The sequence below is a fragment of the Streptomyces sp. NPDC030840 genome, from assembly GCF_055572015.1.
On record NZ_JBVIEE010000001.1, the window covers coordinates 804,337 to 860,523 of the forward strand.

51 protein-coding genes, 1 tRNA gene and 2 pseudogenes (2 of these 54 cut by a window edge) are annotated in these 56,187 nt (G+C 70.8%); 26 read left to right on the forward strand and 28 right to left on the reverse strand.

From position 1 onward, the window contains the following. Both ACZ49J_RS03370 and fasR read right to left on the reverse strand, forming a co-directional pair. A protein-coding gene (locus ACZ49J_RS03370) for an ACP S-malonyltransferase (RefSeq protein ID WP_467447569.1) crosses the window boundary here: on the reverse strand, positions 1 to 464 show its beginning. 508 nt of this gene lie to the left of the window's left edge; the window shows 464 of its 972 coding nt (coding positions 1-464); the start codon lies at positions 462 to 464; its stop codon lies beyond the left edge, outside the window. A gap of 89 nt (positions 465 to 553) precedes the next feature. Continuing rightward, positions 554 to 1,750 carry a fatty acid biosynthesis transcriptional regulator FasR gene (fasR, locus tag ACZ49J_RS03375; RefSeq protein WP_467447570.1) on the reverse strand — a complete coding sequence of 399 codons (1,197 nt, stop codon included), beginning with the start codon at positions 1,748 to 1,750 and terminating at the stop codon, positions 554 to 556. Positions 1,751 to 1,813: 63 nt separating this feature from the next. Here fasR and ACZ49J_RS03380 point away from each other — a divergent pair, with 63 nt between their 5' ends. Beyond that, positions 1,814 to 2,470, forward strand: coding sequence for a pirin family protein (locus ACZ49J_RS03380; protein ID WP_467447704.1), 657 nt, complete (start codon positions 1,814 to 1,816; stop codon positions 2,468 to 2,470). 123 nt (positions 2,471 to 2,593) lie between these two features. Here ACZ49J_RS03380 and ACZ49J_RS03385 read toward each other — a convergent pair whose 3' ends face one another. Then, a complete protein-coding gene (locus tag ACZ49J_RS03385) occupies positions 2,594 to 3,424 on the reverse strand; it encodes a M55 family metallopeptidase (RefSeq protein ID WP_467447571.1) in 831 nt (276 codons plus the stop codon). 168 nt (positions 3,425 to 3,592) lie between these two features. Further along, positions 3,593 to 4,087, reverse strand: a pseudogene (locus ACZ49J_RS03390) (GNAT family N-acetyltransferase). 245 nt (positions 4,088 to 4,332) lie between these two features. Here ACZ49J_RS03390 and ACZ49J_RS03395 point away from each other — a divergent pair. From ACZ49J_RS03395 to ACZ49J_RS03405, 3 genes and pseudogenes are all read left to right on the forward strand, one after another. Beyond that, a complete protein-coding gene (locus ACZ49J_RS03395) occupies positions 4,333 to 5,523 on the forward strand; it encodes a cytochrome P450 (protein ID WP_467447572.1) in 1,191 nt (396 codons plus the stop codon). Positions 5,524 to 5,530: 7 nt separating this feature from the next. Next, entirely contained in the window at positions 5,531 to 5,740 is a 210-nt protein-coding gene (locus ACZ49J_RS03400; protein WP_467447573.1) for a ferredoxin, read from the forward strand. Positions 5,741 to 5,968: 228 nt separating this feature from the next. Continuing rightward, positions 5,969 to 6,106 (forward strand): annotated as a pseudogene (locus ACZ49J_RS03405) (ATP-binding protein); the annotation flags it as partial. Positions 6,107 to 6,265: 159 nt separating this feature from the next. Here ACZ49J_RS03405 and ACZ49J_RS03410 read toward each other — a convergent pair. Both ACZ49J_RS03410 and ACZ49J_RS03415 read right to left on the reverse strand, forming a co-directional pair. Further along, positions 6,266 to 7,087 (reverse strand): serine hydrolase domain-containing protein, encoded by an 822-nt coding sequence (locus ACZ49J_RS03410; RefSeq protein ID WP_467447574.1) that lies wholly within the window; start codon positions 7,085 to 7,087, stop codon positions 6,266 to 6,268. Positions 7,088 to 7,106: 19 nt separating this feature from the next. Further along, complete coding sequence (locus tag ACZ49J_RS03415) at positions 7,107 to 7,577, reverse strand: GNAT family N-acetyltransferase (protein WP_467447576.1); 471 nt, start codon at positions 7,575 to 7,577, stop codon at positions 7,107 to 7,109. A 96-nt stretch (positions 7,578 to 7,673) separates the two neighbouring features. Here ACZ49J_RS03415 and ACZ49J_RS03420 point away from each other — a divergent pair, with 96 nt between their 5' ends. Further along, positions 7,674 to 8,135: a MerR family transcriptional regulator gene (locus tag ACZ49J_RS03420; protein WP_467447577.1), complete on the forward strand. Its 462-nt coding sequence runs from the start codon at positions 7,674 to 7,676 to the stop codon at positions 8,133 to 8,135. Beyond that, positions 8,135 to 9,151, forward strand: a complete 1,017-nt coding sequence (locus ACZ49J_RS03425; protein WP_467447578.1) for an aldo/keto reductase — start codon at positions 8,135 to 8,137, stop codon at positions 9,149 to 9,151. Before ACZ49J_RS03420 ends, ACZ49J_RS03425 begins: the two co-directional genes overlap by 1 nt. A gap of 30 nt (positions 9,152 to 9,181) precedes the next feature. Here ACZ49J_RS03425 and ACZ49J_RS03430 read toward each other — a convergent pair whose 3' ends face one another. The 5 genes from ACZ49J_RS03430 to ACZ49J_RS03450 all read right to left on the reverse strand — a co-directional run bounded on the left by ACZ49J_RS03430 (position 9,182) and on the right by ACZ49J_RS03450 (position 14,321). Then, the gene (locus ACZ49J_RS03430; protein WP_467447579.1) at positions 9,182 to 9,880 is read right to left on the reverse strand and encodes a response regulator; all 699 of its coding nucleotides are present in this window, start codon (positions 9,878 to 9,880) and stop codon (positions 9,182 to 9,184) included. Further along, a complete protein-coding gene (locus ACZ49J_RS03435) occupies positions 9,877 to 11,178 on the reverse strand; it encodes a sensor histidine kinase (protein ID WP_467447580.1) in 1,302 nt (433 codons plus the stop codon). Before ACZ49J_RS03435 ends, ACZ49J_RS03430 begins: the two co-directional genes overlap by 4 nt. Before the next feature lie 238 nt (positions 11,179 to 11,416). Next, a complete protein-coding gene (locus ACZ49J_RS03440) occupies positions 11,417 to 12,268 on the reverse strand; it encodes a DUF4429 domain-containing protein (protein WP_467447581.1) in 852 nt (283 codons plus the stop codon). A gap of 76 nt (positions 12,269 to 12,344) precedes the next feature. Then, positions 12,345 to 13,562: an alpha/beta hydrolase gene (locus ACZ49J_RS03445; RefSeq protein ID WP_467447582.1), complete on the reverse strand. Its 1,218-nt coding sequence runs from the start codon at positions 13,560 to 13,562 to the stop codon at positions 12,345 to 12,347. 117 nt (positions 13,563 to 13,679) lie between these two features. Continuing rightward, positions 13,680 to 14,321, reverse strand: a complete 642-nt coding sequence (locus ACZ49J_RS03450; RefSeq protein ID WP_467447583.1) for a TetR family transcriptional regulator — start codon at positions 14,319 to 14,321, stop codon at positions 13,680 to 13,682. Between the two features lie 152 nt (positions 14,322 to 14,473). On the opposite strand from ACZ49J_RS03450, the gene ACZ49J_RS03455 reads away from it, so the two are divergent. Continuing rightward, positions 14,474 to 16,093, forward strand: coding sequence for an MFS transporter (locus ACZ49J_RS03455; protein ID WP_467447584.1), 1,620 nt, complete (start codon positions 14,474 to 14,476; stop codon positions 16,091 to 16,093). 227 nt (positions 16,094 to 16,320) lie between these two features. Next, positions 16,321 to 16,629 carry a small hydrophobic protein gene (locus tag ACZ49J_RS03460; RefSeq protein WP_467447585.1) on the forward strand — a complete coding sequence of 103 codons (309 nt, stop codon included), beginning with the start codon at positions 16,321 to 16,323 and terminating at the stop codon, positions 16,627 to 16,629. A 141-nt stretch (positions 16,630 to 16,770) separates the two neighbouring features. Here the strand turns inward: ACZ49J_RS03460 and ACZ49J_RS03465 are convergent, their stop codons facing one another. Further along, complete coding sequence (locus tag ACZ49J_RS03465; protein ID WP_467447586.1) at positions 16,771 to 17,526, reverse strand: potassium channel family protein; 756 nt, start codon at positions 17,524 to 17,526, stop codon at positions 16,771 to 16,773. A 113-nt stretch (positions 17,527 to 17,639) separates the two neighbouring features. Then, entirely contained in the window at positions 17,640 to 20,387 is a 2,748-nt protein-coding gene (gene aceE / locus ACZ49J_RS03470; RefSeq protein WP_467447587.1) for a pyruvate dehydrogenase (acetyl-transferring), homodimeric type, read from the reverse strand. 438 nt (positions 20,388 to 20,825) lie between these two features. On the opposite strand from aceE, the gene ACZ49J_RS03475 reads away from it, so the two are divergent. The 6 genes from ACZ49J_RS03475 (at position 20,826) to ACZ49J_RS03500 (ending at position 25,816) form a co-directional block, all read left to right on the forward strand. After that, positions 20,826 to 21,263, forward strand: a complete 438-nt coding sequence (locus ACZ49J_RS03475) for a DUF3052 domain-containing protein (RefSeq protein WP_467447588.1) — start codon at positions 20,826 to 20,828, stop codon at positions 21,261 to 21,263. 415 nt (positions 21,264 to 21,678) lie between these two features. Continuing rightward, positions 21,679 to 22,137 (forward strand): peroxiredoxin, encoded by a 459-nt coding sequence (locus ACZ49J_RS03480; RefSeq protein WP_467447589.1) that lies wholly within the window; start codon positions 21,679 to 21,681, stop codon positions 22,135 to 22,137. A gap of 113 nt (positions 22,138 to 22,250) precedes the next feature. Beyond that, on the forward strand, positions 22,251 to 22,826 hold the full coding sequence (locus ACZ49J_RS03485; protein ID WP_467447590.1) for a TerD family protein: 576 nt from the start codon (positions 22,251 to 22,253) through the stop codon (positions 22,824 to 22,826). A 236-nt stretch (positions 22,827 to 23,062) separates the two neighbouring features. Then, complete coding sequence (locus ACZ49J_RS03490) at positions 23,063 to 23,638, forward strand: TerD family protein (protein WP_467447591.1); 576 nt, start codon at positions 23,063 to 23,065, stop codon at positions 23,636 to 23,638. Between the two features lie 125 nt (positions 23,639 to 23,763). Then, complete coding sequence (locus ACZ49J_RS03495; RefSeq protein WP_467447592.1) at positions 23,764 to 24,906, forward strand: DUF475 domain-containing protein; 1,143 nt, start codon at positions 23,764 to 23,766, stop codon at positions 24,904 to 24,906. Between the two features lie 175 nt (positions 24,907 to 25,081). Beyond that, positions 25,082 to 25,816 (forward strand): TerD family protein, encoded by a 735-nt coding sequence (locus ACZ49J_RS03500; RefSeq protein ID WP_467447705.1) that lies wholly within the window; start codon positions 25,082 to 25,084, stop codon positions 25,814 to 25,816. 140 nt (positions 25,817 to 25,956) lie between these two features. Here ACZ49J_RS03500 and ACZ49J_RS03505 read toward each other — a convergent pair whose 3' ends face one another. After that, entirely contained in the window at positions 25,957 to 26,760 is an 804-nt protein-coding gene (locus tag ACZ49J_RS03505) for a TerD family protein (protein ID WP_467447594.1), read from the reverse strand. Positions 26,761 to 26,954: 194 nt separating this feature from the next. Here ACZ49J_RS03505 and ACZ49J_RS03510 point away from each other — a divergent pair, with 194 nt between their 5' ends. The 3 genes from ACZ49J_RS03510 to ACZ49J_RS03520 all read left to right on the forward strand — a co-directional run bounded on the left by ACZ49J_RS03510 (position 26,955) and on the right by ACZ49J_RS03520 (position 31,485). Next, positions 26,955 to 28,121 (forward strand): HpcH/HpaI aldolase/citrate lyase family protein, encoded by a 1,167-nt coding sequence (locus ACZ49J_RS03510; protein ID WP_467447595.1) that lies wholly within the window; start codon positions 26,955 to 26,957, stop codon positions 28,119 to 28,121. A gap of 89 nt (positions 28,122 to 28,210) precedes the next feature. Then, a complete protein-coding gene (locus tag ACZ49J_RS03515; RefSeq protein WP_467447596.1) occupies positions 28,211 to 30,682 on the forward strand; it encodes a phosphoribosyltransferase in 2,472 nt (823 codons plus the stop codon). Next, positions 30,682 to 31,485, forward strand: a complete 804-nt coding sequence (locus tag ACZ49J_RS03520; protein WP_467447598.1) for an HAD family hydrolase — start codon at positions 30,682 to 30,684, stop codon at positions 31,483 to 31,485. Before ACZ49J_RS03515 ends, ACZ49J_RS03520 begins: the two co-directional genes overlap by 1 nt. A gap of 189 nt (positions 31,486 to 31,674) precedes the next feature. On the opposite strand, the gene ACZ49J_RS03525 is transcribed toward ACZ49J_RS03520, so the two are convergent. Both ACZ49J_RS03525 and ACZ49J_RS03530 read right to left on the reverse strand, forming a co-directional pair. Then, positions 31,675 to 32,337: a DedA family protein gene (locus tag ACZ49J_RS03525; protein ID WP_467447599.1), complete on the reverse strand. Its 663-nt coding sequence runs from the start codon at positions 32,335 to 32,337 to the stop codon at positions 31,675 to 31,677. 60 nt (positions 32,338 to 32,397) lie between these two features. Next, positions 32,398 to 32,613 carry an FmdB family zinc ribbon protein gene (locus tag ACZ49J_RS03530; RefSeq protein ID WP_467447600.1) on the reverse strand — a complete coding sequence of 72 codons (216 nt, stop codon included), beginning with the start codon at positions 32,611 to 32,613 and terminating at the stop codon, positions 32,398 to 32,400. Positions 32,614 to 33,073: 460 nt separating this feature from the next. Here ACZ49J_RS03530 and ACZ49J_RS03535 point away from each other — a divergent pair, with 460 nt between their 5' ends. The 3 genes from ACZ49J_RS03535 to ACZ49J_RS03545 all read left to right on the forward strand — a co-directional run bounded on the left by ACZ49J_RS03535 (position 33,074) and on the right by ACZ49J_RS03545 (position 37,923). Continuing rightward, complete coding sequence (locus ACZ49J_RS03535; RefSeq protein WP_467447706.1) at positions 33,074 to 35,221, forward strand: transglycosylase domain-containing protein; 2,148 nt, start codon at positions 33,074 to 33,076, stop codon at positions 35,219 to 35,221. A gap of 79 nt (positions 35,222 to 35,300) precedes the next feature. Continuing rightward, positions 35,301 to 36,653, forward strand: coding sequence for a polysaccharide deacetylase family protein (locus tag ACZ49J_RS03540; protein WP_467447601.1), 1,353 nt, complete (start codon positions 35,301 to 35,303; stop codon positions 36,651 to 36,653). Positions 36,654 to 36,765: 112 nt separating this feature from the next. After that, positions 36,766 to 37,923, forward strand: a complete 1,158-nt coding sequence (locus ACZ49J_RS03545) for an amidase domain-containing protein (RefSeq protein WP_467447602.1) — start codon at positions 36,766 to 36,768, stop codon at positions 37,921 to 37,923. 1 nt (position 37,924) lies between these two features. On the opposite strand, the gene ACZ49J_RS03550 is transcribed toward ACZ49J_RS03545, so the two are convergent. From ACZ49J_RS03550 to ACZ49J_RS03560, 3 genes are all read right to left on the reverse strand, one after another. Continuing rightward, the gene (locus ACZ49J_RS03550; protein WP_467447603.1) at positions 37,925 to 38,548 is read right to left on the reverse strand and encodes a DUF4383 domain-containing protein; all 624 of its coding nucleotides are present in this window, start codon (positions 38,546 to 38,548) and stop codon (positions 37,925 to 37,927) included. A gap of 108 nt (positions 38,549 to 38,656) precedes the next feature. Continuing rightward, positions 38,657 to 40,102: a hypothetical protein gene (locus ACZ49J_RS03555; RefSeq protein WP_467447604.1), complete on the reverse strand. Its 1,446-nt coding sequence runs from the start codon at positions 40,100 to 40,102 to the stop codon at positions 38,657 to 38,659. 73 nt (positions 40,103 to 40,175) lie between these two features. Then, the gene (locus tag ACZ49J_RS03560; RefSeq protein WP_467447605.1) at positions 40,176 to 40,991 is read right to left on the reverse strand and encodes a DUF4097 family beta strand repeat-containing protein; all 816 of its coding nucleotides are present in this window, start codon (positions 40,989 to 40,991) and stop codon (positions 40,176 to 40,178) included. 227 nt (positions 40,992 to 41,218) lie between these two features. Between ACZ49J_RS03560 and ACZ49J_RS03565 the strand changes: the two genes are divergently transcribed. Further along, positions 41,219 to 41,290: transfer RNA gene (locus tag ACZ49J_RS03565), tRNA-Val, on the forward strand. Positions 41,291 to 41,334: 44 nt separating this feature from the next. On the opposite strand, the gene ACZ49J_RS03570 is transcribed toward ACZ49J_RS03565, so the two are convergent. Together ACZ49J_RS03570 and ACZ49J_RS03575 are read right to left on the reverse strand one after the other, a co-directional pair. Then, positions 41,335 to 41,685: a hypothetical protein gene (locus ACZ49J_RS03570; RefSeq protein ID WP_467447606.1), complete on the reverse strand. Its 351-nt coding sequence runs from the start codon at positions 41,683 to 41,685 to the stop codon at positions 41,335 to 41,337. A 102-nt stretch (positions 41,686 to 41,787) separates the two neighbouring features. Continuing rightward, entirely contained in the window at positions 41,788 to 42,831 is a 1,044-nt protein-coding gene (locus ACZ49J_RS03575) for an NAD(P)-dependent alcohol dehydrogenase (RefSeq protein ID WP_467447607.1), read from the reverse strand. 95 nt (positions 42,832 to 42,926) lie between these two features. Between ACZ49J_RS03575 and ACZ49J_RS03580 the strand changes: the two genes are divergently transcribed. After that, positions 42,927 to 43,541 (forward strand): TetR/AcrR family transcriptional regulator, encoded by a 615-nt coding sequence (locus tag ACZ49J_RS03580; protein ID WP_467447608.1) that lies wholly within the window; start codon positions 42,927 to 42,929, stop codon positions 43,539 to 43,541. 66 nt (positions 43,542 to 43,607) lie between these two features. Further along, positions 43,608 to 43,838 (forward strand): DUF2277 domain-containing protein, encoded by a 231-nt coding sequence (locus ACZ49J_RS03585; protein ID WP_467447609.1) that lies wholly within the window; start codon positions 43,608 to 43,610, stop codon positions 43,836 to 43,838. A gap of 178 nt (positions 43,839 to 44,016) precedes the next feature. On the opposite strand, the gene ACZ49J_RS03590 is transcribed toward ACZ49J_RS03585, so the two are convergent. The 5 genes from ACZ49J_RS03590 to ACZ49J_RS03610 form a co-directional block, all read right to left on the reverse strand. Beyond that, on the reverse strand, positions 44,017 to 44,625 hold the full coding sequence (locus ACZ49J_RS03590; RefSeq protein WP_467447610.1) for a DedA family protein: 609 nt from the start codon (positions 44,623 to 44,625) through the stop codon (positions 44,017 to 44,019). 308 nt (positions 44,626 to 44,933) lie between these two features. After that, a complete protein-coding gene (locus tag ACZ49J_RS03595) occupies positions 44,934 to 45,389 on the reverse strand; it encodes a DoxX family protein (RefSeq protein ID WP_467447611.1) in 456 nt (151 codons plus the stop codon). Positions 45,390 to 45,476: 87 nt separating this feature from the next. Further along, on the reverse strand, positions 45,477 to 47,423 hold the full coding sequence (locus ACZ49J_RS03600; protein ID WP_467447612.1) for an FAD/NAD(P)-binding protein: 1,947 nt from the start codon (positions 47,421 to 47,423) through the stop codon (positions 45,477 to 45,479). A 305-nt stretch (positions 47,424 to 47,728) separates the two neighbouring features. After that, a complete protein-coding gene (locus ACZ49J_RS03605) occupies positions 47,729 to 49,369 on the reverse strand; it encodes an alkaline phosphatase D family protein (protein ID WP_467447613.1) in 1,641 nt (546 codons plus the stop codon). Positions 49,370 to 49,622: 253 nt separating this feature from the next. After that, positions 49,623 to 50,267: an HNH endonuclease family protein gene (locus ACZ49J_RS03610; RefSeq protein WP_467447614.1), complete on the reverse strand. Its 645-nt coding sequence runs from the start codon at positions 50,265 to 50,267 to the stop codon at positions 49,623 to 49,625. Positions 50,268 to 50,778: 511 nt separating this feature from the next. Here ACZ49J_RS03610 and ACZ49J_RS03615 point away from each other — a divergent pair. Both ACZ49J_RS03615 and ACZ49J_RS03620 read left to right on the forward strand, forming a co-directional pair. Further along, the gene (locus ACZ49J_RS03615) at positions 50,779 to 51,360 is read left to right on the forward strand and encodes a TMEM165/GDT1 family protein (protein ID WP_467447615.1); all 582 of its coding nucleotides are present in this window, start codon (positions 50,779 to 50,781) and stop codon (positions 51,358 to 51,360) included. 194 nt (positions 51,361 to 51,554) lie between these two features. Then, the gene (locus ACZ49J_RS03620) at positions 51,555 to 52,229 is read left to right on the forward strand and encodes an HAD family hydrolase (protein WP_467447616.1); all 675 of its coding nucleotides are present in this window, start codon (positions 51,555 to 51,557) and stop codon (positions 52,227 to 52,229) included. 226 nt (positions 52,230 to 52,455) lie between these two features. On the opposite strand, the gene ACZ49J_RS03625 is transcribed toward ACZ49J_RS03620, so the two are convergent. Continuing rightward, entirely contained in the window at positions 52,456 to 53,508 is a 1,053-nt protein-coding gene (locus ACZ49J_RS03625) for a peptidoglycan-binding domain-containing protein (protein ID WP_467447618.1), read from the reverse strand. A 125-nt stretch (positions 53,509 to 53,633) separates the two neighbouring features. Here ACZ49J_RS03625 and ACZ49J_RS03630 point away from each other — a divergent pair, with 125 nt between their 5' ends. Continuing rightward, complete coding sequence (locus ACZ49J_RS03630) at positions 53,634 to 55,826, forward strand: MDR family MFS transporter (protein WP_467447619.1); 2,193 nt, start codon at positions 53,634 to 53,636, stop codon at positions 55,824 to 55,826. A gap of 13 nt (positions 55,827 to 55,839) precedes the next feature. On the opposite strand, the gene ACZ49J_RS03635 is transcribed toward ACZ49J_RS03630, so the two are convergent. Continuing rightward, positions 55,840 to 56,187, reverse strand: partial view of a GNAT family N-acetyltransferase gene (locus tag ACZ49J_RS03635; protein WP_467447620.1) — the 3' portion only. The gene runs 183 nt beyond the window's last position; 348 of the gene's 531 nt are visible here — the last part of the coding sequence; its start codon lies off the right edge, out of view; its stop codon occupies positions 55,840 to 55,842.

Genomic DNA, 56,187 nt, shown 5'->3' on the forward strand with positions numbered 1-56,187 from the left:
AGCCTCTCCAGGTGCGGGACCGTCGTCTCGGGGTCGCCGCCGAGCAGCGCGGCCATGCCGGTCTCGGTGATCGCGGCGGCCTCGGCCATGGCCAGACCCCGCTTGCGTACGAGGCTCAGGGCGGCGGTGTCGTCGAGGACGCCCGCGAACGCGGCGGCGGTGATCTCACCGACGCTGTGGCCGGCGACCGCACCGGGAGCCACGTCCGCGCCCGCCGCGTCAGCGGCTGATGTCCGGATACCCAGTGCCGCGGCGGACAGGAGACCGGCGGCGACCAGCAGCGGCTGGGCCACGGCGGTGTCGCGGATCGCGTCCGCGTCGGCCTTCGTGCCGTAGTGGGCGAGGTCCAGTCCGATGGCGTCCGACCACGCGCCGAGACGGTCGGCGGCGCCGGGCAGTTCGAGCCAGGGGGTCAGGAAGCCGGGCGTCTGAGCGCCCTGGCCGGGAGCGACGAGTACGAGCACTCTCACACTCTCTCTTGGGGACGGCCGGAGCCGCCCGTGGGGACAGGGACGAAGAACACGGGGGCGTTTTGTGGACCCCCGACAAAAAGCTAGGCCGGGAGATCCCCGTCGACCAGACGCCCGAGGATCAACGCGATACGCAGTGTGAACGCGGAGCGTACATCAGAGGGTGACCAGCCGGTGACATCAGTCACACGTCGAAGCCGGTAGCGCACGGTGTTGGGATGGACGAAAAGCATCCGTGCGGCGCCTTCGAGACTTGACGCCTGTTCAAGATAGACGCTGAGGGTCTCCAGGAGCGCCGAGCCGGCCTCCTCCAGTGGTCTGTAGATCTCCTCCACCAATTGCTCGCGAGCGCTCGGATCCCCGGCGATCGCGCGCTCCGGAAGCAGATCGTCGGCCAGAACCGGCCGGGGCGCGTCCTGCCAGGCGGAACACGCCTTGAGCCCGGCCGCGGCCGCCTGCGCGGATCGCGTGGCGGCCAGCAGATCGGGCACGATCGGGCCCGCGACCACCGGACCCGCGGCATAGGGCCCGATCAGCGACTTCGCCACCTGCAGCGGATCGTTGCTGCCGCCCGCGATGACGACGAGCCGGTCGCCCAGCACCCCCGTGAGCACCTGCAGCTTGGCGTGCCGGGCCGCGCGCCGGATCGCCTCGACGGTCAGCTCGCTGTCACCGTCGGGGGCGGTCCCCAGGACCACGCACACGTGCTCGGGAGCGTTCCAGCCGAGCGCGGCCGCACGGGAGACGGCTCCCTCGTCGGCCTCGCCCGACAGCACGGCGTTCACCACGAGCGACTCCAGCCGGGCGTCCCACGCGCCGCGTGCCTCGGCGGCCTGGGCGTACACCTGGGCGGTGGCGAAGGCGATCTCACGCGCGTACACGAGCAGCGCCTCGCGCAGGACGGACTCGTCCCCGGGAGCAGCCACTTCGTCAATGGCGCTCTCCATCACCTCGATGGTCGTCCGCACCATCTCCACGGTCTGCCGCAGGGTGATGGCCCGGGTCAGCTCACGCGGAGCGGTCCCGAAGACATCGGTGGAGATGGCCTGCGGGGCGTCCGGGTGCCGGAACCATTCTGTGAAGGCCGCGATACCGGCCTGCGCGACCAGCCCGATCCACGAACGGTTCTCCGGCGGCATCGCCCGGTACCACGGCAGCGTCTCGTCCATGCGCGCGATGGCCTGGGCGGCGAGGCTTCCGGACGACTTCTCCAGGCGCTTCAGCGTGCCGGAGTGCGGGTGGACGTCGTGGGGTGAGGACTTGCTGGCTGCTTCGGACACGGGACAAGACTGCCTTATCGGAACGCCGGGGTGAGGCGGTGGGTCGCTACCGTGTAGTACGTGATGGACGTACGGCGCTCCGGTGAGCGCTACAGCGGCGGTGACGCCTCGGCCGGGATCTCCTCTCTGCACGCCTTCTCCTTCGGCCCGCACTACGACCCGGACAACCTCCGCTTCGGGCCGTTGCTCGCCTGCAACGAGGAGCGGCTGGCTCCTGGCGCGGGCTTCGACGAGCACCCGCACAGCCACACCGAGATCGTGACGTGGGTGGTGGAGGGGGAGCTGACGCACCGCGACTCCACCGGGCACGAGACGGTGGTCCGGCCCGGGGACGTCCAGCGGCTCAGCTCCGCGGGCGGTGTCCGTCACGTCGAACGCAACGACGGCTCCGTCCCCCTGACCTTCGTCCAGATGTGGCTGGCGCCCCTGGAGCCCGGCGGCGACCCCGCGTACGAGATCGTCCACGGCATCGCCGACTCCACGCCGTACGCGGTGCCGGAGGCGGGTGCCATGCTGCACGTGCGGCGGCTGGGGGCGGGTGAGCGTACGGCGGTTCCGGACGCGGAGTGGGTGTACGTGCACGTGGTGCGGGGGGAGATGCGGCTGGACGGGGTGGAGCTGGGGGTTGGTGACTCGGCCAGGATCACGGACGGGAAGGACCTGGAGGCGATGGCGGTGTCGGAGGCCGAGGTGCTGGTCTGGGAGATGGCCGTCGGCTGAGCGCGCGTGGTGGTGTGGCTTCCTGCCGTCTCGGGCGCTGCGTTTCGGCGTGAGCGCCTGCCCGGGCACGCTGATCGCAGTCCGGGGCGAGAACCGATGTCCGCCCAGCCGTTGTCGCGGCGGTCAACAATACGGTGGCTGGTTGGTCAGGGAGGCCGCCACTCGCATCCCCACGCCGAACAGCCGATAGAGGCTGGGCAGGGTGCCCTGCGCCTGGACGGTCCGCGTGTCTGTCAAAGTGATCCCTGGAATGCCCAGGAGCGTCGAGGCCACTGAAGCCGACTGCCAGCGGACCGTGAGGATGGACAGGTCCGCGGGGACCTCCGACGCTTTCCGCACTCTGGAGAGACTGGCAGCTACTGCTTTCTCGATTGCCGCACGTGCTTCTTCCACTGGTCGTAGATCTGCCGCGAATCGGTCCCGCGCGGACTTCACGGCCACGGTCGTCACCGAGGAGTCCCATTCCGTCATCTCTGTGCAGGCACAGTCGTCACCGGTGAGGACCGTCACCGGAACGCCGATCGCGCCCGCGGTGGCGTGGGCCGGGCCGATCTCGCCCACGGGCCGGCCGTCCAGCCACATGTCCTCGATTTCGTGCCCCATGAAGCTGTGGCTCAGTACGCCGAGCGTGCCGGCCCGTGAGTGGTAGCCGACGCAGATCACGGCGTCGTGCTCGGGGGCGAGGCCTTCGAGCATGCCCATCTGCTTGGGCCTGCCACGGATGAGGCGGGCTGCCGGGTGCAGCGACTCGGGCAGGATGTTGCGCATCGGGCCGTGTGCATCGTTGACGGTGATATCTGTTGCACCGGCCGCGACAGCGTCGCGGACGGCGGCGTTGACGTCCTCCGCCGTCATCAGCCGTCCGCGCTCGTAGTCCCGGCCGCCGGGCTGGACGTCGTCGGCGTCCACGAGCCCGGTGACGCCTTCCATATCCGCACTGATGTAGATCCGCACTGCGCTGTCTCCTCAGGCTTGATCGCTCAGGAGATGTCCGCTGTTCTTCCTTTGGTTCCTCCATCAGCTTGCGACCAACTGCTTTCGGCCTGGACGAGACGACTCTTCAAGCTCCCAACCTGCACCGAAGTGCTATTCGATGTGCCGTGCGAGGATCGAACGCAGCTCTCAGGCATCCCTGTGCCGTGTGTGCACATGGCCGTCGAGAGGGAAGGCGGGCGGCTCTGCGGGCAGGACCTTGTCGAAGTTGTCTTGGCTCTTCTGCGCCACGCGGCACGAGGCGGGGTTGTCCATCTGGTGCAGGAGTTCTCATCGCTGCAGGCCGTCAGCCCACGAGCGTCTCAAAGGCCCAGCCGGTGAGCGCCTCCAGGGCTCGGGGAGCTACCCCTCGCCCGCGAGCGTGCGCCGCAGTCCAGTAGCCCACTGCGGCCGAACCTTTGCCGGGGCCACGTCCTTGAGAACCGCATCGCCGACCAACCGCCCGCGATCTGAATTGCGTTGCATTCCAAGGACCGCAAAGCTGAACCGGACACCTGCCCCCCGCCCCCGTTCCTGGGCCTGCACCCAGCGGACCGCGTCGGCCTCGTTGTCCACAACAGAGCCCGTCCAGTGGCGCAGTGCGGGATCCCGGTATGCCTCGACCAGTGCCGCGACGTCGTCCATACGCCACGGGCGAAGCAGGAAAGCAGGCGAGGACGGCGTCGCAGCCACACACAGGATGACGGTGTCATTCACCAGCCGATCGTCAGTGGCGTTCACATCCACGGGCGTGGTGCACGACGGCTGCCCGAAGGAGTTCGGCCAGATCTGCGTTCGGTGGATCTGGCCGAACTTCACGGTGGCCTCATAGGTGCCCCGGGCATCTAATGAAGATCGCCAAGACGACCCTTCGCTTGCGAGGTCATTCGATGACGGAACCGGTCACCTTCCCCCAGGACCGAACCTGCCCCTACCACCCGCCGACCGCCTACGAACCCCTGGCCCAAGCCCGCCCTCTCTCCCGGATCACCCTCTACGACGGCCGTGAGGTCTGGGTTGTCACCGGGCACGCCGCAGCCCGCGAACTACTCGTCGACCAGCGGCTGTCCACCCGTCGCGACCGCCCCGGCTTCCCGATGACCAACGCCCGGGTCGCCGGAATCCGTGACCGCCGGGCGGCCCTGCTCGGCGTCGACGATCCGGAGCACAACACCCAGCGGCGCATGCTGATCCCCAGTTTCACCCTCAAACGGACCGCTGCACTTCGGCCACGCATCCAGGAAACGGTCGACAAACTTCTCGACGCGATGGAGACGCAGGGCCCGCCGGCCGAGCTGGTGACCGTGTTCGCGCTGCCCGTACCGTCCATGGTGATCTGCGCACTGCTCGGCGTCCCGTACGCGGACCACGACTTCTTCGAGACCCAGTCCCGCCGGCTGCTGCGCGGCCCGGACGTCATCGACGTGCTCGACGCGCGCGACCAACTGGAGTCGTACCTCGGCGAGTTGATTGACCGCAAGAAAAGGGACCCGGGCGAGGGCCTCCTGGACGAGCTGATCCACGATCAGCTGCGTGACGGCCGGACCGACCGCGCGGAGCTGGTCGCCCTGGCCCTGATCCTGCTCGTCGCCGGGCACGAGACCACCGCGAACATGATCTCGCTCGGCACCTTCACCCTGCTCCGCCACCCCGAGCAACTGGACCAACTGCGCACTGACCCCTCCCTGATGCCCACGGCCGTGGAGGAACTGCTGCGCTTCCTTTCCATCGCCGACGGGCTGCTCAGGTCCGCCACCGAGGACATCGACATCGCCGGTACGACGATCCGGGCCGGCGAGGGCGTCGTGTTCGCCACCTCCGTCATCAACCGGGACGCCGGTATGTTCCCCGAGCCGGACGCCCTCGACTGGCAGCGCCCGGCTCGCCATCATGTGGCGTTCGGCTTCGGCATCCACCAGTGCCTCGGCCAGAACCTGGCCCGCGCCGAGATGGAGATCGCACTGCACTCGCTCTTCGCCCGCTTTCCGGGGCTACGGCTCGCCGCACCGGCCGAGGAACTCCGCTGGAAGCCCGGCGACACCATCCAGGGGATGCTCGAACTCCCCGTCACCTGGGGGTGAGCCGGCCGTGCACATCGACATCGACAAGGACGTCTGTATCGGCGCCGGTCAGTGCGCACTGACCGCGCCCACGGTGTTCACCCAGGACGACGACGGTTTCAGCGAGGTCCTGCCGGGCCGCGCGGACGGTGGCGGGGAGGCGCTGCTGAAGGAGGCGGCCCGTGCCTGCCCGGTGGGTGCCATCCGCCTCAGCGACCAGGGCGCGTACGAGTCGTGATCAATCTGCGGGCTTCGCGTGCGCGGCGGGGTCCGGAGGCGGTAGATCTTCTTGCGTGACGCGCGTGCAACTGACGGATGCTGAGTGGGGGTTCATCGGGCCGTACCTGCCGATCGGCGAGTACGGCCCCTGCCCCGAGCGGCTGCGGTAGCAGTTCGAGGGGTGATCTGGTGGTTCAGGACCGGCTGACAGTGCCTGCTGGAGGCCGCCGACGCGGCCGAACTCGCGGTGACGGAACTCCTCGCCAACGTCGTCCGGCACGTACCCGGCCGTCGCTGTGGCATCTGCTTCCTGCTCCTGCCCGGCGCGGTACGGGTGGAGGTCTCCGACAGCTGCCCCCGACTGCCCGCTGCGGTGGCGGCGGACGCATTCGCTGACAGCGGGCGCGGACTCCTCCTCGTCGAGGCGGTGACCGACCGGTGGGGTGTCACGCCATACCCCACCGGAAGCGGCAAGACCGCGTGTTCGAGTGCCTGGCCAAGACGCCGGACGTATCGATCGGAACCTGTACCGACCGCGACTCTCTCAGTGCCCCAGCTCCGCCAGCACGGCATCCGTGAACGGCGTCCACGCCTCCACCGCCCACGGCCCGAAGGCACGGTCGGTCAGCGCGACGCACGCGACCCCCGCCACCGGGTCGACCCACAGGAACGTCCCCGACTGCCCGAAGTGACCGAAGGTCCGCGGCGAGGACGACGCCCCGGTCCAGTGCGGCGACTTGGAGTCGCGGATCTCGAAGCCGAGCCCCCAGTCGTTGGGGTTCTGGTGCCCGTACCCCGGCAGCACCCCCTTCGTGCCGGGGTAGTGGACGCTCATCGCCTCCGCCACCGTCCGCGCGTCCAGCAGCCGCGGCGCCTGCACCTCCGCCGCGAACCGCACGAGATCGTCCACCGTCGAGACTCCGTCCTTGGCGGGCGAGCCGTCGAGCGAGGTCGACGCCATCCCGAGCGGCTCCAGCACCGCCTGCCGCGCGTACTCCGCGAACGGAATGTCCGTGGCCTTCGCCACATGGTCGCCCAGCGCCTCGAATCCCGCGTTGGAGTACAGCCGCCGCTCCCCGGGCGCGGACGTCACCCGGTGCTCGTCGAAGGCCAGCCCGGAGGTGTGGGCGAGGAGGTGCCGGACCGTGGAGCCGGGCGGGCCCGCCGGCTCGTCCAGTTCCACGGCCCCCTCCTCGTACGCGACCAGCACGGCGTACGCCGCGAGCGGCTTGGTGACCGAGGCCAGCGGGAAGCGGTGCCGGGTCGGGCCGTACGACCCGAGGACGGTGCCGTCCGCACGCACGACGGCCGCCGCGGCGGTGGCCACCGGCCAGTTCTCGATCAGGGCCAGGCTCTCAAGGGACATGTGTACGAGGTTATGCCGCTCACAAACGCAGCCGCATCAAGGGGTCCGGTGTGCGCTGGAAACCGAGCGAGGCGTACAGGTGCCGGGCCTCGGCGGAGGCCGTGAGGTCGACCTGCCCCGCGCCCTTCTCGCGGAACCAGCCCAGCAGCGCCTCCATGCAGGCGCGGGCATGGCCCCGGCGGCGCTGGTCCGGGTCCGTGGCCACGCTGAACACGTACCCGGCCCTGCCGTGCGGGTTCCGGGCCCGCCCGATCCGGTACTCGACCGTCCCGACCACCAGCGCGGCGAGCGCCCCCGGCCTGGACGGGTGGTCGACCACGAAGGCCGCGAAGTCCCCGTCAGCGTCGGCCAGTTTGGCGCGTATCGTCGGCAGGGACTCCGTCTGCCAGTCGGTGGAGGTGTCCGCCCCCGCCATCGCATCGATCATCACCTGACGCAGGCGCAGTACTTCCTCCGCGTCCTCGGGCACCGCACGGCGTACGAGACTCATGATCCGCACGGTAACCAGTGCGGCTGTGAGGCGTCGTCGGAATTTCATCCGGTCCCGCTTGCCTGGAGTGCACTCCAGGGTCCTAGCGTTGAGGTCATGACGGTGATGGAGACAGCAGGCACCAGGACCGACAGCTGCGCCGCCGCATGGCACGCCGACCGGCGTCCCGACGGCCAGGACAAGTACACGATCAGCGAGGTCGTCGCCCTCACCGGCCTGACGGCCCACACCCTGCGCTGGTACGAGCGCATCGGACTGATGCCGCACATCGACCGCTCCCACACCGGCCAGCGCCGCTACCGCAACCGCGACCTGGACTGGCTCGACCTCGTCGGCAAGCTCCGGCTCACCGGAATGCCGGTCGCGGACATGGTGCGGTACGCGGAACTGGTCCGCGAGGGCGACCACACGTACGCGGACCGTTTCGAGCTGCTGAAGTCCACCCGCGAGGACGTGCTGGCCAGGATCGCCGAGCTGCAGGACACGCTCGCGGTGCTCGACCGGAAGATCAATTTCTATGCGGACGCCGGGCGGGCCCTGGCGTCGGAAAGGTCCTGATGACGGACGGCAAGATCACGACAGTACGGCTGGGAGACGGCGGACCCGAGGTCTCCGTGCAGGGCCTCGGCTGCATGGGCATGAGCTTCGGGTACGGTCCCTCGGACGCCGGGGAGTCGCGGGCGACCCTGGAACGAGCGCTGGAACTCGGCGTCTCGTTCTATGACACGGCCGACATGTACGGCATGGGGGAGAACGAGAAGTTCCTGTCGCCCTTCTTCAAGGCGCACCGGGACGAGGTCGTCATCGCCACGAAGTTCGCCCTCTCGATCCCGGCGGACGACCCCACGCGGCGGGTCATCCGCAACGACCCGCCCTACATCCGTAGTTGTGTGGAGGCCAGCCTGAAGCGCCTGGGCGTCGAGGCGATCGACCTCTACTACATGCACCGGCGGGACCCGGACGTGCCGATCGAGGAGAGCGTCGGCACCATGGCCGAGCTGGTCCGCGAGGGCAAGGTGAAGCACCTCGGGCTGAGCGAGGTCACCGGCGGCGAACTGCGGGCCGCCCAGGCCGTGCACCCCATCGCCGCCGTGCAGTCGGAGTGGTCGCTGTTCAGCCGGGACATCGAGGCGGGCGTCGTGCCGGCCGCCCGCGAGCTCGGTGTGGCCCTCGTGCCGTACTCACCGCTCGGCCGGGGCTTCCTGACGGGCTCCTTCACCAACGCCGAGAAGGATCTGACCGCCGACGACGCCCGCCGTCAGTACCCCCGCTTCACCGGTGACAACGCCGCCGCCAACGCGGTGCTCCTGGAGCCGGTCCGCTCGGTCGCCAAGTCCCACGGCGTCTCGCTCAGCCAGGTCGCCCTGGCGTGGGTCCACCAGCAGGCACAGGTGCACGGCCTGCCGGTCGTGCCCATCCCGGGCACCCGCAAGCGCAGCCGGGTGGAGGAGAACGTGGCCGCGGCGGGCATCGTCCTCACCGACGACGAGCTGGCCCTCCTGGAGCCGATCGCGGCCGAGGTGGCGGGCGACCGCTACGCGGACATGTCGTTCACCTCGGTGGGCCGGGAGTAGGCGCCCCGGCCCGGCCACCGGCCGGGCCCGTCACGCCCGGCGGTCGGCGTCGCCGGGCGTGACCAGTCCCGACTCGTAGGCGAAGATCACGGCCTGCGCGCGGTCGCGCAGGTCCAGCTTCGCCAGGACGCGGCCGATGTGGGTCTTCACCGTCTGCTCGGCGAGCACCAGGTGGTCCGCGATCTCCTGGTTGGACAGACCGCGGGCGATCAGCTCCAGCACCTCGGTCTCGCGCGGCGTCAGCCCCTTCAGCCGCCGCGCCCGGTTCCTGCGCGGGGCGGGCCGCTGCCGCACGAAGTCGGCGATCAGACGACGGGTCACCTTCGGGGCGAGCAACGCGTCCCCCGCCGCCACCACACGCACCGCCGCGATCAGGTCGGCCGGCGGCGCGTCCTTGAGGAGGAACCCCGAGGCCCCGGCGCGCAGCGCCTCGTACACGTAGTCGTCCACGTCGAACGTGGTCAGCATCAGCACCTTCGGGCGGTGCGCCACGGCTTCCCCGGGGCCTTCGGGGTCCAGCAGCTCGCGCGCGGCCGCCAGGCCGTCCAGCTCCGGCATCCGTACGTCCATGAGGACGACGTCGGGCCGCGTCCGGCGTCCCAGCTCGACGCCCTGCCTGCCGTCCGCGGCCTCGCCCACGACGTCGATGTCGCTCTGCGCGGCGAGCAGGGCGGCGAACCCGGCGCGGACCATGGCCTGGTCGTCGACGACGATCACCCGGATGGTCATGGAGAGGAGGGATTCCCTTCGTGGGGCGTGTCGCCGGGCGTGGTCATCGGGAGCCGTGCCGCCACGCGGAACCCCCCGTCGGGCAGCGGCCCGGCGTCGAGGGTGCCGCCGACCAACCGTACGCGCTCGCCCATGCCCACCAGACCGTGCCCCGTGCCGCCCCACTCCGGACTCGGAACCGGCTTCGTGGCGCGCCCGTTGACGACGAGCACCGTCAGGTGGCCGTCGTCCGTGGAGAGCGACACCCGGGTGGGGGCGCCGGGGGCGTGCCGCACGACGTTCGCCAGGGCCTCCTGCACGATGCGGTAGGCGGACAGGCCGACGGCCGGCGACACCTTCACGGGGCCCTCCGTCAGGCCGGGCTCCGGAAGGGACAGTTCGACCGGGACGCCGCCGCGTCTGGTCGCCTCGACGAGCTGGGGCAGTTTGCCGAGCCCCGGCTGCGGGGCCCGTTCGTCCCGCGCGTCCTCGCTGCGCAGCACCTGGAGCAGCCGTCGCATCTCCCCGATCGACTCGCGGGCACCGGCGGCTATCGACTCGAACTCCTCGCGCACCTCGTCGGACACACCGGAGAGCCGGTACGGGGCGGAGTCCGCCTGGACCGAGATCACCGTCATGTGGTGGGCCACGACGTCGTGCAACTCCCGTGCGATCCGGGTCCGTTCCTCCAGGAGGGTGAGCCGGGCCCGCTCGGTCTCGCTGATGGCCTCCTGCTCGACGAGCCGGCGCCGGGTCTCGCCGCGCTCCCGCAGCAGCGAACCGAGCAGCAGCACGGCACCGCTGAGGACGACGAACAGGACGCTGCTGTCCGGGCCGTCCGGACCCACCGGGTCACGGAACGCGCTCAGCAGGATGCTCGCGACCACGGTGACCAGCCAGACGTTGAGCACCGTACGGCGTGTCTCGCGCAGGGAGACCGCCAGACACAGGGCCAGATAGCCCACGACGGCCACGGGGGTCCACGGAGCCTGCCGGCCGGCCACGTCGGCCTGCACCACCACGAACGCCCCCGCGATGTCCGCCACGATGACGATCCGCCACGCCCGCAGGGGATGGATCACGGCCAGCAGCAGGGGTGCGCCCTGGGCGAAGCCGAGCATGACCGCGAGGCCGCCGTTCACGCCGTAGTCGGTCACCAGGATCTGGGCGGTGGCGGGGATCAGGACGGCGGCGAGCCCCACCGCGACCACGTACGGCACCCTCCGCATCCACGGCCGGGGGGCCCGCGCGAGCAGCGCCTCCCCCGCCCAGGGCGGGATACGGGGCTCGTGCTCGGGAGACGTCGATTCACTGCTCATGGCCTCAAGACCCTAGGCAGCGGGCGCCGTCGAGCCGTCATACCAGGGAGCCGAGCTTCATGTCATACCCAGGTATGAGTGGTGTGCCCCGCCGGGGGCGCGGGGCTGTGCCGATATGCGGCTCCACCGCGTGGGCGCGAGCAACCACGACGGACCCGCACCCAAGAACGCACCCGCACCAAAGACGCACCCGCACCCCAACGGACCCGTACCGAAGAACGCACCCGCACCCAACGGGCTAGAGCTCCGCCAGCAGCTCCGCCTTCTTCGTGCTGAACTCCTCGTCCGTCACCAGCCCCGCCTCGTGCAACTCACCCAGGTGCCGGATGCGATCGGCGATATCGGCAGGGTCACGTCGCGGCGACGCGGCAGCCACCGCACCCGACGGACCCGCGGAGCGCACCGCGGCCAGGACCGCGGCGGCGAACGGCAGCGACTCGTGCACCGGCCCGTACCCGAGCCCGAACACCACGGACGCGGGGTCCTGGTCGGCCTGCGGCGGCGTCCCGTCCGCGTCGCGGCTGAGCAGCCGCAGATGCCCCTCGAAGAGCTCGGGGGAGCGCCACTCGACACCGCTCAGCCCGGCGACGGGAAAGCTCTGGTCGCCTGCCTTCCACTTCGCCGAGGAGGCCCCCGTCCAGAACCACCGGAACGACACGGACTTCCCGTCGAAGGACGCCTTCCCGTCGTACGCCTTGAACTGCAGCGGCGCCTCGGGCGGCGCCACGAGGTACCGCTCGGCCGGGCTGTCGTCCTCGGTGATCCGCGCGCGCAGCTCGTCCGCGTAGTACTCGGCGAGGGTCTCCCGGTCGGCGGGCAGGACGAGGCGGTACGGGTCGCAGGCCTCCTTCAGCTGGCCCGCGGCCGCCTCCATCAGCGGGTCGGCGCCCGGTCGTGGCACGGCGTGCAGGACGACGGTCCCGCGCTTCCCCTGTGTCAGCGTCACCGCCGCGATCGCTTCCAGGGGAATGCGCCGCTCGCCGAGTGCCTGGAACAGCTTCGGCGTGCGGATTCCCCGTTCGAAGCGGATGAGCACGGAGTCCGGCTCGAACTCCCAGGCGGCATGAAATCCAGCCAGAACGTCACCCATGCGGCTCATCGTATGCGTGAGGCGCGTCTTCGTCCCCTCCTCCGGCAGGCGGTGATTCCTTCGTCCTCTACGCGCGTCAGGCCGCCACGGCGGCGGACAAACCCTCCTGACACGCGTTTTCCTTGTGTTTCTGGTCCGCGCAGTGCACCGCGTCATACGCGCCAACACCGATCTCGGCGAAGTTGCGCAGGCTCTCGGTGCCGGGCTCGAAGTAGCCCGCGTGACCCTTCGCACCGTCCGCCGACAGTACCCGCGCCCCGAACGCCGAGGACACCGGGTCGGCGCCGTGGCCGAGGCCGCCGACCTCCAGGTAGGGCACGTCCTGGATCCAGTCGTCGGCGTCCCGGGTCGCCCAGACCCGGGCCGAGGTGTGCAGCTGGGACGCCTTGTCGGCGCGCATGCCGGGGCTGCCCGCCACCGCGATGTCGGAGACCCGGGCGGGCAACTGGCGTGCGGCGACCCCGCACAGCACCGACCCGTAGCTGTGGCAGTACAGCGCGACGGACGACTTGCCGGGCAGTGCCCGCACCAGCGCGTTGAGCCGGACGGCTCCCTGCTGGGCGCGCAGCGCGGTGGCCGCCTCCATGCCGAGCCCGCTGGGCGAGGTGTAGTCGGCCCAGGCGATCACCGCCGTACGGGTCGTGGGGTCGGCCGCGCGCTCGGCCGTGTACAGGGCGCTCGCCATGCCGGCGGGAGCCGAGTACCTGCGGTTGGTGCGCTGGAACGTGAGCACGTCGGTGTCGACGCCGGGCACGACCACCGAGACGCGCTCGGCCTCGGGGAGGTCACCGAAGACCTCGGCGACCCGGCCCGAGCCCTCGGGGTCGAAGGCGAGGATCCGCCGCCCCGGCTCCATCAGGTCCTCGAAGCGGTGCATACGGCGGCCCGCGTCGTACTGGCCGACGTCGGAGAGCCGCTTGTCGTGCATGCGTTCGAGCTCGATGTCGCGTTGCTCTTCCAGTGCGACGCGGTTCGCTCTGTACCGCACCTCCACGGGCGCGCCGTTCATGTTGCCGACCGCGAGCGGGTAGCGGTCGGCGAGGCGGGTGCGCTGCCGTTCGGTGAGCGAGGCGAAGAAGTGGGCGAGCCGACCTGGGGAGGAGTCGGCGTCCGGCAGCGCGCGGCCGTCGATGTGCCCGTGGTTCCACGCGGAGAGCGAGGCCTGCAGCGGGGACGAGCCCCGGTGGCCGCGGATCGCGGTCCAGCCGGTCGTCGCCAGCATCACGAACACGACGGCCAGCGCGAGGAGTGCGCGCCAGACGTTGAGTTGGGGAGAGGTGTCGAAGGAAGTCACTGAAAGGACACACTAGGAGAACGGAAGGGTCTCGCGTTAACCGAGTGAGCGGGATCACGTTTCGCGCGCAGGCGTTTCACATACCTCTCGCGTTCATCCGCGTGTCGCCCCCGCTTTTCACCCCGTACGCCACTTCCCCGCCAACACCGGCCCCACCGCGTCGAGATACGTGGCGGTCAGCGCGCGCAGCTCGGGCATGCCGAGGCTTCCATCCGTTCCCCAGAGCCGCTCCATGACCCTGATCACACCGGCGAAGAGGGCCACCGCCACGCGCGGCCGCGGGTCGGTGTCCACGTCGAGTCCCTCGCGTTCGGCGATGACCCGCGCCACCTCCTCGGCCACCTCGTCGTTGCGGCGCAGGTGGGCGGCGAGGAGCGCGGGCGTGGACTCGGTCAGCCGGCACATGCGCAGGTAGAGGTCGATCGGCACGACCTGCTCGACGGCCTCGCCGATGGTGTCCCAGCCCTCCAGCACGGCGTTGCGCAGCGCCTCCAACGGGGCCTCGTCGAGGGGTCGTTCGCGTACGGCCGCGACGAACCGCGCGTGGGTGATCTCCTGGACGGCGAACGCCGCGTCCTCCTTGCCCGCGAAGTAGCGGAAGAAGGTGCGCTGCGAGACGCCGACGGCCTCGGCGATCTCGTCGACGGTCGTGTCCTCGTACCCCTGGGTGGTGAACAGCTCCAGGGCGGCACGCAGCAAGGCGTCCCGGGTGCGCTGCTTCTTGCGTTCGCGCAGTCCCGGAGGGGTCGCCGTGTCCATGAGCCCTCTTCTTCTCGACGGTCCGGCCGGCGCGCTGTCCGGCCGGCTCAGGTGGCCGTTCGCCGAGCTCAGCCTATCCGTGAGTGACGTGACAGTTACCGACTTGTGAACCAGTTTGTCAATTGTCAGTGACTGTCATTAGCCTCGGGCGCATGACTAGTCAGACCACCATCGACACGACGGGGCCGGGGGACGGGATCCCTGTCGCGCCGTCGGACCAGCGGCCCTCCACGGGGCTGCGCGGCCATCCCTGGTTCACTCTCATCACCGTGGCCGTGGGGGTCATGATGGTGGCCCTCGACGGCACCATCGTGGCCATCGCCAACCCGGCGATCCAGAAGGACCTGAACGCCAGCATCGCCGACGTCCAGTGGATCACCAACGGCTACTTCCTCGCCCTCGCGGTCACCCTGATCACCGCGGGCAAGCTCGGCGACCGCTTCGGGCACCGTCAGACGTTCCTCATCGGCGTGGTGGGCTTCGCGCTCGCCTCCGGGGTCATCGGCCTGTCCAGCTCCATCGCCATGGTCGTCACCTTCCGCGTCCTCCAGGGCCTGTTCGGCGCGCTGCTCATGCCGGCCGCGCTCGGCCTGCTGCGGGCCACGTTCCCGGCCGAGAAGCTGAACATGGCGATCGGCATCTGGGGCATGGTCATCGGCGCCTCCACGGCCGGCGGCCCGATCCTCGGCGGTGTGCTGGTCGAGCACGTCAACTGGCAGTCGGTCTTCTTCATCAACGTGCCCGTAGGCGTCCTCGCCGTCGTCCTCGGCGTCTGGATGCTGCTCGACCACCGCGCGGAGAACGCGCCGCGCTCCTTCGACATCCTGGGCATCGCCCTGCTGTCGGCCGCCATGTTCTGCCTGGTGTGGGCGCTCATCAAGGCCCCCGACTGGGGCTGGGGCGACGGTATGACGTGGACCTTCATCGGCGCCTCCGTGCTCGGTTTCGCGCTCTTCGCCCTCTGGGAGACGAAGGTGAAGGAGCCGCTGATCCCCCTGGCGCTGTTCCGCTCGGTCCCGCTCTCCGCGGGCGTCGTCCTGATGGTCCTCATGGCCATCGCGTTCATGGGCGGGCTGTTCTTCGTCACGTTCTACCTCCAGAACGTGCACGGAATGAGCCCCATCGACGCCGGTCTGCACCTTCTCCCGCTCACCGGCATGATGATCGTCGGCTCCCCGCTCGCGGGCGCGATGATCACCAAGCTGGGCCCGCGCGTCCCGCTCGCCGGCGGCATGGCGGCCACCGCCATCGCCATGTACGGCATGTCCACGCTGGAGACGGACACCGGCAGCGCCGCGATGTCGCTCTGGTTCGCGCTCCTCGGACTCGGCCTCGCCCCGGTCATGGTGGGCGCCACCGAGGTCATCGTGGGCAACGCGCCGATGGAGCTCTCCGGTGTCGCGGGCGGCCTCCAGCAGGCCGCGATGCAGATCGGCGGCAGCCTCGGCACGGCGGTCCTGGGTGCCGTGATGGCCTCCAAGGTGGACAGCGACCTGCCGGGCAACTGGAAGGAGGCGGGCCTCCCGCCGCTCACCGGCACCCAGCTCGACCAGGCCTCCGAGGCCGTCCAGGTCGGCATGCCCCCCGTCGCCAAGGGCACGCCCGAGGCGATCGCCGCGAAGATCACCGAGGTCGCGCACGACACGTTCATGTCCGGCATGGGCCTCGCCAGTCTCGTGGCCTCCGGCGTCGCGGTGGTCGCCGTCCTGGTGGCCCTGCTCACCAAGCGAGGGGAGAACGCGGAGGCGGGCGCCGGGGTAGGCCATATCTAGACCCCTCGGTCCGGGGCCGGTTCGCCTGTCCGGGTGACCGGCCTCAAGATCCCTCGCACCACACGCGCGCCGCAGGTCACAGTTAGTCAGGTTCTCCGCACGACGTGGGGGCCGGACCGGTCCTGCGGCGCGCTGCCGGAGGGGGGCAGCGCGCGGGCAGGTTCAAGCTACGAAACGGGGGGTACCCGCCGCATCGACCCGAACTGACGACAAGGTTCAGGGAGTTGATGATGGCGGGCTTCGGGCACGGAACGCGCAGGCACCCCCGCTCACGTGGCCGGACGTGGTCACGGACCGGGCCGGATCGCGCGACGCTGGGAATCATCGGGCTCGTCTGCGCGGTCGCGGGCTTCTTCACTCTCGGGATCGTCCTCGGTCCCGCCGCGATCGTCTGCGGCTGGCTCGCGATGGGCCGCAGCTGGACCGGACCCCGCCCCGTCCCGGCACTCGTCGCCGTGGTGCTGGGCGCCATCGACACGCTCCTGGCGATCATCCTGCTCGCCGGGACCACATCTCCCGCGAACGGATTCTTCTGATCCGCGGGGAGTGAGGGAAGGAACGACGGGTCCCCTCGGCCTTCGGCCGAGGGGACCCGTCGTTCAGGGGCGCGGGGCTGTGTCGATATGCGGCTCCGCCGCGTGGGAGCGACAAGCCACGACGCACCCGCAAGCGCACCGTCAACGGCGCTGCTTCTCCAACGCCTCAGGCCGCGCACGCGACAACGCGGCGACCTCGGCCCGAAGCGCCCGAACCTCCTCCGTCAGCTCGGCGATCGCCGCCGTCTGCCGCCGCTCCTCCACGTCATCCATCTCGAACCGCGAAATGAACCACGCCGCGATGTTCGCCGTCACCACACCGAGCAGCGCGATCCCGGACAGCATCAGCCCCACCGCGAGCATCCGCCCCAGCCCGGTCGTCGGCGCGTGATCCCCGTACCCGACCGTCGTCATCGTCGTGAACGACCACCACACGGCGTCGCCCAGCGTCTTGATGTTCCCGTCCGGGGAGTTGCGCTCCACCGACAGCACCGCCAGTGAGCCGAACATCAGCAGCCCGACCACCGAGCCGCCGACGTACGTCGTGAGCCTTATCTGCGTGGCCACCCGCGCCCGCTGCCCGACGAGCAGCAACGTGGACACGAGCCGCAGCAGTCTCAGCGGCTGGATCAGCGGCAGGAGGACCGCGCACAGGTCGAGCCAGTGCGTCCGCACGAACCGCGCGCGCTCATCGGCCAGCAGCAGCCGTATGAGGTAGTCGAGCGCGAACGCGCCCCACACGGCCCATTCCACGGCCGTGCACAGCCGCTCCACGTCCTGGCCCGCCTCGGGCCACACGATCGGGACGGCATAGGCGACGGCGAACGCGACGGCCAACCCGAACAGCGGCCGTTGCGTTCGCTGTTCCCAACGGACTTGCGCAGGTCGGTCTTTCATGGCCGCATCGTAGAGAACGTAAAGGATTGGTGCGCGCCCCTGAAAGGGGCGCGGGGAACTGCGCGAACAGCCCCCACGCCCCGCACGCAACAAACCGGCCTCAAGCGGAGCGCCTACGCGTCTCCGCCGGCGGCGCCGGGGTCGGCCGCCGACACGTCCAGCAACTGGTACCGGTCGATCGCCTGCTTCAGCACCGACCGGTCGACCTTCCCCTCACGCGCCAGCTCGGTCAGCACCGCGACCACGATCGACTGCGCGTCGATGTGGAAGAAGCGCCGCGCCGCACCCCGGGTGTCGGCGAAGCCGAAGCCGTCCGCGCCCAGCGACTGGTACGTGCCCGGCACCCAGCGCGCGATCTGGTCCGGAACCGACCGCATCCAGTCCGACACGGCCACGAACGGACCCTCGGCGCCAGTCAGCTTCCGCGTCACGTACGGAACGAGCTGCTCCTCCTCGGGGTGGAGCAGGTTGTGCCGCTCCACCTCGACGGCCTCGCGGCGCAGCTCGTTCCAGGAGGTCGCCGACCAGACGTCCGCCTTCACGTTCCACTCGGAGGCGAGGATCGCCTGCGCCTCCAGGGCCCACGGCACGGCGACGCCCGACGCGATGATCTGCGCCGGGATGGTGCCCGCCTCGCCGGTCCGGAAGCGGTGGATGCCCTTGAGGATGCCCTCTACGTCCACATCCGCCGGCTCGGCCGGGTGCTGGATCGGCTCGTTGTAGACGGTCAGGTAGTAGAAGACGTCCTCGCCGTGCGGGTGCTCCTCGGAGGAGCCGTACATCCGGCGCAGACCGTCCTGCACGATGTGCGCGATCTCGAACCCGTACGCCGGGTCGTACGCGACGCACGCGGGGTTGGTGGAGGCGAGCAGCTGCGAGTGGCCGTCCGCGTGCTGGAGACCTTCGCCGGTCAGGGTCGTACGGCCGGCGGTCGCGCCCAGTACGAAACCGCGCGCCAGCTGGTCGCCCATCTGCCAGAACTGGTCGCCGGTGCGCTGGAAACCGAACATCGAGTAGAAGACGTACACCGGGATCAGCGGTTCGCCGTGCGTGGCGTACGACGAACCGGCGGCGATCAGCGACGCGGTGCAGCCCGCCTCCGAGATGCCGTCGTGCAGCATCTGGCCGGACGGCGACTCCTTGTAGGCGAGGAGTAGATCGCGGTCCACCGCCTCGTACTGCTGGCCGAGCGGGTTGTAAATCTTCGCGCTCGGGAAGAACGAGTCCATGCCGAAGGTGCGGTACTCGTCGGGCGCGATCAGCACGAACCGCTTGCCGAGCTCCTTGTCCCGCATGAGGTCCTTCAGCAGCCGGACGAACGCCATCGTCGTGGCGATCGACTGCTGACCCGACCCCTTCTTCACACTCGCGTACGTCTTGTCGCCCGGCAGCTGGAGCGGCTTCGACCGCACGAGGCGGGTCGGGACGTACCCGTCGAGACCCTTGCGGCGGTCGTGCATGTACTGGATCTCCTCGGAGTCCCGCCCCGGGTGGTAGTACGGCGGGACACCGCTCTCCAGCTCCTTGTCCGAGATGGGCAGATGGAGCCGGTCACGGAAGCCCTTGAGGTCGGCGACCGTCAGCTTCTTCATCTGGTGCGTCGCGTTGCGGCCCTCGAAGTTCGGGCCGAGCGTCCAGCCCTTGACCGTCTTGGCGAGGATGACCGTCGGCTGGCCCTTGTGGGCACGGGCCGCCGCGTACGCCGCGTAGATCTTCCGGTGGTCGTGACCGCCGCGGCCCAGGTGCAGGATCTGGTCGTCGGTCATGTGCTCGACCATCGCGCGCAGCCGGTGGTCGCCGCCGAAGAAGTGGTCCCGGATGTACGCGCCCGTCTCGGTGGCGTACGTCTGGAACTGGCCGTCCGGCGTGGTGTTCATCTTGTTGACCAGCACACCGTCGCGGTCCTGCGCCAGCAGCGGGTCCCACGAGCGGTCCCACACCAGCTTGATCACGTTCCAGCCGGCGCCCCGGAAGACCGATTCCAGCTCCTGGATGACCTTGCCGTTGCCGCGCACCGGGCCGTCGAGCCGCTGGAGGTTGCAGTTGACCACGAAGGTCAGGTTGTCGAGGCCCTCGCGGGCGGCCAGGGTCAGCTGGCCGAGCGACTCGGGCTCGTCCATCTCACCGTCGCCCAGGAACGCCCACACGTGGGACTGCGAGGTGTCCGCGATCCCGCGCGCCTGCAGGTACCGGTTCATCCGCGCCTGGTAGATCGCACCGATCGGCCCGAGGCCCATCGACACGGTCGGGAACTCCCAGAAGTCGGGCATCAGCCGCGGGTGCGGGTAGCTCGACAGCCCGTACGGCGTCTTGGACTTCTCCTGCCGGAACGCGTCGAGGTGCTGCTCGCCGAGCCGGTCCAGGAGGAACGCGCGGGCGTAGATGCCGGGGGAGGCGTGCCCCTGGAAGAAGATCTGGTCGCCGCCGTCGCCGCGGTCCTTGCCGCGGAAGAAGTGGTTGAAGCCCACGTCGTAGAGCGAGGCGGAGGACGCGAAGGTGGCGATGTGCCCACCTACGCCGATGCCCGGACGCTGGGCCCGGGACACCATCACGGCGGCGTTCCACCGCGTGGCGTTGAGAATTCTCCGCTCGATCTCCTCGTTGCCGGGGAAGAACGGTTCGTCCTTGGTGGCGATGGTGTTGACGTAGTCCGTGCTGCGCATCTCGGGCACGGCCACGCGCTTCTCGCGGGCCCGCTCGATCAGCCGGAGCATCAGGTAGCGCGCCCGCTCACGGCCGCGCTCGTCCACGGCGGCGTCGAGCGAGTCGAGCCACTCCTGGGTCTCCTCGGGGTCGAAGTCAGGGACCTGACTCGGAAGGCCGCCAATGATGATCGGGTTGCGATCGGATCCGGAAGCCACGCTGTTCCTTCGCTGTCAGAGGGCCACTCTTCTATGTGCCTGCACCGTTCCCCATCGTGTACCTCGGGAACGCAAACGTCACCTCTACCCTGGGGTAACCAGGACGTTCGCACGGGCGCTTGGGGCGGGCCCGAGCAAAACGCAACGATACGCCCGGGCTGTGGAGTGTTCCGTAAGCGCATTCGCCTCTCGTACCCTCGGATGGTTACCGAATACGCATACCGGGCAGAACGGTGTGGCGCGTGTCACCCTTCTCTTGTGATTCCATGCCTGGAGTTGCGGCGACACGGCCAGGATCGTCACCGTTTCGGCGGTCTCGGTGGCTGGGTACTTGCGCGATCCGTCCCGCCCGTGTGGACTACGGCCAACGCTTCGCGTACGCGCGTGGCTGAACTTCCCTGGGGGCGACCCCACCCGAACATGATCAGGAGGCAACCCGTGAGCGCGACCGCGGACCACGCGGAGGAGCGGACGAACCCTGCCGCGAGGCTGGGGTTCCAGCCCGAGCAGGTGGTCCAGGAGATCGGCTACGACGACGACGTCGACCAGGAGCTCCGCGAGGCCATTGAGGAAGTCATCGGCAGCGAGCTCGTCGACGAGGACTATGACGACGTGGCCGATGCCGTGGTGCTGTGGTTCCGCGACGAGGACGGCGACCTGACCGATGTGCTGGTGGACGCCATCACGTACATCGAGGAGGGTGGGTCGATCCTGCTGCTGACGCCCAAGACGGGGCGCGACGGCTACGTGGAGCCGAGCGACATCTCCGAAGCCGCGACGACGGCGGGTCTGTCGGCGACCAAGAGTGTGAGCGTCGGCAAGGACTGGAGCGGGAGTCGGCTGGCGACCCCGAAGGCGGCCAAGACCAAGAGGTGAGTGTCCTTCGGGGCGCGTTGTGTGTGCCGGGTACGGGGCGGTGGAGCAGGGCGTTCTTTCGCCCCCGCCGCCCCGTACCCGTCCCGTCCCCAGGGGCTCCGCCCCTTCGACCCCGCACGGGGCTCCGCCCCGGACCCCGTTCCTCAAGCGCCGGAGGGGCTGGATGGTGGGGGCCGCGCCCCGTCAGGGGCGCGGGGCTGTATCGATATGCGGCTCCGCCGCGGAGCGCGACCAGCCCCCACCCGCCCGCACACACGCACTCCACCCACCCCGGGCACCCGCGGGGGTATGGGGCGGAGCCCCCGAGGATGGGACGGGTAGGGGCGGCGGGGGCGACCTCCTCCGTGGGCACCGTGATCCCTGCGTAGGCTGGGGGCCCGCTTCCAACAGCCCACGGAAGGAAACGCACACCATCATGGCGATCCAGGTCGGCGACAAGGCCCCGGACTTCGAGCTCAAGGACAACCACGGCGCCACCGTGAAGCTCTCGGACTTCCGCGGCGCGAAGAACGTGGTGCTGCTCTTCTACCCGTTCGCCTTCACCGGCGTCTGCACCGGCGAGCTGTGCGAGCTGCGCGACAACCTCCCGAAGTTCGTCAACGACGACGTCCAGCTCCTCGCCGTCTCCAACGACTCCATCCACACGCTGCGCGTCTTCGCCGAGCAGGAGAACCTGGAGTACCCGCTGCTCTCCGACTTCTGGCCGCACGGGGAGACCTCCCGCGCGTACGGCGTCTTCGACGAGGACAAGGGCTGCGCCGTGCGCGGCACGTTCATCATCGACAAGGAGGGAGTCGTGCGCTGGACCGTGGTGAACGGACTGCCCGACGCCCGTGACCTGAACGAGTACGTCAAGGCGCTCGACACCCTGTGATTCTTGGCCCCCAGGGCCTGCGGCGGGCGGGAACCCCTCACTAGGATCGACTCGTTGATCCGATGGCAACGCACGACGGGGCTCCCCGCCCCTGGACACCAATGGGAGGACTCGTGGGAGTCAGCCTCAGCAAGGGCGGCAACGTATCGCTGACCAAGGAGGCCCCGGGCCTGACCGCGGTCATCGTCGGTCTGGGGTGGGACGTCCGCACCACGACCGGTACCGACTTCGACCTGGACGCCAGCGCCCTGCTGCTGGACGCCTCGGGCAAGGTCGGCAACGACGCGAACTTCGTGTTCTTCAACAACCTCAAGAGCCCGGACGGCTCGGTCGAGCACACCGGTGACAACCTCACCGGTGAGGGCGAGGGCGACGACGAGCAGATCAAGGTCAACCTGGCCGGGGTGCCGGCCGAGATCGAGAAGATCGTCTTCCCCGTCTCCATCTACGACGCCGACAACCGCCAGCAGTCCTTCGGTCAGGTGCGCAACGCGTTCATCCGCGTCGTGAACCAGGCAGGCGGCGCCGAGATCGCCCGCTACGACCTGAGCGAGGACGCCTCCACGGAGACCGCCATGGTCTTCGGTGAGCTCTACCGCCACGGAGCGGAGTGGAAGTTCCGCGCCATCGGCCAGGGGTACGCGTCGGGCCTGCGCGGTATCGCCCAGGACTTCGGCGTGAACGTCTGAGCCGTATCCGCATGTGATCGTCCGAGCCCCCCGTGCACGCCCGAGGTGTGCACGGGGCTCGTCCCGTCCGGCGCCGCACCTCCTGATCGAGTGCGGCGCCGGACGTGCTCCCACCCGCGGCAACCCCATACATCGGCACCCACCCCCACTCACCCGCACGGAGCGGGCGTACCGTTCGTACCGCCCGTACCGCTCGCCACAACACAACACAGCTCGACACGGGGAGGACCAGCACCATGGGCGTCACGCTCGCCAAGGGAGGCAATGTCTCCCTCTCCAAGGCCGCGCCGAACCTCACACAGGTGATGATCGGGCTCGGCTGGGACGTCCGCACCACCACGGGCGCCGACTTCGACCTGGACGCCAGCGCCCTGCTGTGCCAGTCCGGCCGGGTCCTGGGCGACGAGTGGTTCGTCTTCTACAACAACCTCAAGAGCCCGGACGGCTCGGTGGAGCACACCGGGGACAACCTCACCGGTGAGGGCGACGGCGACGACGAGTCGATCCTGGTCGACCTGTCGAAGGTGCCGGCCCACTGCGACAAGATCGTCTTCCCGGTCTCCATCCACGACGCCGACAACCGCGGCCAGTCCTTCGGGCAGGTCAGCAACGCCTTCATCCGGGTCGTCAACCAGAGGGACGGCCAGGAGCTCGCCCGCTACGACCTGAGCGAGGACGCCTCCTCCGAGACCGCGATGATCTTCGGCGAGGTCTATCGGTACGGGGGCGAGTGGAAGTTCCGGGCGGTGGGACAGGGGTACGCATCGGGACTGCGAGGCATCGCACTCGACTTCGGGGTCAACGTCTCGTAGCGCAATATGCGCTAAAGCAGGGGCCGGATGGGGTACGCGGGGTGCCCGACTAGACTCCGGATTCAAAGTTTCGTAAAGCCGCGCGTGGCGCGGGGGAACCCCGTACTAACAGGATTGGGTAGCCAGTGGTTCTGAAAACCTTCGGCTGGTCGTTCGCGGTCACCGCGCTCGGCTTGGTCGCAGCGATCCTCTACGACGGATGGACCGCGTTCGGGATCGTCGCGATCCTGTCCGTCCTGGAGATCTCGCTGTCCTTCGACAACGCGGTGGTCAACGCCGGGATCCTGAAGAAGATGAATGCCTTCTGGCAGAAGATCTTCCTCACCATCGGCATCCTCATCGCCGTCTTCGGCATGCGGCTGGTCTTCCCCGTCGTGATCGTCGCCATCAGTGCCAAGCTGGGGCCGATCGAGGCCGTCGACCTGGCGCTTACGGACAAGGACCAGTACCAGCAGTACGTGACCGACGCCCACCCGTCGATCGCCGCCTTCGGTGGCATGTTCCTGCTGATGATCTTCCTCGACTTCATCTTCGAGGACCGGGAGATCAAGTGGCTGGCCTGGCTGGAGCGTCCGCTGTCCAAGCTCGGCAAGATCGACATGCTGTCGGCCTGCATCGCGATGATCGTCCTGCTGATCACCTCGATGACCTTCGCCACCCACGCCCACCAGCACGGCGGCACCCACGCCGACAAGGCCCAGACGGTCCTGATCTCCGGCCTCGCGGGCTTGATCACCTACCTCATCGTCGGCGGCCTCTCGAGCTTCTTCGAGAACAAGCTCGAGGAAGAGGAGGAGCGCGAGCACGAGGAGGAGGAAGAGGCCAAGCGCAGCGGCAAGCAGGTCTCGGCCGTCAAGCTGGCCGGCAAGGCCGCGTTCTTCATGTTCCTCTACCTGGAGGTCCTGGACGCGTCCTTCTCCTTCGACGGCGTCATCGGCGCCTTCGCCATCACCAACGACATCGTCCTCATGGCGCTCGGCCTCGGCATCGGCGCCATGTACGTCCGGTCGCTCACGGTCTACCTGGTCCGCCAGGGCACCCTCGACGACTACGTGTACCTGGAGCACGGCGCGCACTACGCGATCGGCGCCCTCGCCGTGATCCTGCTCGTCACCATCCAGTACGAGATCAACGAGATCATCACCGGCCTCATCGGCGTGGTCCTGATCGGCTGGTCCTTCTGGTCCTCCGTCCGCCGCAACCGGGCACTGGCGGCCGCGGAGGGAAAGGCCGACTCCTCGGGCGACAAGGCCGAGGTCTCGGTGTGACCGGTTCCGGGGTGTGACATCCCTCCGGGTGAGGAACGCTCTGTGCGGGGCGGCTGTTCGAGGACGAGTCCTCAAGCGGCCGCCCCGCGGCGGTTGACGCACGACCACGGTGACGCACGACCACAGGTGACGCACCGACGACGGTGACGCAGGACACGGCAGGGTGAGGGCGGGAATGGGCTTCTTCGACGGTCTGCTGAGCGGCCGCACGCAGTTCGACTCGGGCAGCGCGGCGAGCAACTCCATCGAACTGACCAAACGGCACCGGACGGTCTCGCTCACCAAACAGGGCGCGGCGACCGGCAATCTGCGCATCAACCTGTCCTGGCAGATGCGCACGTCCGACATCGGCGGTCCCAAGCGGCAGAGTCTGCTGCGCCACCCCTTCCAGGCCCTCAAGCCCGACGAGGTCAAGGCGCACAGCCAGAGCATGGTCAACGTGGACCTCGACCTCGGCGTGCTGTACGAGCTCAAGGACGGGTCCAAGGGAGTGGTCCAGCCGCTGGGCGGCTTCTTCGGTGACACCAACGCGGCGCCGTACGTGAAGTGCAGCGGGGACGACCGGTTCGGGTCGGGGTCCGGGGAGACGATCTACGTCAATCTCGATCACCGCGACGACATCAAGCGGCTTCTGGTCTTCGTGTACATCTACGACCAGACACCGGCGTTCGACCGGACGCACGCGGTGGTCACGCTGTATCCGAGCAATGGGCCGCGGATCGAGATCAGCCTCGACGAGCGGCATCCTCAGGCCCGGTCGTGTGCCGTGGTGATGATCGAGAACGTGAAGGGGGAGATCGTCGTCCGGCGTGAGGTGAAGTTCGTGTACGGGTTCCAGGCGGAGCTCGACCGGTTGTACGGGTGGGGCTTGCAGTGGGGGCGGGGGTACAAGTCCAAGGTCGAGCGGTAGCGCTGCCGCTGGGCTCGGCCGGTTCGCCCATGAGCTCGGGTGCTTGGGTCGGTTGGCGGGTGCGGGTTGTGTGTGGCTTGTCGCGCCCACGCGGCGGAGCCGCATATCGACACAGCCCCGCGCCCCTGACCGGGCGCCCCCTACCGGCCGATGAACTGCGGGCCCTGAGGCGGCAGCGTGAAGTCCGGGTCCGGCAGGGGCGCGGCGGGGGGCTGGAGGTAGTACGCCTGTGGGGCGGCCGTGGTCGCCGGTTCCTGTCGGGGGTGGGGGTAGCCGTACGCGGGCTGGGTCTGCTGCTGTGTCGGGGCGGCGGGAGGGTAGCCGTAGCCGGGCTGCTGCGGGACCGCCGAGGTGGGCTGCTCGGGCGGGAGAGGGGCGGAGACCTCCGGTGCCGCGGCCTCCGACTCGTCCACCGAGATGCCGAAGTCGGTCGCGAGGCCCTGCAGGCCGTTGGTGTAGCCCTCGCCGAGCGCGCGGAACTTCCAGGCCCCGCCGCGCCGGTAGAGCTCGCCGCAGATCAGGGCCGTCTCCTCGCCGGTCTCCGGCTTGACGTCGAAGTATGCCAGCGGTTCCGCGTCGGCGACCGTGGCGTCGTACAGCAGGATGCGCAGGGACCGTACGTGCTCGAAGGGGACGTCGTCGGCGGAGGCGACCAGCAGAATCTGTCCGACGGCGGACTCGACACCCGCCAGATCCGTCTGGATGGTGTCCGTGAGGCCCTCGGCGACGCGCTTCTTGCCGAGCCGCCAGACCTTGCCCGAGGGGTGGCGGGGCTGGTTGTAGAAGACGAAGTCCTCGTCGGACCGTACGCGCCCGTCGGGGCCGAGGAGCAGCGCCGAGGCGTCGACATCCGGGACACCCTGCCCGGGCGTCCAGCGCAGCACGGCGCGCACCGCCGTGGCTTCCAGCGGGACGTTCGACCCCTTCAGCATCGCGTGCGTCATGCGGATCATCCTGCCTTCTCGGTCCTGGTCACGACAACGCGGGGGTGGCGATCACCCGGCCGGCGAACAGCGAACGTTCGATACGTCCGAGTTACCTGAACTTCATGCCCTGGGGGAACCCACGACATGGGTCTCTACGTACTATTACCGGCCACCATTTTCACCAGGCCGACCAGCGGCCACGGGGGAGTCATATGCGTCACTTCGGGCACATCGCCCCTGAGGAGCGTCAGCGCCTCTTCCACCGGGAGCCCGGCTTCTTCACCGCCGACTCCCCGGCCCGGGTACTCGCGGCGGCCCTGGGGGCCACCCTCTACAGCCCCGCCACCAGGCCCCGGCTGGCCGACGACGTGGTGAAGCAGGCCGGGCGCGGTGTCGTGTCCATGGTGCTCTGCCTGGAGGATTCGATCGACGACGCCGAGGTCGCGGGCGGCGAGGAGAACCTGGTCCGGCAGTTCGCCGACCTGGCCGGGCGCCCCGAGGCGCAGTTGCCGCTGCTGTTCGTCCGGGTCCGTACGCCGGAGCAGATACCGGATCTCGTGCGGCGGCTCGGACCGGCCGTCCGGCTGTTGTCCGGATTCGTACTACCCAAGTTCACCGAGGAGCGGGGCGTGCCGTTCCTGGAGGCGCTCACCGCCGCCGAGGCGTCGAGCGGCCGGCGGCTGTTCGCGATGCCCGTCCTGGAGTCGCCCGAGCTGATGTACCGCGAGTCGCGGGTCGAGGCGCTGCAGGGCATCTCCCGCACCGTCGACAAGTACCGCCACCGCGTGCTCGCGCTGCGCCTCGGCGTCACCGACTTCTGCTCCTCGTACGCGCTGCGCCGCCCGCCCGACATGACCGCCTACGACGTGCAGATCGTGGCCTCCGTGATCGCCGACGTGGTGAACGTGCTCGGGCGGGCCGACGGCACCGGCTTCACCGTGACCGGGCCGGTCTGGGAGTACTTCCGGGTCCAGGAGCGCATGTTCAAGCCGCAGCTGCGCACCAGCCCCTTCCTCGAGGTGCGGGCCACCGAGTTGCGCGAGACGCTGATCGAGCACGCGATGGACGGCCTGCTGCGGGAGATCACCCTGGACCAGGCCAACGGCCTCCTCGGCAAGACCTGCATCCACCCCTCGCACGTCCTGCCCGTGCACGCGCTGTCCGTGGTCAGCCACGAGGAGTACAGCGACGCCCAGGACATCCTCAGACCCGAGCGCGGCGGCGGGGGTGTGCTGCGGTCCGCCTACACGAACAAGATGAACGAGGTGAAGCCGCACCGCGCCTGGGCCGAGCGCGTCCTGCAGCGCGCCGAGGTTTTCGGCGTCGCCAACGAGGACATCGGCTTCGTGGAGCTGCTGGCGGCGGGCCTGCCCGGCTGACGGGGCACCACGACGGGACCCCACGACCACGGGACCCCACGAGGGGACCGGCGGGAACGGCCCGCCGGCGCCTTACTGACAAGGATTCGATGAAGAACAACGAGGTCTGGTCCGGGAGCTGGGTCGCTCAGCGGCTCGGTGTCGAGCTGATCGGCGACGAGCAACTGCGCGACCTGCTGGGACTCGCGCTGCGCCGCAACCCCCGGCGGGCACATCTGCTGGTGTCGAACGTGCTGGGCAAGCACGTGCCGCAGTCGCCGTCCGTCGTGTACGGGTACGGGTTCGCCCTCGGCCGGCGGGTGCGCGAGCTGCTGGGCGACCAGGCGGGCGAGGCCGTCGTCCTCGGGTACGCCGAGACGGCCACGGGGCTCGGCCACTCGGTCGCGGACGGCGTGGTGTTCGCGCCGTACCTCCACTCCACCCGGCGGCCCGTCCGCGGCGTCGCCCCGGCCGGCGGCTTCGAGGAGTCCCACTCCCACGCCACCTCCCACCTGCTGCTGCCCGAGGACCCCGCGCTGCTCGCGGGTGACGGGCCGCTGGTGCTGGTCGACGACGAGTTCTCCACCGGGAACACGGTCCTCAACACCATCCGCGAGCTGCACGCCCGCTACCCGCGCGACCGGTACGTGATCGTCGCGCTGGTCGACATGCGGTCGGCGGCGGACCTCGGACGCCTCGAGGAGTTCGCCCGCGAGATCGGCGCCCGCGTCGACCTCGTGACGGCGGCCTCCGGGACCGTACGGCTGCCCGACGGCGTGCTGGAGAAGGGGCAGGCGCTGGTCGCGGAGTACGAGGCCGCCGGGGAGCCCTCGCGGCCGGGTGCCACCCCGGGTCACGTCACCCGTGTCGAGCTCGGCTGGCCCCGCGGCGTCCCCGACGGCGGGCGGCACGGCTTCACGCGCGAGCACCGGGCACGCCTGGAGAGCGCGCTGCCCGCCATGGCCGCGCGGCTCGCGGACGCGCTGCCGGAAGGCACGCGGCGCGTGCTCGTACTCGGCTTCGAGGAGCTGATGTACGCACCGCTCAGGCTGGCCCGGGCACTGGAGAAGGCGGTCGACGCCGAGGTGCGGTACTCGACCACGACCCGCTCACCCGTCCTCGCGGTCGACGACCCGGGCTACGCGATCCGCAGCCGAATCGTTTTCCCGGCCCACGACGACCCCGACGACGGCCCCGGCGAGCGCTACGCCTACAACGTCGCGGGCGCCGGTTTCGACGCGGTCGTCGCCGTCGTCGACTCGGCCGCCGACACACCCGCGCTCCGCGCCGCCGACGGCCTCCTCACGCAGCTCGCCGCGCACACGTCGAGCGTGCTGCTCGCGGTCGTGCCGTCGTACGTCCCGTCGTACGCGGCCCAGCGGGCCACCCCGCACACCACTCCGTACGTCACCGAAAGGCCCTCCATGCTGCCCGAGCCCCTCCGCGGCCCCGACTTCTCCTCGTACGCGCCCGAGGAGGTCGGCTGGCTGCTGAGGGACCTCTCGGAGGTCACCCTGGAGGCCCCCACCGAGGAGCGTGAGGAGGCCATCCAGAGCGGCGGCGCGCACTACGCGGAGTCGCTGCCGGTGGAGTACCAGCCGAGCGAGCGGTACCAGGCCCTGTTCCACAGCGCGCTGGAGGAGTCGGCGGCCCGAATAGCCCAGGCCGTGGGGGTCGTGACCGAGACGGTGCTGGCCGAGCGGTCACCCCGGCCGGTCCTCGTGTCGCTCGCCCGCGCCGGCACCCCCGTCGGCGTTCTGATGCGCCGCTGGGCCCAGCGCCGGCACGGGCTCGACCTCGCGCACTACGCCGTGTCCATCGTGCGGGGCCGCGGCATCGACGCCAACGCGCTGCGCTGGCTCGCCGCCCACCACGACCCGGCCGACGTCGTGTTCGTCGACGGCTGGACCGGCAAGGGCGCCATCACCCGCGAACTGGCCGACGCCCTCAAGGAGTTCGAGGCCTCCGACGGCATCACCGGCTTCGACCCGGAGATCGCGGTACTCGCCGACCCGGGCTCCTGCGTGCGGACGTACGGCACCCGCGAGGACTTCCTCATCCCCTCCGCGTGCCTCAACTCGACGGTGTCCGGGCTGATCTCACGTACGGTACTGCGCTCGGACCTGGTCGGCCCGAACGACTACCACGGCGCCAAGTTCTACCGCGAACTCGCCGGCGTGGACGTGTCGAACGACTTCCTTGACGCCGTCTCCGCCCGCTTCACGGACGTCGCGGACGCGGTGGACACGCAGGTCAAGGAGCTGCTCGCCGCCGACCGCACCCCGACCTGGGAGGGCTGGGCGGCCGTCGAGCGGATCAGCGAGGAGTACGGCATCCACGACGTCAACCTCGTCAAGCCGGGCGTGGGCGAGGCCACCCGGGTGCTGCTGCGCCGCGTACCGTGGAGGATCCTCGCGCGGGCCGGGGCGGGGGCCGACCTCGACCATGTGCGCCTGCTGGCCGAGCAGCGCGGGGTGCCGGTGGAAGAGGTCGCCGAACTGCCCTACACCTGCGTCGGGTTGATCCACCCCAAGTACACACGGGGCGCCACCGGCGCCGACGGGAAGGCGGTGGCCCTCTGATGGCCGTCATGGTGGCGAGCGACCTCGACCGTACGCTCATCTACTCCTCGGCGGCCCTGGCGCTGACCATGCCGGACGCGCGGGCACCGAGGCTGCTGTGCGTCGAGGTGCACGAGAGCCGGCCGCTGTCGTACATGACCGAGACCGCGGCCGGGCTGCTCACCGAACTCGGGGACGCGGCGGTGTTCGTACCGACCACGACCCGTACCCGCAAGCAGTACCAGCGCATCAACCTGCCGGGCCCGGCGCCCACGTACGCGATCTGCGCGAACGGTGGGCACATCCTGGTGGACGGGGCCACGGACTGGGACTGGCACGCTCGGGTGACGGCCCGGCTCGCGGACGAGTGCGCGCCGCTGGACGAGGTGCGGGAGTACATGGCGGCCACGTCGGACCCGTCCTGGGTGCGCAAGCACCGGGTTGCGGAGGACCTGTTCGCGTACCTCGTGGTGGAGCGTGAGCTGCTGCCCGAGGACTGGGTCAAGGAGCTGGCCGTCTGGGCGGAGAACCGTGGCTGGACGGTCTCGCTCCAGGGCCGCAAGATCTATGCCGTGCCGAAGCCGCTGACCAAGAGCGCGGCCGTGCGGGAGGTCGCCCGGCGTACCGGGGCCGGGCTCGTTCTCGCGGCGGGGGACTCACTGCTGGACGCCGATCTGTTGCTGGCCGCGGATCGGGGGTGGCGGCCGGGGCATGGGGAACTGGCCGATACGGGGTGGGTGGCGCCCGGCATCACGGCTCTTCCTGAGCGGGGGGTTGCGGCGGGGGAGCGGATTCTGCGGGAGTTTCTGGTGGGGTGCCGGTAGCGCGGTGGCGTCTGCCGGGGGCTGTTTGTTGGCGGGTGCGACTTCGTCGTGGCTGGTCGCGCCCACGCGGCGGAGCCGCATATCGATACAGCCCCGCGCCCCTTAGAAAGCCGTGCAGGCGCCCGCGCCGATGAGGAGCCGCGCAGTCTCCCGCAGCTTGAAAGCCGTGCAGTTGCCCGCGCCCTTCATTCAAGAGCCGTCAGTCACCCGCGTCCTTCCAGAGCGGGCGCGGGCCGACCTGCGGAGCCGTACGGCCGTGAAGGCCAGCAGGGCTGCGCCCGCGGCGGCCAGGACCACCTTGGAGTAGGTGGAGGCGAGGGCCGTCACCTCCGTCCAGTTGTCGCCCAGGAGATAGCCCGCGAGGACGAAGACCGTGTTCCAGATCGCGCTGCCCAGGGTGGTGAGGGCGGTGAAGACGGGCAGCGGCATGCGTTCGACGCCCGCGGGGACGGAGATGAGGCTGCGGAAGATCGGGATCATCCGCCCGAAGAAGACGGCTTTGGTGCCGTGCTTGAGGAACCACGCCTCCGTCTTCTCGATGTCCGCGACCTTCACCAGGGGCAGGCGGGCCGCGACCGCCACGGTGCGCTCACGGCCGAGGAGCGCGCCGATCCCGTAGAGCGCGAGGGCGCCGGCCACCGAGCCGACGGTGGTCCACAGCAGGGCGGCGAACAGGTCCATCCGTCCCGTGCTCGACGCGAAGCCCGCGAGCGGGAGGATGACCTCGCTGGGCAGTGGGGGGAAGAGGTTCTCCAGCGCGATGGCCAGCCCCGCCCCGGGCGCGCCGAGCGTGTCCATGAGGCTGTTGATCCACTGGGGTGCGGGGCCGGCCTCCGCCGCCATCACTGTCATGAGGCGCACGGTAGGGGAGCGGACCTTAAGGGAACCTGAGGCGTGGGCCGGCCTCAGGGATCAGCCGCAGCAACCTCCGCCGCAGCAGCCACCGCCGCCACCACCGGCCGCCGGGGCCGGGGCGGACGCCGAGCCGCCCACGGCGACCGTCGACAGCAGCTTCACCGTGTCGGCGTGACCGGCGGGGCAGTCCGCGGGGGCGGAGGACTCCGCCATGGGGCGGCTCAGTTCGAAGGTGTCGCCGCAGGTCCGGCAGCGGTACTCGTAGCGAGGCATGCGCACAGGTTAACCGGCGACCCACGGCGGCGGCAGATCTCCGGGACCGGTCCCCCCGGGTGGGCGGAGTGTCTGGTGTGGCCGGTTTTGATGGCGTGATGCGCGTGGCCATTTCTGTCCGGTTCTTGTTCGAGGCAGTTGTGAAAGTGGCTGATAATTTGTGGAGGCCGCGTGGAGGTCGAAAGACCGGGGGAAACAGGGGGTTCGTAGTCGCGTCTTCCGCGGCTGCGTCTGTCCGCGCGTGCGATTCCACGTGCGGAGGGAGACGCAGTCGTGACCACTGCTCGGCATCGGACCAATGCCGTGCACTCCATGAGCCGTCCGGGCGCCGGAGCCCGTCGTGGCTAGCCGGCAGGGCGGCCCCTCGGGCCGTCGCCGGGCCGCGCAGAAGCACTGGTGGCAGCGGCGTACCCCGACCGGTACGGCGGCCGGCGCCACGGCCGGTGCCGCGACCGGAGACATGACCGGAACCGGCACCGGTTCCGTCGACCGGGGCCGTCCGGAGGCGTGGGCGGGGGAGCCGTGCCGGGAGACCGGCTTACCGGAGGCGCAAACAGGGCGAACCGGGCGTGAGCAGGCCGGCCAAGGGACCGGATCGCGCCATCGCGGCACCCGCCGCAGACCGGCCCCTCCGTCGCCCCTCGCACGCCTCGGACGGCGCTGGACGCCGCTCGCCCGCCGGCTCCGTCCGGAGTACCCCCGGCCGGGTCGCACGGGCTGGCGCCGCTGGCTGCCCTCCTGGCGCCAGTCGCTGGGTGCCGCGCTGCTGTCCGCCGGGTTCGGGGGCGGGCTGCTGACCGCCGCCTACGCCGCCACGGACATCCCCGTGGACCTCAACACCTTCGCCACGCAGCAGGACAACGTCTACTTCTGGTCCGACGGCACCCCCATGGCCCGTACCGGCTGGGTGCGGCGCCAGGCGATGCCGCTGAAGGACATCCCGGAGAATGTGCGCTGGGCGGTGCTGGCCGCGGAGAACGCGAGCTTCTACTCCGACCCGGGCATCTCCGTCGGCGGACTGACCCGCGCCCTGTGGCGCACGGTCGGCGAGGGCGACACCCAGGGCGGCTCCACCATCACCCAGCAGTACGTCAAGAACGTCTACCTGTCCCAGGACCGTTCGGTGGGCCGCAAGTTCACCGAGGCGATGATCGCCCTCAAGCTCGACAACCGGATGAGCAAGGACAAGATCCTGGAGGGTTACCTCAACACCAGCTGGTTCGGCCGCGGCACCTACGGCATCCAGCGGGCCGCGCAGGCGTACTACGGCAAGGACGTCGGCGAACTCAACGCCAGTGAGGCCGCGTTCCTCGCCTCCCTCCTCAAGGGCGCCGGCCTCTACGACCCGTCCCTGAGCAAGGCCAACCAGGCGCGGGCCGAGGAGCGCTGGTCCTGGATCCTGGACCGGATGGTCGACATCGGCCGGCTGACGAAGGCCGAGCGCGCCACGTACACGAAGTTCCCGCAGCCGCTGGACCAGTCCCAGGCGTACGACACCGGACGGCAGAGCGACTACCTGGTCGAACTGGCCGCCCAGTACGCCAAGAAGGCCGCGCGCATCTCCGACAAGGACTTCGACATGGGCGGCTACCAGATTTACACGACCTTCGACCGCAAGCGGGAGACTGCCCTGACCAAGGCCGTGACCAAGGCCCGGAAGAAGGCGCTGAAGGACTCGCCGGACAAGGCGAAGGCGGCGCACTACGGAGCGGCGTCCGTGGCCGCCGACGGCCGCATCCTCGCGGTGCACGGCGGACCGGACCACCGCGAGCAGGGCTTCAACGAGTCCAACGCCACCACCGTCCCGGCCGGTTCGGCGTTCCTGCCGCTCGTGTACGCGGCCGGCCTGGAGCACGGGGCCGCCAAGGAGCGCGGGACCGCCAGGACACGTGTCACCCCGGAGTCCGTCTACGACGGCAACGACGGCGTCCCGGTCACCACACCCGAGGGGCCCTACTGGGACCGCAGCGGCAAGAAGGTCCTCGCCCGCAACGACGGCGGGAAGTCCTACGGGAGCATCACCCTGCGCACGGCCCTCGCCCAGTCCGTGAACACACCCTTCATGCAGCTCGGCATGGACACGGGACTGGACAAGGTGCGCGAGACCGCCGAGGCGATCGGGATGCTGCCCGCCAGCATGGGACCGCAGGTGCCCGCGCTGTCCACGGGCAACTCCACGCCCAGCGCGATCCGGATGGCGAGTTCGTACGCCACGTTCGCCGCCGGCGGCACGCACACCGAGCCGTACTCCGTGCGCAAGATCACCCACAACGGCTCCCGGGTCGCGCTGAACGCGCCCAAGCCGCGCCGGGCGGTGCGCCCCCAGGTGGCCCGCCAGGTCACCGAGGCGCTCACCGACTCCTTCCGGAGCGCCCACCCCACCGCGGCCCCCGCCTCGGCGGAGGTCGCCGGGAAGGCCGGCACGACGCCGGACGACAAGGCCGCCTGGTACGTCGGCACGAACCGCTCGGTGTCGACCGCGGTCGTCGTCTACCGCATGGACCTGACCAAGAGTCTCGAACCACTGCCGCTCAAGGGCATCGCCGGCGCCTCGGCCACCGAGGTCCCGTACGGCATCTGGTCGAGCGCCATGAGCCCGCTCGGCTGACCTCCGACGGCTCACCCGCAGCACCCGTTCCCCCGCAGCACCGCACCACCCCCCACTTCCCTCGCAGATTGAGCTCCGCATGAAGTCGAAGCCGCGTTCCCACCCGCAGCAGCAGTCGCGTGCGCAGTCGTCCTCTGGCCGTGGCCGTTCCCGTGGCCGCCGTGGCCGCCGCCGGGCCCGCCCGCAGCAGAGCCCCCGTCCCGGCTTCCTCGCGATGGCCGTCCTCCTCGTCGTCGCCTTCACCGCCGCGGCCTTCCTGGGCCTGAACCGCTGGGACGGCACCTCGCCGACCGCCTCCTCCGGCCAACAGGACCGGTCCGGGGGCAAGGCGCCCTCCCCCGCGCCGACGGCGGAACCCGAGTGGGACGGGAAGACCCGGCTGATCGGCGACGGCTCCACCTCGTACACCGGCCCGCAGAAGGGGCAGTTGAAGCCCAAGCCGCTCAAGCCCGGCGAGAAGCCCCCGCAGTTCGTGGTCTTCTCCTGGGACGGCGCGCTGGAGAGCGACGACGAGCTGTTCTCGCACTACCGGGAACTGGCCAAGAAGTACGACGCCCACATGACGTTCTTCCTCACCGGGATCTACCTGCTGCCCAAGGACAAGAAGTCGCTGTACGACCCGCCCCAGCACAAGAAGGGCTCCGCGGCGATCAGCTACCCCACCGACGAGCACATCCGCACCACGCTGGAGCAGCTCGGCAAGGCGTGGCAGGACGGCAACGAGATCGGCACCCACTTCAACGGCCACTTCTGCGGCGCCAAGGGCGGCGGGGACTGGAGCGTGGAGGAGTGGCGGACCGAGATCGACGAGTTCAACTCCTTCGTCAGGAACTGGAAGACCAACACCGGCTTCGAGGACCTGCCCGCGCTGCCCTTCGACCTCAAGGAGATCACCGGCGGGCGGGCCCCCTGCCTGGAGGGCCAGGAGAACCTGCTGGAGGCCGCGAAGGACTACGGCTACCGCTACGACGCCAGCTCCAAGGGCGACTTCCAGATATGGCCGAGCAAGAAGAACGGCATCTGGGACTTCCCGCTGCAACTGCTCCCGTACGAGGGGGGCGACTACCAGGGCCTGTCCATGGACTTCAACTTCCTCTACAACCAGTCCGACGGCCAGACCCAGGGCGACCCCGCCCAGTACCCCCGCTGGGAGGAGGAGACCGTCGACACCTACATGGACGGCTTCAACCGCGTGTACTACGGCAGCCGTGCCCCGCTGTTCATCGGCAACCACTTCGAGGACTGGAACGGCGGCATCTACATGCGGGCCGTCGACCGGGTCATCGAGAACGTGTGCACCAAGAAGGACGTGAAGTGCGTGTCCTTCCGTGAGCTGGCCGACTGGCTCGACGTGCAGAAACCCGAGACCCTGCAGCGGCTGCGCGCCCTGGACCCCGCACAGTCGCCGGAGTGGTCGACGGTCGTGAAGTAGCCGCCACGGTCGTGGAGCGACTCAGGTGACCCCTGGTGTGGAGAGGTTGAGCAGAACATGTAAAGATTCCGTCCCCGGGCACCGACCATCCCGGGGTCAAGGAGAACTCCCAGTGAAATCAAGGACGTTCAGCAGCCGCTGCTCGACCCTGGCGGCGGTGACCCTCTCCACCGCCCTGCTCCCCCTCCCCGCCGCGTACGCGGCCGGCCAGCCGGAACGCCAGACACCCCAGGTCACGGCCGCGACCACCGGAGCTTTCGGCCGCATGGCGGACGCCGTGCTCACCGACCGCACCGCCGCTCTGCTCGACCAGGGCCGGGCCCCGCGCACGGCCCTGAAGGCGACCGGCGGCGCCCGCCTGTCCTCCGCCCTCAGCCGTACGGAGGGCACCGCGCTGACCACCCTGCGCGACACGCGCTCCCGCCTCGCCGCGCTGGGCGAGGCCTACACCGACGCCGACACCGACGTCACCGTGGACAGCACCCGCGTGAGCGGACAGCGGGCCACGGTCCGGGTCACCGAGACCACGACCCTGACGTACGAGAAGATCCGCGGCGACGAGCCCGACACGACCGGTTTCCGGGCGCACCACGAACTCACCTTCACCGCACAGGCGGACGGCGCCTGGCAGCTGTCGGGCATACGCTCCACGGACAAGGGCCCCCGGCAGATCAACGAGCCGGTCGCGGCGGCGCAGTCCGGACAGCTCCGCGTCTCCCCGTTCGCCGTCATCAACGCCCCCAAGGCCGCCACGACCTTCCCCGCGCCCGCCAACCCCAAGAGGCTCACCGGCGGCACGTACAACTACGCGGCGATGGCCACCTACACCGAGAAGTACTGGAAGGACTACAACCCGGCCTACCGCAGGTACAACTCGCTCGGCGGCGACTGCACCAACTACCTCAGCCAGGGCCTGCTGGCCGGCGGCTGGAAGCAGATCTCCACGGTCACGCCCGAGGAGTACGACACCTGGTACTACGCGTCGAACGGTACGGCCGACGCCTGGATCGGCGTCAACGAGTGGTCCTGGTTCACGCAGACCGCCAAGCGGACCACGGCGCTCGCGAACGTCTACCAGATGGACGTCGGCGACGTGATGCAGATCGACTTCAACAAGGACGGGTCCAAGGACCACTCCATGATGACGACCTACCGCAGCTCCAGCGGCGTCCCGTACGTGACCTACCACGACGTCGACACCTACCGCCGGTCGGTGGCGAGCATCATCGCCTCCTACCCGACCGCCGCGTACTACGCCTACCGCACCTGAGTCACCGGCCGGCGTCCTCTCCCGGGGACCCCCTGGATTCCCGTGAGCCCCGGGGGAGGACGCCGACGCCTTCCGTGGGCCTTCCCCGGCCCACCTGCTCCTGCTGCCGCTGCTCCCGCTCCGCCTGTTCCGGGTGGCGGGCCCTCCAGTACGGGCTGTCGTGCGGCAGGGCCGTCCCCACCCGCCCGTACATGCCGAAGGCCATCAGCAGCACGCCGTAGATGAAGCTGAACATGACGTTCTGGATGTGGAAGGCGAGGAAGTTGTAGTCGGTGTCCAGCAGGCCCAGGTTCACGAAGCCGCTGAGGACGAACAGGACGCCGAGCACCATGTTGAGCGTGGACGCGAAGTTGCCGCCGATCACCATGCCCGCGAACAGCAGCAGGCCGACACAGATGGACAGGACGCTGAGCGTGCCGTTCGTGTTGAGCCCGGCGACCGTGTCCCCCTCGGTGTCGAAGTAGCCGATCTTGTCGATCAGGCCCAGGATGCCGAAGGCGAGGAGGACGAGCCCCATGAGGCCCGCGCCGATCCGGTAGACCCTGTTGAGCCGGTGGTCCACCGGCAGGTGCTCGTCGAACCGGATGCGCCGATCCGGTTCCTGGCGCACTGAGTGTGAGACCATGTCGCCTCCCTGGGGTGCCGACGGAGGCCGTGCGTACCCTCTCAATATCCGCCCGCGAGCGCCACGGCGCCAACGGCGGCCCCGTCGGGCACCGCCTCCCGCGCTGCCTCACGCGCCGCCCGAACCCCGGTCCTCCCGGATCCGCGACACCACCCGGGCCACCGTCGCCCGGACGGCCTCCGTCTCCGTCAGGAAGTGCCAGTAGTCGGGGTGCCGTCCCTCCAGTGTGCCGATCGCACGCTCCAGGCGGGCGACCGAGTCGTCCAGCGGGCGGGCGTGCCGGGGGTCGGGCGTGGAGCGGCCCGCCATGGCCAGGCGCTGGGCGTCACGGATCGCGAACCGCGTGCGGTCGATCTCCTGCTGGGGGTCCTTCTGCACGGCGTTCAGCCGCCGGAGCCGGTCCCCGGCCGCCGAGACCGCCTCGTCCGTGTCGTTCAGCAGCGCCCGCACCGTCGACAGCAGCGAGGTGGCGTCCGGCCAGCGCTGCTCGTCCCGCGCGGCCCGCGCCTCGCGCAGCTTCAGCTCGGCCCGCGCCACGCTCTGGGCGGCCTGCTCCGGCACGTGCTGCAGGTCCTGCCAGCACGCGGCCGAGAACCGCCGCCGCAGCTCGCTCAGCACCGGTTCCACCTGCTCGGAGCGGGTGCGCAGCGCCTCCGCGCGCGTACGCAGCGACACCAGCCGGTGGTCGGTCTCCGCGGCCCGCTCCGGCAGCCGCTCCGCCTCCGCGCGCACCGCCTCGGCGTCCCGCACGACCCGGTCGGCGCGCTCCAGCGTCTCCGGTACGCCGTGCTGTCCGGCGCCCTGGTTGAGTTTGGTGAGCTCGGGGCCGAGGGCGGCCAGACGGGCCGCGAGGTCGTCGGCCCCCAGCCCCGAACTCCGCACGCCGTCCAGGGCGTTGGTGGCGGCGAGCAGGGCCTGGCGGGCGCGCTCCACGGCCGGGGCCAGCCGGGCCAGCTGCGTCTCGGCCTTGCCGAGCAGCGGGCCGAGTCCGTCGGCGAAGCGGTCCAGGTCCTGTTTGACCCGGGTCAGTTCGTCCTTGGCGGCGGTCAGCTCCGTCCGGGCGCGGGCGGCGACCGAGGCCTCCAGGTCGTCCCGGTCGAGGTCGTGGGCGTCGACGGCGTTGATGTACTGGTGGCTGACCTCGTCGATGCGCCGCCCCAGCGCGTCGAAGTCCGACACGGCCCTGCGGGCGGCCGGGGAGTCGTCGACGGCGGTGATGGTCTCTATGGAGATCCGCAGATCGCGCTGGGCGGTGTCGAGCTCGTAGAACGCCGCCGCCGCGGCGTCCTTCGCGGCCTGCGCCTCCGCCCGCTGGCTCTCCGCCCGCCCCCCGAACCACCGCCGCGTACCCCCACCGGCGAAGGCCGCGGGCAGGGCGAGCGCGGCGAGCACGGGCAGCGCCACGAGGACCAGCAGGTCGCGGGTGCCGGAGGGGGCCGAGACGTGACGGGGTACGTCGGTGGCGCCGCCGGACGGCCTTCCCGGGCGGGGACACACGGAGTGCTGCGCGCGTGACGCGAACGGCGTGTCCGGCCGCGAAGGTGTCGCCGTCACATCCCTCTCCCGTGCTGTGGTCCGCCCTGCCCGGTTCATTCTCCCACCCGGTAAGGACGAACACACGGGCCGTTCAGTTCAGCGTTCGCACCGTGACCGAGCCGTCCTTCGTCCGGGCGGCGACGACGTGGTCGCTGGACTCGTCCCGGGGCACGGACACGTCCACGGAACCGTCGCCGGTCTCGGTCGTCACGCGGTACCTCTCGCGGGGCAGCCCGATGGAGATGGAGCCGTCCCCGCTGCGTGTGTCCACCAGGTCCGGTACGACGTCGAGTTCGAGCTTGAGCGAGCCGTCCTCGCTGCTGGCCCTGACCTCGCGCGACGCGATGCCGGTCGCTCGCACGGAGCCGTCGTCGGAGTGCAGGTCCAGCCCGCCGGTGGTGTCCGACACCCGCACGGACCCGTCGCCGGCGTGGACCTTCAGCGGTCCGGTGGAGTCGGCGACCCGTACGGAACCGTCCGCTGTGCGGACGTCCAGCGCCTCCTCGAACCCCTTCGCCGTGACGCCGCCGTCCCTGTTCTTCACGGTGACGGCGACCCCGCGCGGCACCTCGATGCGGTGCTTGGCCGAGCAGTCCGCCACGAAGCCCGAGCACTTCACCCGCAGCTTCAGCCGGTCGTCCTTCATTTCCCAGGTCACACGGGGGTCCCCGCCCAGGACGACGCGCCCGTCGAACCACCGGGTCACCTCGACCTCGTCCACGTCCGCCGGGACGAGCTCCAGCGCGGAGTCGTCCGAGTCGACAGTGAGCGTACGGCCCTGCAGGGCGAAGGACCGCTGTTCGGGGTCCTCGTCGTCGCCGGGACTCGCGCACGCGACGGCGGTCGCCATGAGCACCACGATGGTCCCGCTGACGGCTGCCGCCCGGACACGCGCTGTACGAGCCATGATCTCCCCCTGCTGCCTGGACCCTCGGGGCCCGTTCCGACGACGACGTTCTCGACCGCCACGCCGTGCTGCTCCGGCGTACTCCGACCGTATGGACCGGGCGAGCCGAGGGGGATCCGGGTCGCTCCCGGATCAGCGGTAGGGATAACCCCCGGTACGGGTTTGGGGGGCACGCCGTCCGGCAATGTAGGCTGTCGACTCGTCCGAGCGCGGAGCTCAGGGCGTCCGGGTGCGTAGCTCAGGGGTAGAGCGCCTGCCTTACAAGCAGGATGTCGGCGGTTCGAAACCGTCCGCGCCCACCGGTACGAAGACCCCGGCCTCGATGGGCCGGGGTCTTCGGCGTTCAGGCCTCCTCCGTCGTGACCTTCTCCTCGTCGCGGGCGTGCTTGAGGCGCATGCGGGCGTCGACCTTGTGCTCGGTGTCGACCTCGTCCCAGAAACGGTGGCAGCTGACGAACACGGCGAGCTCCCGCTCGCGCTCGCGCAGCTTCTCGACCTCCGCCTGCTCGTCGGCCGTCCAGCCGGGGGAGGCGGGTCGTTCGATCTTTCGCCAGCCGTGGTCGTCGCTGAAGCCGTCCAGCGGCTCGACCGACCAGGGGAGCCGCTTGAGAAGGGCCAGCAGCTCGGCCCGGACCTGATGCAGCTCCTCCTGGCCGGCCAGGAGGTCACTCGGAAAGTCATAGGTCTCAGCCACGCGGCAATGCTACGCCTGTTCGAATTTGGGATGCGAGTTCCTTCTGTCACTTCGCGGGAACTGCCGTGGCGCGGCTCTTCGGCCGGCCACGCCCTTCGTCGTTCAGTCCAGGTCGGACAGGTCGAGTACGAAGCGGTAGCGGACCTCGTTGCGGCGGAGGCGGTCGAGGGCCTCGTTCGCTCGGGCCGAGGGGAGCAGTTCGATGTCGGCGGTGATGCCGTGCTCGCCGCAGAAGGCCAGCATGGCTGCTGTCGCGGGCCTGCCGCCGCTGCCCGCGGAGCTGAGTTTCTTGCGTCCCACGAGCAGGTCGGTGGCCTCCACGGTGATGGATCCGAGGTGGCCGAGGTGGCTGAGTGTTCCGTCCATGGCGACCAGACGCAGGTAGGGGCCGAGGTCGTGCGGGGCGGAGATGGTGTCGATGACAACGTCGAACCGGTCGCGGGCGTCAGCCATCTGTTCCGGGTCCGTGGAGACGAGGAGACCGTGGGCACCGAGACGGCGAGCGTCGCCGGCCTTGTCCGGTGAGCGGCTGACCACCCAGGTGTCGGCGCCGAGTGCCGCGGCGATCTTGACCGCGAGATGGCCCAGCCCGCCCAGTCCCGCCACGGCGACACGGGTCCCCGGCCCCACGCCGAGGGCGTGCAGCGGTTCCCAGACGGTGATCCCGGCGCAGAGCAGAGGAGCGGCGGCGGCCGGGTCGAGGCCGGCGGGAAGCGGGTAGGCGAAGCGGTCGCGGACGACGTACTCCCGGGAGTAGCCCCCCAGGGTGGTCGATCCGTCGTGCCGGTCGGTGCCGTCGTAGGTCAGGGTCGGGAAGGCGCGGCAGAAGTTCTCCTGACCTGCCCGGCACATGGCGCACTCGCCGCACGAATCGACGATGTTGCCCACCGCGACCGGGTCACCGACGGTGAAGCGGGTGACCGCGGGGCCGGTCTCGGTCACCACGCCCGTGAACTCGTGCCCTGGCACCAGGGGGCGGCCGGCTTCGCCGTTCCGGGCGCTGACGGCGTGGACATCGGTGTGGCAGACGCCGCAGTAGTCGACCCGGACCGCGAGGTCGTCGGGGCGCAGGTCGCGCCGCTCCAGTGGCGTCCGCCGCAGTGTCGCCGACGGGCCGCTCAGCTGCCAGCCAACGGTGCTCCTCATGCCGCCTCCTTGTAGACAGACTGTTTGGTCTATTTACCGTAGGCGCAACCGGCCCGTATAGGCAAACCAACTGTTCTGTCTGGTAGTGTCGGAGCATGGCCGATCAGCCCTTGACCTCGCGTGGAGCCGCGACGTACCAGCGCATCCTCGACGCGGCGACCCGGGAGTTCGCCGAGTACGGGATCGCCGGTGCGCGCGTCGAGCGGATCGTTGCCGCGGCACGCACGAACAAGGCGCAGCTCTACGCCTACTTCGGCAGCAAGGAAGGGCTCTTCGACGCCATCTTCTTCGGCTCGCTGGAGCGGATCGTGAATGTCGTCCCGATCGACGCCACCGACCTCGCGGACTGGGCCGTACGCCTCTACGACGAGTATCTCCGCCGCCCCGACCTCATCCGGCTGGCCACCTGGGCACGCCTGGAGCGACGCCCGGCCGGCCACCTGGTCGAGGACCCCGATCGCCTCGACGACCGCAAACTGCGGGCCATCGCCGAGGCCCAGGCCGCCGGTCTGGTGCGCCAGGGAGATCCGTTCGACGTGATGGCCCTGGTGATCGCCATGTCCATGGCGTGGTCACCGGTCAGCAATGTCTACGCGGCGACGGCGCAGGAGCCCCCCGAACTGCACGAGCAGCGTCGGACCCTGCTCCGCGAGAGCGTCCGCCGCGCCATGACGGCCGAACAGATCCAGGGCCTGTCAGACAGGCCCTAGTCCTGCCCCGCCCAAGCGGTCTCGGTTCTCGCAACGGTCCGCGTCGCCCAGGTGCAGACTGGACCTATGTGCCGCAGCATCAAGACCCTCCGCCCGCCCGTCCTCCCCGAGGAAGCCACCGAGGAGGAGATCCGGGCCGCCGCCCTCCAGTACGTGCGCAAGGTGTCCGGCTTCCGGGCTCCGGCCGCCCACAACCGTGAGGTGTTCGACCGCGCGGTGGACGCCGTGGCGGCGGCCACGGCGGAGTTGCTGGCGGGGCTGGAGGTGAGGGGGAGCCGGGCGGCTGCCGCCGGCTGAGCGGGGTGGGCGCCGTCGGAGGTGGGGTCGTTCTTGGCTGCGGGTCCGTCGTGGTTGACCGCGCCCGCGCGGCGGAGCCGCAAATCGACACAGCCCCGCGCTTTCAGGGGCGCGGGGAACCGCACGACCAGCCACCACCAACCCGCACTCACCCCCGGCAGAACCCGGCAGACGAGACCTACCGGCCCCCAGCGGAGCGCGGACGCATCACGTACGCCGCCCCCGCTCCCGCCCCGAACAAGGCGCCCACGGACACCGCCGTGGCGCCCCACGACGCGCCCAGCCAGTGTGCGCCGAAGTAGCCGAGGGCCACGCTGTAGGCGGCCCAGGTGATGCCGGCCAGGATGGACCAGGGGAGGAAGTCGCGGACCCGGCGGTGGGCGGCGCCGGCGCCGAGGGAGACGACCGAGCGGCCGGCGGGGGCGAAGCGGGCGAGGACCACGAGGGCGCCGCCACCCCGGGCGAGGGCCGCGCCGAGACGTTCCTGCGCGGTGGTGAGGCGGCGGGAGCGGGCGATGGCGCGGTCCAGGCGCTCACCGCCCCGCCAGGCCACGCGGTACGCCAGCAGGTCGCCGAGCACGGAGGCGGTCGCCGCGGAGAGCAGGAGGGCGAGGATGTCCGGGACGTCCTGCGCACCCGTCGCCGTACCCGCCGCGGCCGCGGTCGCCGCCGCGATGACCAGGACACCGCTCGGCAGGATCGGGAGGAAGACGTCCAGCAGGATGGAGGCGGCCACCACGGCGTATATCCATGGGCCGGCTGTCAGCGACCCCACACTCTCCAGCACCGACAACTCCCCCTGACTGCCCCCGTGGGCCGCTGTGTCGCCGGGACACCGAGCGGCCTTTGACAGCCAGACAGCGTACGCCCCGGGTGTGACAGACGGCTCACAGGGGCTCGTGTGGCCGTCATGCGCCGTTCACCCGGATGTCGCCCCGGACGCACGGGCAGTTGCAGGCGCGCACCGACCGGGGATTCCGCTTATGCGAAAGCCGAGAAGAAGGTGTGGCTGGACTTCACCGTCGATGCGGTCGTGACACGCGGTGGCGCCCGCCTCCGCGGGGCGGAGACGGGCGCCGGCGTACGGGGTTCGAGTCAGGCCGCCACGGGAGTCTGGTCCGAGGCGGGCTTCTTCGCGGACGCGGCCGAGCGGCCTGCGAAGATTCGGTCGAGGCCGAACGCGCCGGAGCCCGTGAAGACGAGCAGGAACATCGACCAGCAGTACATCGCGGCGCCCTCGCCCTTGTTCTCGATGGGCCACAGCCCCTGGGGCTGGTGCACCTTGAAGTACGCGTAGGCCATGGCGCCGGAGGCGATGAACGCCGCGGCACGGGTACCGAGGCCGAGCAGCACCAGGCTGCCGCCGACGAGTTCGATGACGGCCGCGTACCAGTTGGGCCAGGCGCCGGTCTCGGCGGAGGCGCCGTTGCCGTCCACGCCTCCGAAGGCGCCGAAGAGCGACATGGCTCCGTGGCAGGCGAAGAGCAGGCCGATGACGATGCGGAACAGGCCGATGGCGTACGGCTGGGCGTTGTTGAGGCGTCCGGTCATGTGGGGGACTCCTTCGGTCTGGTTTCCCGGTTCTTTGTGAAGGACCGGTGGGGACGAGTACCGAGCGGTAACCCACGCTAGGGCGGCCTAATCTATGGTTGCAAGTTCAACATTCGGCCATGCCGTCGCTTCCGCTTGATGTTCCGTTTGCTGGTCGACGGCGCGCAGCGCCGCGCGGGCCACGGCGTCCGCGTCGGACAGCGTGACGGAATCCACCCCGGGCCTGGCCCCGGCGGCGGTCACCCAGTGCACTCCCTCCGTGGGCACACCGAACGCGAACCGCCTTGAGTGAGCGCCTCCCTGGCGATCCATCAGGTGATACGGGCGCGGTGTCACGTCCACACCTCCCGTCTCGTAGCCGTCCACGGTGTGCGGGCGGGCCTGACCCGTCCTCAGCAGTCCGGCGAGGAGCTCGTCGGCGGTCCGGCGCAGGTCCGGTTCCGGAAGGCGCGCCTCGATGAGCGTGGTCGCACGGACGGCCGAGCCGGGGACCTCGGGGGAGTGCGCGTGCCAGGCCCCCTCGTCCGGCCGCACCCTCAGGCGCGGGCCCAGGACCGTCAGGACACCCGCCTCGATCAGGGCGGCCATCTCCTCGATACGGCTGCGGGGCGGGCCGATGGAGAGGTACGCGTTGAGCGGCGTGTACCAGCCGTCCAGGTGGTCGCGGCGGGAGGCGCCGGTCAAGCCGCCGTGGTCGACGATCAGCCGGAGCTCGTTGCGCAGGTCCCGCAGCACGTCGAGGGCGGCCTTGAGCGGGCCGTCGACGTTGCCGAGCGCCGCCTGCGCCGCGTCCGCGCGGAGGTAGGCCAGCAGCCAGTCGCGCCAGGCGCCGGGATCGGGGAAGGAACGGCCGGCGTACGGCCGCGCAACGCGGTCCCAGGACCAGCGGTCGGCGTGGGGAATGCCGAACTCGTCGAGGACGGCGGTCTCCTGGGCACTGCGGTGGGCGGTGGAGAGGAAGCGGTCGCGGAAGGAGGCGAGGAAGCGGTCGCGGATGGAGGCTAGGGCGGGGCGGCCGCGAAGTACGCCTTCGTAGTAGACCGTTTCGACCTCCTTCGCCACCAACGGCCATATCTCCGTCAGGAAGTCGGGGGCCTCGCCCGAGTCCGCGCGTTTGCGGAAGCCCGCGATCACCTCGGGGGTGAGGACGAGTGGGATGTGACGCCCGTACGGGCCCTTCGCGTTGTCGCCGCGCGCCTGGTACGGGATGCCGCGCCGGGACCCCGCGTACAGGCGCGGCTCGCGCCCTGAGGGGACGTACCGCAGGCCCTGCCGACCGCGGGTGAAGCGGCCGCCGCGGCCGATGGTCAGCAGGGCCATGTGGTCGAAGAAGTTGAGGCCCAGGCCGCGCAGGAGGACGGGCTCGCCCGGGGAGAGGGGGGTGAGGTCCACGTCGGCCGGGTTGGCGGGCGGGATGTGGCGCAGTCCGTGGCGGGCGGCGTACGACGTGAGTTCGCGCTCGGCGCGGTCGGGGGCCGTGGGCAGGTGGCCCTGGGCGAGGACCACGGCGGACAGGCCGGTCAGGGTGCGGCCGGTGGACAGGGCGAGGGTCTGCAGGCCGTCGGGGGCGTCGTCCAGGCGGACCGCGCGGGCGCGGTGCACCTCGACCCGGAGCGCGGGCGGCGCCTGGCGCACCACCTCGGTGAAGACCCATTCCAGGTAACGGCCGTACTGCGCGCGGGTCGGGTACTCGTCGGGGCCCAGTTCGCCGGCCGCCCAGGCGTGGAGGCTCGGCCCCGGGCGGATCGGGCCCGAGCAGTCCACGCTCTCGTCGGTGAACAGGGTCACCTGCGAGGCGACGGTGTTCATGAGCAGGTGGGGGGACTGGGCGGTGCGCCAGACCCGGCCGGGGCCCGGGGGCGCCGGGTCGACGACGTGGACGGTCAAGTGGGCGCCGGGCCGCAGGAGTTCGGGCGCGGAGGCGCACAGGCGCTCCAGGACGCTGGTGCCGCGCGGGCCCGCCCCGACGAGGGCGACGGAGACGCAGGAGGTCTCGGAGGGGTCCTCGGCGGTGGGGGTGGTCGCTGCGGACAAGGCGGGTGACTCCCGTGCGTGGGGGGCGCGCTGCGGCAACCGTCCGCTGGAAGCGGACGGTCCGCCTCATCATGCCGTCGTACGGGGCCGGAGCAGAGCCCTGGGGGTGCCGGGTGTGGGATGCCTCACGAGCATCACGGGCAACGGAGGCAACACCTGAACGTATACAGCAAAGAGGTACAAGGCGGTTATCGGGGGCGAGTTGCCGGGGCGGGAGAGCTCCGGGGTTGCCGGGTCGGGAGAGCCACGGGAGGTGCGGGGGCGAGAGATTTACGGGAGGCGCGGGGGCGGGAGAGTCACGGGAGTCACCGGGGGGCCAGTTCGTACTCCGTCACCGTCTCCAGCCGGGGCCTGCCGTGCCGGGACGCCCGGGCCTGGTCGAGCCGCAGCCGGGCCGAACGGCCGCTCAGGGTCAGGGTCATCAGCTGGTTGCCGAACCACGGGCCGCCCGTCCGCCGCCAGTCCAGGGAGGGCCGCTCGCCCCGGCCGTGCCGCTCGAAGAAGCGGCCCAGGGCACGCCCCACGCCGCTCCAGCCGAAGCGGAAGCCGAGACGGATGGAGAGGGGGATCGAGTTGTGCACGGGGGAGCAGGTCAGCTGCAGGACGCGCGCGCCGGGGCCGCCTCCGGCCGGCCACGACGGCTCCGCGACGTAGGCGTGGTGCACGTCGCCGGAGAGCACGCACACCGTCGCCGGCGCACGCTCGCCCGACCCGGCCTCGGCGATGAGCGCGGCCAGCGCCTCGAACGACGCCGGGAACGCCGCCCAGTGCTCCAGGTCCGCCCGCCGCCGCAGGTCCTCCCCGAACCGTGCCCACCGCTCTCCGCGCTCGCCCCGGCACAGGGCTGCGTTCCAGGCCTCGGCGTCGTGCACGAGGTGGGGCAGCAGCCAGGGGAGCGAGGTGCCGATGAGGAGGTGGTCGTACGAGCCGGGGCCGTCCAGCACCTGCTCGCGCAGCCACTGCTCCTCGGCCGGGCCCAGCATCGAGCGGTTGCCCTCGTCGAGGACGCGCGCGGCCCGGGTGTCGACCATCAGCACGCGGACGCGCCCGAAGTCGCGCCGGTAGCTCCAGCGGACCGAGGAGGGGTCCCGGTCGGCCTTGGCGGCGTGGGCGCGCAGCAGGTCCGTGCCGTCGGGGGCGGCGCGGACGGCGGCGTACAGCGGGTCGGCGGCCAGTTCGGCGGGGGACAGGTTGCCGAGGTGCTGGTGGACCCAGTACGACATCAGCCCGCTCAGCAGCCGCTCGCGCCACCAGGGCGTGGCCCGCATGTCGGCGAGCCAGGAGGCGCTGGTGTTCCAGTCGTCGATGACGTCGTGGTCGTCGAAGATCATGCAGCTCGGGACCGTGGAGAGCAGCCAGCGCACCTCCGGGTCGAGCCAGGACTCGTAGTAGAGGTGCGTGTACTCCTCATAGTCCGCGACCTGGTCGCCGGGCGGCTCGGAGAGGTCGCGGCGCGCGGCGAGCCAGCGGCGGGTGGCACTCGACGTCTCGTCCGCGTACACCTGGTCGCCCAGCAGCAGGAGCACGTCGGGGCGCTCGGCCGCGGGGTCGGCGGCGATACGGGCGGCGAGGGTGTCCAGGGCGTCCGGGCCCACCGGGTCGTTCTCGTCCTCGGGAGGGGCGGCCCAGCGGCAGGAGCCGAAGGCGACACGGACGGCGTCCCCGTCGGGGGTGCGGATCTCGGAGGGCGGGAAGGGCGAGTCGGCCAGGGGCCACACGGGGGTCCCGTCGAGGAGGACCTCGTACGCCGTCGCCGTGCCGGGACGCAGGCCCGTCACCTGGACCAGCGCGTAGTGGTGGCCCGCCACCTGGAAGGTGCGCATCTCGCCGCGCGCTCCGCCGGTGCAGCGCACCTCGGCGGTGCACGGACGGCTCGTCTCGACCCACACGGTCGCGGTCGAGTCGTCCACGTATCTCAGCAGTGGTCCCAGCCGTAGCCCCGCCATCGGCGATCACCCGCCCTTTTCCTCGGTCGGTTCGCCTCTTCGGCTCACCCTCCTCCGTCGACCCGTACGGTACGGAACGACGGAGGTGAGCGGGGAGGTTCCGGGGTTCCGGTTTGGTCGCGGTGGCCGTCGGCGGTCTTCCGCGGTACCGGGTGAGGCCCGGGCGGGCGTGGGGGAGGGGCCCGGACCTCACCGCGGATCCATGGGCCGGCCGGGCTCGGCGGCGCCCGGCCGGGATGAGGGAAGGAACGGTTCAGCAGTTGGCCAGGTAGCTGGTCAGGGCGCTCTTCTCGGCCGAGTCGACCGACAGGTCGTAGTAGTACTTCACCTGGACCCAGGCGCGGACGTAGGTGCAGCGGTACGCGGTGCGCGACGGCATCCAGGTGGCGGGGTCCTGGTCGCCCTTCGACTGGTTGACGTTGTCCGTGACGGCGATGAGCTGCGGGCGGGTGAGGTCGTTGGCGAACGCCTGGCGCTGGGAGCTGGTCCAGCTGTCGGCGCCGGAGTCCCAGGCCTCGGCGAGCGGGACGAGGTGGTCGATGTCGAGGTCGGAGGCGGCGGTCCAGGTCGCGCCGTCGTACGGGGAGTACCAGCTGCCGCTGGTGGAGGCGCAGGCGGAGTCCGTGACGACGTTCGTGCCGTCGCGCTTGAGGACCGTCTCGCGGGTGTTGCAGGTGCCGCTGATGGTGATCCAGTGGTTGAACAGGTCCCGGTTGTAGCCGGTCCGGTCCTCGGTCGCCACGGTCAGGGTGGCGAGGTAGGAGCGGGCGGTGGCGGCGCTGACCGGGGTCGGGAGCGCGGCAGAGGCGCTCGGGCCGTTGAAAAGTCCCGCCATGGCTATGAGGCCGGTCATGGCGGCGAGTACACTGAGTCGTCGACGCGCGTAGACCTTGCGCATGCGAACTCCCTTGTGGGTGGGGGCGGTTGCGGTGCGAGCAACGGAACTCTCGCGTCGCTCTGTTTCCGTCAGGTGAGCGTTCGGTGAGAAGTTAATGACGTGCCCATGACAGAACAAGGGTTCGGTGTGTGCGGGTTTCCTGTGGGTTTTCGGGGAGGCGCTCTGACGTGCCCTTTTGTGAAGGGTGACGTGGACGGGGGCGCGGAGGCCGGCGAACGGGCCCTGCCGGGGCTGTGCACGCCGTCCCGTACGATGGATGGCGCAGAAGGGGAGTAGCTCTTCGCCGGACCGTCGACACACTGCTCAGCTCAGCTGGGCCGGCGCCCGGAGGCGGGTCCCGTTGACGGGGCCGGCCAGCGAGACCTTCGGCAAGCAGTGCGCTGCCCGTGCCGCCCGGTGCGGGTGTCCGCCCGTGTCCATTGGCGCGGGTGCCACGTGTGTGCTGCCGTGCCGAGGTGTCGCGTCAGCGGACGGTCTTTCTCGGCGGGCAGCCCCGACCGATTGAGAGATCGTGATCAGCTTCAGTGTCCTGGCGCTCGTCTTCGGTGTCGTCTTCCTCGCCGAACTCCCGGACAAGACCGCCCTCGCCGGTCTCGTCCTGGGGGCGCGCTATCGGGCCTCATACGTCTTCGTCGGTGTCGCCGCCGCCTTCGCCGTGCATGTCGCGATCGCCGTCGCGGCCGGCAGCGTGCTGACGCTGCTGCCGGGGCGGATCGTGTCCGCGCTCACCGGTGTGCTGTTCCTCGGCGGTGCGGCGATGCTCCTGCTGAAGGGCGACGAGGGCCAGGAAGAGGTCCGCGAGCCAGGGAGTCAGAGCTTCTGGAAGGTCTCGGGGGCGGGCTTCATGCTCATCCTGGTCGCCGAGTTCGGTGATCTCACCCAGATCATGACGGCCAACCTCGCGGCCCGCTACGACGATCCGCTCTCCGTGGGGCTCGGCGCGGTACTCGCGCTGTGGGCGGTGGCCGGCCTGGGCGTCATGGGGGGCAAGGCGCTGATGAAGCGGGTGCCGTTGCGCCTGATCACCAGGGTCGCGGCGCTGGTGATGCTGGGGCTCGGCGTGTGGAGTCTGTACGAGGCCGTGGCCGGGTGAGGGCGCGCGGGTGAACCCGGGTGACCCGGGAGGTGACCCGCGCGAAAGTCCCGCCCGGGAGTGGTGGCGTGGCGGGTGCCGATTTTGTATCGTGGAGGAACAAAGTGGCTCCCGCCCGTTTTCCCTGACCGGCGGGCGGGGCCACCTTGTCCTTCCGGGGCCGTTCTCGCGGCCCCCTTCCCGTCTCCTGGAGCATGCCGATGACGGACACCACCGTTCTGACCGCCCGCGCCCTCCTGCTCGACATGGACGGCACCCTCGTCAACTCGGACGCCGCCGTGGAACGGATCTGGCGCCGCTGGGCCGACCGGCACGGGCTCGACGGCGACGACGTCATGAAGGTGGTGCACGGGCGGCAGGGGTACGCCTCCATGGCCGTGCTGCTGCCCGGCCGGCCGATGGAGCAGAACCACGCGGACAACGCGCGGCTGCTGGCCGAGGAGACCGCGGACACGGACGGTGTCGTGGAGATACCGGGCGCGGCGGCGTTCCTGGCCTCGCTGGCCGGTGTGCCGCACGCGCTCGTGACGTCGGCGAACGTCGCGCTGTCCACGGCTCGCATGGAGGCCGCGGGCCTGCCGTTGCCGGATGTGCGGGTGACCGCGGAGTCCGTGGGGGCGAGTAAGCCCGACCCCGAGGGGTTCTTGAAGGGGGCCGCGGAGTTGGGGGTCGCTCCTGCGGACTGCGTGGTGTTCGAGGACTCGGGTGCGGGGATCTCGGCGGGGCGCGCCGCGGGGATGCGGGTGGTGGGGGTCGGGCCCCGGGCCGGGGCACACGGGCCGGATGTGTGGGTGCCGGATCTGACGCGGGTGGCGGTGGATGTGGTGGACGGGGTGGATGGGGGCGGGGTTCGGTTGCGGGTGTGGTGAGGTCGCCGTCTTGAGGGCGCGGGGCGCGGGTGCGGGGGCGTTGGTTGAGATCCGCGGGTTGCCGGGGGCTGGTCGCGCAGTTCCCCGCGCCCCTGAGGGGGCGCCGGCCGCGGGTCCTACGTGGCTTGGCGCCCACGCGGCGGAGCCGCATGACCGACACAGCCCCGCGACCCTGGCGGCGCGCGCTTCCCCCCTCCGCCCCTTGTTCCCCCAGCCCCCTGAGGGGCTAAGGCTCCTCGGTCTCTGACTCCAGTTCCTCTCTGGTCGCCACGCCGTAGACGCCCGAGTCGTCGTCGATGTCGCGGGTGAACTGGTAGTGGCGGACCGCCGCTTCCACCTGCTCGTCGAAGTTCCCGTCGATGTCGCCCAGGTAGATGGCCAGTTGGCGGAGGCGGAGCTGTAGTTCGGTGACCTCGGGGCCGTCGTCGCCGAGGCGGAGGACCTGGGGACGGCGTTGGTCGTCGGCCTCGTCGGAGCCGGAGGGCTTCGAGGCGGTGACGCCGGCGGAGGGGGTGGTCCGGGTCGGGGTCGGTGAGGGGGAGGGGGACGACGAGCCGCTGGTCCTGGAGGGGGAGGGGGCCGCGCTCGTGCCCGGCGCTGTGGGCGGGGCGTTGTTCGCGGGGGATGTCGACCGGGCTGTCCCGGTGGGCTCCTCCGGTGAGGCCTCGTCGTCCGGCGACGTGTCCGGGACGCTCGCCCGCAGGTCGTCCGGCAGCGCCTTGTCGCGGGTGGGCGTGTCGTAGGAGAAGAGGCCGCCGGCGAAACCCGCGGCGGCCAGGACGGCCGCGACGGCGCCCGCGACGGCGAGCGTCATGCGGTGGCCGCGTCGGCCGGAGCGGGAGCCGCGCTCGGGCGGCGACGGGAGCGTGGGCTCCGTGGGCGGGGGCTCCGTGGGTCCGGAGGGCTCCGTGGGTCCGGGGAACTCGGTGGGCCCCGAGGGCTCGTGCTCGAAGAGCTGGACGTCGGCCGAGTCCGGGCGGGTCGTCGTGGCCGCCACCGGCATGGCCAGCGTGGGGATGTCGTCGGGTTGCCGCGGGGGAGCGGGTGGTGTGGCGGCCGCGGCGCCTGGCGTGTCGTCGCCCAGTTCGACGTACGGGCGTATGCGTAACGGGTCGAAGTCCTCGGCCGCCGCCGCCTCCGCCGTGCGGGCGTGGCGCAGGGCCTCCGAGGTGCGGCGGTTGCACGAGCAGGACGGAGTGCCGTCCAGGGCGCGCGGTGCCGCGCACCCCGGGCAGGTGTGGCCGTGCGGTTGGCCGCCGTTGCCGCTTGCTTCACTCACGTGTGGTCCCTCCCCGTACGAACTCCAGAAATTATGCAGATCTCACGCACAGAATCTCCCAGGCGCCCCGGGAGTCGCGGATTTCGTCAGGACTCAACAGGCCATAACCGGTCACACCGATCACGATGGAGAGGAAACTGGAGGCGGGGCCGGGCGAGAGCCTCGCCACCCGGGAGGTCTGCATGGCGTCAGGAATATCTGGAACGCCGGGAAAGCCGGAGACACCGAGTACGTCCGGTGCACCGAGTGCGTCCGGTGCGTCGCGGACCTCGGGCGGGGCCGGTGGTGCCCGCCCGGCCGGGCGCGGGGGCGCCGCCACGGAGCGTGCCGAGCGTGGTGTCCTGGTCTCCATCGGCGCACTGCTGCTGGGCATGCTGCTCGCCGCACTCGACCAGACCATCGTGTCGACCGCGCTGCCGACGATCGTCAGCGACCTCGGCGGCCTGGACCACCTGTCCTGGGTGGTCACCGCGTACCTGCTGGCCTCGACCGCCGCCACCCCGCTGTGGGGGAAGCTCGGTGACCAGCACGGCCGAAAGAGGCTCTTCCAGGCGGCCGTCGTCATCTTCCTCGTCGGGTCCGCGCTGTGCGGAATGGCGCGGAACATGCCCGAGCTGATCGCCTTCCGGGCGGTTCAGGGACTCGGCGGCGGAGGGCTCATGGTGCTGTCCATGGCGATCGTCGGCGACATCGTCCCGCCGCGCGAACGAGGCAGGTACCAGGGGCTGTTCGGGGCCGTCTTCGGTGCGACCAGTGTGCTCGGGCCGCTGCTCGGCGGGCTGTTCACCGAGCATCTGAGCTGGCGTTGGGTCTTCTACGTCAACCTGCCGGTCGGGGCCGTGGCGCTCGCCGTGATCGCCGTCGTGCTGCGCCCGCCCGTGCGCGCCACACGCCACGTCATCGACTACCTCGGTACGTTCCTCATCGCGTCCGTCGCCACCTGCCTGGTCCTCGTCGCCTCCCTCGGCGGCACGACCTGGGAGTGGGATTCGCCGCAGATCGTCGGGCTCGCGGTGCTCGGGGTGGTGCTGGCCGCCGCGTTCGTCGCCGTGGAGCGGAGGGCCGCCGAGCCCGTCCTGCCGCTGAAGCTGTTCCGCGTCCGGACGTTCACGCTGTCCGCCGTCATCAGTTTCGTCGTCGGCTTCGCCATGTTCGGCGCGATGACGTACCTTCCGACGTTCCTGCAGGTGGTCCAGGGCGTCTCGCCGACCGTGTCCGGCGTCCACATGCTGCCGATGGTGCTGGGCCTGCTGCTGGCGTCCACCGCCTCGGGGCAGATCGTCAGCCGCACCGGCCGCTGGAAGGTGTTCCCGGTCGCGGGCACCGCCGTGACGACGCTGGGTCTGCTGCTGCTCCACCAGTTGGACGAGAACAGCTCCGACGGCGAGATGAGCGCGTACTTCTTCGTCTTCGGGCTGGGCCTCGGCCTCGTCATGCAGGTGCTGGTGCTGGTCGTGCAGAACGCGGTGCCGTACGAAGACCTGGGCGTCGCCACGTCCGGCGCGACCTTCTTCCGGGCGATCGGCGCCTCGTTCGGCGTGGCCGTCTTCGGCACGGTCTTCGCGAGCCGCCTGGCCGACAAGCTCGCGACGGCACTCGGGGGCGCGCGGCTCCCGCCCGGCGTCACCCCGGACACGCTGCGCGCCGACCCGCGCGGCATCGGCGAACTCCCGCCCGCGCTCCGCGCCGACGCCCTCCACGCGTACGCCTCCGCGATCACGGACGTCTTCCTTTACGCGGCGCCGGTCGCCCTCCTCGGCTTCGTGCTGGCCTGGTTCCTGCGAGAGGACCCGCTGCGGGGCTCGGTGACGGCGCCGGACATCACCGAGACGCTGGCGAGCAACCCGGTCGAGCGGTCGTCGTACGACGAGGTGTGCCGGGCGCTGTCGCTGCTCGGGTCCCGGGAGGGGCGGCGGCGGGTCTACGAGACGATCACCGCTCGGGCGGGCTACGACCTGTTGCCGGCGGCGAGCTGGCTGCTGCTCAGGATCAGGAAGTACGGCCGTGCCGAGCCCGCCCTGCTCGCCGAGCGCAGCACGGTGCCGCTGGACGTCGTCCTCGCCGCGTCCCGTCAGGTCGAGGAGCGCCGTCTCGCCCGCCGTGAGGGCCTCGACCTCGTGCTCACCGGCACCGGCCGTGAGGCCGCCGACCGGCTGTCCCGGGCCCGTGAGGAGTCCCTCGCCGAACTCCTCGGCGACTGGTGGGGCCCGGACCGTCCCACCGACCTGGTGCGGCTGGTGGCCGAACTGAACGCCGAGTTGTGCGGCTCCGACGCGGAACGTCCCCGTGGCGGGGGCGGCACCCGGGTGGGGACGTGAACGGCCGGGGCGTTCAGCTCGTGGTGAGGCAGCGCGTGGTGAGGTTCTTGCGGAACCAGTGCTCGGCGTAGGGCTGCTCGTTGTAAGGCTCGGTCTCCTCGTAGCCGAGCCGGGCGTACAGCGCGCGGGCCTCCACCAGGTCGCCGCGGGTGTCCAGCACGATCCGCGCGGCCCCCAGGGAGCGCGCCGCGTCCTCGGCGGCACCCACGAGCAGCGCGGCCCCGCCCCTGCCGCGCGCCCTCTCGTGGAGGAAGACCCGCTTGAGCTCCGCCGTGAGGGGGCCGAGCATCCGTATGCCCGCGGTGCCCACCGGCTCGTCTCCGTACCGGGCCACCAGCAGCAAGCCGCCGGGCGGGGCCAG

Coding starts and splice junctions, on each gene's coding strand:
- ACZ49J_RS03505 (WP_467447594.1), bottom strand. CDS start 26,760: ATGACGCACGCGATGCTGAAGGGGTCGAACGTCCCGCTGGAAGCCACG.
- ACZ49J_RS03530 (WP_467447600.1), bottom strand. CDS start 32,613: ATGCCTCGCTACGAGTACCGCTGCCGGACCTGCGGCGACACCTTCGAA.
- ACZ49J_RS03510 (WP_467447595.1), top strand. CDS start 26,955: ATGCGTCACTTCGGGCACATCGCCCCTGAGGAGCGTCAGCGCCTCTTC.
- ACZ49J_RS03525 (WP_467447599.1), bottom strand. CDS start 32,337: ATGACAGTGATGGCGGCGGAGGCCGGCCCCGCACCCCAGTGGATCAAC.
- ACZ49J_RS03380 (WP_467447704.1), top strand. CDS start 1,814: ATGGACGTACGGCGCTCCGGTGAGCGCTACAGCGGCGGTGACGCCTCG.
- ACZ49J_RS03440 (WP_467447581.1), bottom strand. CDS start 12,268: ATGGGTGACGTTCTGGCTGGATTTCATGCCGCCTGGGAGTTCGAGCCG.
- ACZ49J_RS03410 (WP_467447574.1), bottom strand. CDS start 7,087: ATGTCCCTTGAGAGCCTGGCCCTGATCGAGAACTGGCCGGTGGCCACC.
- ACZ49J_RS03585 (WP_467447609.1), top strand. CDS start 43,608: ATGTGCCGCAGCATCAAGACCCTCCGCCCGCCCGTCCTCCCCGAGGAA.
- ACZ49J_RS03415 (WP_467447576.1), bottom strand. CDS start 7,577: ATGAGTCTCGTACGCCGTGCGGTGCCCGAGGACGCGGAGGAAGTACTG.
- ACZ49J_RS03465 (WP_467447586.1), bottom strand. CDS start 17,526: ATGAAAGACCGACCTGCGCAAGTCCGTTGGGAACAGCGAACGCAACGG.
- ACZ49J_RS03420 (WP_467447577.1), top strand. CDS start 7,674: ATGACGGTGATGGAGACAGCAGGCACCAGGACCGACAGCTGCGCCGCC.
- ACZ49J_RS03540 (WP_467447601.1), top strand. CDS start 35,301: ATGAAGTCGAAGCCGCGTTCCCACCCGCAGCAGCAGTCGCGTGCGCAG.
- ACZ49J_RS03560 (WP_467447605.1), bottom strand. CDS start 40,991: ATGGCTCGTACAGCGCGTGTCCGGGCGGCAGCCGTCAGCGGGACCATC.
- ACZ49J_RS03595 (WP_467447611.1), bottom strand. CDS start 45,389: ATGACCGGACGCCTCAACAACGCCCAGCCGTACGCCATCGGCCTGTTC.
- ACZ49J_RS03620 (WP_467447616.1), top strand. CDS start 51,555: ATGCCGATGACGGACACCACCGTTCTGACCGCCCGCGCCCTCCTGCTC.
- ACZ49J_RS03575 (WP_467447607.1), bottom strand. CDS start 42,831: ATGAGGAGCACCGTTGGCTGGCAGCTGAGCGGCCCGTCGGCGACACTG.
- ACZ49J_RS03425 (WP_467447578.1), top strand. CDS start 8,135: ATGACGGACGGCAAGATCACGACAGTACGGCTGGGAGACGGCGGACCC.
- ACZ49J_RS03455 (WP_467447584.1), top strand. CDS start 14,474: ATGACTAGTCAGACCACCATCGACACGACGGGGCCGGGGGACGGGATC.
- ACZ49J_RS03450 (WP_467447583.1), bottom strand. CDS start 14,321: ATGGACACGGCGACCCCTCCGGGACTGCGCGAACGCAAGAAGCAGCGC.
- ACZ49J_RS03535 (WP_467447706.1), top strand. CDS start 33,074: ATGACCGGAACCGGCACCGGTTCCGTCGACCGGGGCCGTCCGGAGGCG.
- ACZ49J_RS03520 (WP_467447598.1), top strand. CDS start 30,682: ATGGCCGTCATGGTGGCGAGCGACCTCGACCGTACGCTCATCTACTCC.
- ACZ49J_RS03490 (WP_467447591.1), top strand. CDS start 23,063: ATGGGCGTCACGCTCGCCAAGGGAGGCAATGTCTCCCTCTCCAAGGCC.
- ACZ49J_RS03395 (WP_467447572.1), top strand. CDS start 4,333: ATGACGGAACCGGTCACCTTCCCCCAGGACCGAACCTGCCCCTACCAC.
- ACZ49J_RS03515 (WP_467447596.1), top strand. CDS start 28,211: ATGAAGAACAACGAGGTCTGGTCCGGGAGCTGGGTCGCTCAGCGGCTC.
- ACZ49J_RS03480 (WP_467447589.1), top strand. CDS start 21,679: ATGGCGATCCAGGTCGGCGACAAGGCCCCGGACTTCGAGCTCAAGGAC.
- ACZ49J_RS03580 (WP_467447608.1), top strand. CDS start 42,927: ATGGCCGATCAGCCCTTGACCTCGCGTGGAGCCGCGACGTACCAGCGC.
- ACZ49J_RS03460 (WP_467447585.1), top strand. CDS start 16,321: ATGATGGCGGGCTTCGGGCACGGAACGCGCAGGCACCCCCGCTCACGT.
- ACZ49J_RS03500 (WP_467447705.1), top strand. CDS start 25,082: ATGGGCTTCTTCGACGGTCTGCTGAGCGGCCGCACGCAGTTCGACTCG.
- ACZ49J_RS03435 (WP_467447580.1), bottom strand. CDS start 11,178: ATGAGCAGTGAATCGACGTCTCCCGAGCACGAGCCCCGTATCCCGCCC.
- ACZ49J_RS03605 (WP_467447613.1), bottom strand. CDS start 49,369: ATGGCGGGGCTACGGCTGGGACCACTGCTGAGATACGTGGACGACTCG.
- ACZ49J_RS03430 (WP_467447579.1), bottom strand. CDS start 9,880: ATGACCATCCGGGTGATCGTCGTCGACGACCAGGCCATGGTCCGCGCC.
- ACZ49J_RS03630 (WP_467447619.1), top strand. CDS start 53,634: ATGGAGAGGAAACTGGAGGCGGGGCCGGGCGAGAGCCTCGCCACCCGG.
- ACZ49J_RS03610 (WP_467447614.1), bottom strand. CDS start 50,267: ATGCGCAAGGTCTACGCGCGTCGACGACTCAGTGTACTCGCCGCCATG.
- ACZ49J_RS03550 (WP_467447603.1), bottom strand. CDS start 38,548: ATGGTCTCACACTCAGTGCGCCAGGAACCGGATCGGCGCATCCGGTTC.